This window comes from Verrucomicrobiota bacterium, from assembly GCA_016871535.1.
Lineage (GTDB): Bacteria > Verrucomicrobiota > Verrucomicrobiia > Limisphaerales > SIBE01 > VHCZ01.
Map to the genome: position 1 here is coordinate 1 of VHCZ01000017.1, position 48,201 is coordinate 48,201.

General features: G+C 59.7%; 49 protein-coding genes. 11 read left to right on the forward strand and 38 right to left on the reverse strand.

What is annotated here, in order from left to right:
* Both FJ398_04130 and FJ398_04135 read right to left on the reverse strand, forming a co-directional pair.
* A partial coding sequence (locus FJ398_04130; protein MBM3837142.1) for a VCBS repeat-containing protein occupies positions 1 to 764 on the reverse strand: 764 nt, incomplete at its 3' end.
* Positions 715 to 2,991 (reverse strand): hypothetical protein, encoded by a 2,277-nt coding sequence (locus tag FJ398_04135; protein MBM3837143.1) that lies wholly within the window; start codon positions 2,989 to 2,991, stop codon positions 715 to 717. The genes FJ398_04135 and FJ398_04130, both read right to left, overlap by 50 nt.
* Positions 2,992 to 3,275: 284 nt before the next feature.
* Here FJ398_04135 and FJ398_04140 point away from each other — a divergent pair, with 284 nt between their 5' ends.
* Positions 3,276 to 4,550, forward strand: coding sequence for a M48 family metallopeptidase (locus FJ398_04140; GenBank protein MBM3837144.1), 1,275 nt, complete (start codon positions 3,276 to 3,278; stop codon positions 4,548 to 4,550).
* A gap of 509 nt (positions 4,551 to 5,059) precedes the next feature.
* On the opposite strand, the gene ispD is transcribed toward FJ398_04140, so the two are convergent.
* The 6 genes from ispD to folE form a co-directional block, all read right to left on the reverse strand.
* Positions 5,060 to 5,731: a 2-C-methyl-D-erythritol 4-phosphate cytidylyltransferase gene (gene ispD / locus FJ398_04145; protein MBM3837145.1), complete on the reverse strand. Its 672-nt coding sequence runs from the start codon at positions 5,729 to 5,731 to the stop codon at positions 5,060 to 5,062.
* A 227-nt stretch (positions 5,732 to 5,958) separates the two neighbouring features.
* On the reverse strand, positions 5,959 to 7,704 hold the full coding sequence (gene recJ, locus FJ398_04150; protein ID MBM3837146.1) for a single-stranded-DNA-specific exonuclease RecJ: 1,746 nt from the start codon (positions 7,702 to 7,704) through the stop codon (positions 5,959 to 5,961).
* Between the two features lie 73 nt (positions 7,705 to 7,777).
* Positions 7,778 to 8,719, reverse strand: a complete 942-nt coding sequence (locus FJ398_04155) for a TerC family protein (GenBank protein ID MBM3837147.1) — start codon at positions 8,717 to 8,719, stop codon at positions 7,778 to 7,780.
* 10 nt (positions 8,720 to 8,729) lie between these two features.
* Positions 8,730 to 11,255 (reverse strand): protein translocase subunit SecD, encoded by a 2,526-nt coding sequence (secD, locus tag FJ398_04160; protein ID MBM3837148.1) that lies wholly within the window; start codon positions 11,253 to 11,255, stop codon positions 8,730 to 8,732.
* 12 nt (positions 11,256 to 11,267) lie between these two features.
* Positions 11,268 to 11,624, reverse strand: coding sequence for a preprotein translocase subunit YajC (gene yajC / locus FJ398_04165; GenBank protein MBM3837149.1), 357 nt, complete (start codon positions 11,622 to 11,624; stop codon positions 11,268 to 11,270).
* A 68-nt stretch (positions 11,625 to 11,692) separates the two neighbouring features.
* Complete coding sequence (gene folE, locus FJ398_04170) at positions 11,693 to 12,274, reverse strand: GTP cyclohydrolase I FolE (GenBank protein MBM3837150.1); 582 nt, start codon at positions 12,272 to 12,274, stop codon at positions 11,693 to 11,695.
* 333 nt (positions 12,275 to 12,607) lie between these two features.
* Here folE and FJ398_04175 point away from each other — a divergent pair, with 333 nt between their 5' ends.
* From FJ398_04175 to FJ398_04190, 4 genes are all read left to right on the forward strand, one after another.
* Positions 12,608 to 13,237, forward strand: coding sequence for a DUF47 family protein (locus FJ398_04175; protein ID MBM3837151.1), 630 nt, complete (start codon positions 12,608 to 12,610; stop codon positions 13,235 to 13,237).
* A gap of 12 nt (positions 13,238 to 13,249) precedes the next feature.
* Positions 13,250 to 14,329 carry an inorganic phosphate transporter gene (locus FJ398_04180; GenBank protein ID MBM3837152.1) on the forward strand — a complete coding sequence of 360 codons (1,080 nt, stop codon included), beginning with the start codon at positions 13,250 to 13,252 and terminating at the stop codon, positions 14,327 to 14,329.
* Positions 14,330 to 14,437: 108 nt separating this feature from the next.
* On the forward strand, positions 14,438 to 15,511 hold the full coding sequence (locus FJ398_04185) for an inorganic phosphate transporter (protein ID MBM3837153.1): 1,074 nt from the start codon (positions 14,438 to 14,440) through the stop codon (positions 15,509 to 15,511).
* Between the two features lie 183 nt (positions 15,512 to 15,694).
* On the forward strand, positions 15,695 to 16,306 hold the full coding sequence (locus tag FJ398_04190; GenBank protein ID MBM3837154.1) for an NAD(P)H-dependent oxidoreductase: 612 nt from the start codon (positions 15,695 to 15,697) through the stop codon (positions 16,304 to 16,306).
* 128 nt (positions 16,307 to 16,434) lie between these two features.
* Here the strand turns inward: FJ398_04190 and FJ398_04195 are convergent, their stop codons facing one another.
* The 25 genes from FJ398_04195 to FJ398_04315 form a co-directional block, all read right to left on the reverse strand.
* Entirely contained in the window at positions 16,435 to 17,265 is an 831-nt protein-coding gene (locus FJ398_04195; protein MBM3837155.1) for a PH domain-containing protein, read from the reverse strand.
* Positions 17,210 to 17,929 (reverse strand): PH domain-containing protein, encoded by a 720-nt coding sequence (locus tag FJ398_04200; GenBank protein ID MBM3837156.1) that lies wholly within the window; start codon positions 17,927 to 17,929, stop codon positions 17,210 to 17,212. Before FJ398_04200 ends, FJ398_04195 begins: the two co-directional genes overlap by 56 nt.
* 5 nt (positions 17,930 to 17,934) lie before the next feature.
* Positions 17,935 to 18,231, reverse strand: coding sequence for a hypothetical protein (locus FJ398_04205; GenBank protein MBM3837157.1), 297 nt, complete (start codon positions 18,229 to 18,231; stop codon positions 17,935 to 17,937).
* 16 nt (positions 18,232 to 18,247) lie between these two features.
* Positions 18,248 to 18,427, reverse strand: coding sequence for a hypothetical protein (locus tag FJ398_04210; GenBank protein ID MBM3837158.1), 180 nt, complete (start codon positions 18,425 to 18,427; stop codon positions 18,248 to 18,250).
* Between the two features lie 25 nt (positions 18,428 to 18,452).
* Positions 18,453 to 19,910, reverse strand: a complete 1,458-nt coding sequence (locus tag FJ398_04215; protein MBM3837159.1) for an NADH-quinone oxidoreductase subunit N — start codon at positions 19,908 to 19,910, stop codon at positions 18,453 to 18,455.
* Positions 19,911 to 20,186: 276 nt separating this feature from the next.
* Positions 20,187 to 21,671, reverse strand: a complete 1,485-nt coding sequence (locus tag FJ398_04220; GenBank protein MBM3837160.1) for an NADH-quinone oxidoreductase subunit M — start codon at positions 21,669 to 21,671, stop codon at positions 20,187 to 20,189.
* A gap of 55 nt (positions 21,672 to 21,726) precedes the next feature.
* Positions 21,727 to 23,283, reverse strand: a complete 1,557-nt coding sequence (locus FJ398_04225; protein MBM3837161.1) for an NADH-quinone oxidoreductase subunit M — start codon at positions 23,281 to 23,283, stop codon at positions 21,727 to 21,729.
* A 2-nt stretch (positions 23,284 to 23,285) separates the two neighbouring features.
* Complete coding sequence (locus FJ398_04230; protein MBM3837162.1) at positions 23,286 to 24,824, reverse strand: hypothetical protein; 1,539 nt, start codon at positions 24,822 to 24,824, stop codon at positions 23,286 to 23,288.
* Between the two features lie 825 nt (positions 24,825 to 25,649).
* A complete protein-coding gene (locus tag FJ398_04235; GenBank protein MBM3837163.1) occupies positions 25,650 to 26,315 on the reverse strand; it encodes a hypothetical protein in 666 nt (221 codons plus the stop codon).
* A gap of 9 nt (positions 26,316 to 26,324) precedes the next feature.
* A complete protein-coding gene (locus FJ398_04240) occupies positions 26,325 to 26,732 on the reverse strand; it encodes a pilus assembly protein (GenBank protein ID MBM3837164.1) in 408 nt (135 codons plus the stop codon).
* Positions 26,729 to 26,941, reverse strand: a complete 213-nt coding sequence (locus tag FJ398_04245; protein MBM3837165.1) for a ribbon-helix-helix protein, CopG family — start codon at positions 26,939 to 26,941, stop codon at positions 26,729 to 26,731. The genes FJ398_04240 and FJ398_04245 overlap by 4 nt, the downstream gene beginning before the upstream one ends.
* 42 nt (positions 26,942 to 26,983) lie before the next feature.
* Entirely contained in the window at positions 26,984 to 27,295 is a 312-nt protein-coding gene (gene nuoK, locus FJ398_04250; GenBank protein ID MBM3837166.1) for an NADH-quinone oxidoreductase subunit NuoK, read from the reverse strand.
* Positions 27,292 to 27,879 carry an NADH-quinone oxidoreductase subunit J gene (locus FJ398_04255; protein MBM3837167.1) on the reverse strand — a complete coding sequence of 196 codons (588 nt, stop codon included), beginning with the start codon at positions 27,877 to 27,879 and terminating at the stop codon, positions 27,292 to 27,294. Before FJ398_04255 ends, nuoK begins: the two co-directional genes overlap by 4 nt.
* 105 nt (positions 27,880 to 27,984) lie before the next feature.
* The gene (gene nuoH, locus FJ398_04260) at positions 27,985 to 29,163 is read right to left on the reverse strand and encodes an NADH-quinone oxidoreductase subunit NuoH (GenBank protein MBM3837168.1); all 1,179 of its coding nucleotides are present in this window, start codon (positions 29,161 to 29,163) and stop codon (positions 27,985 to 27,987) included.
* Between the two features lie 170 nt (positions 29,164 to 29,333).
* Positions 29,334 to 29,963, reverse strand: coding sequence for a 4Fe-4S dicluster domain-containing protein (locus FJ398_04265; protein ID MBM3837169.1), 630 nt, complete (start codon positions 29,961 to 29,963; stop codon positions 29,334 to 29,336).
* A 220-nt stretch (positions 29,964 to 30,183) separates the two neighbouring features.
* Positions 30,184 to 31,374, reverse strand: coding sequence for an NADH-quinone oxidoreductase subunit D (locus tag FJ398_04270; GenBank protein MBM3837170.1), 1,191 nt, complete (start codon positions 31,372 to 31,374; stop codon positions 30,184 to 30,186).
* 9 nt (positions 31,375 to 31,383) lie between these two features.
* The gene (locus tag FJ398_04275) at positions 31,384 to 31,599 is read right to left on the reverse strand and encodes a hypothetical protein (GenBank protein MBM3837171.1); all 216 of its coding nucleotides are present in this window, start codon (positions 31,597 to 31,599) and stop codon (positions 31,384 to 31,386) included.
* A gap of 79 nt (positions 31,600 to 31,678) precedes the next feature.
* Positions 31,679 to 32,323 (reverse strand): NADH-quinone oxidoreductase subunit C, encoded by a 645-nt coding sequence (locus tag FJ398_04280; GenBank protein ID MBM3837172.1) that lies wholly within the window; start codon positions 32,321 to 32,323, stop codon positions 31,679 to 31,681.
* Positions 32,310 to 32,564 (reverse strand): four helix bundle protein, encoded by a 255-nt coding sequence (locus tag FJ398_04285; protein ID MBM3837173.1) that lies wholly within the window; start codon positions 32,562 to 32,564, stop codon positions 32,310 to 32,312. The genes FJ398_04280 and FJ398_04285 overlap by 14 nt, the downstream gene beginning before the upstream one ends.
* Before the next feature lie 46 nt (positions 32,565 to 32,610).
* Positions 32,611 to 33,225, reverse strand: a complete 615-nt coding sequence (locus FJ398_04290; GenBank protein MBM3837174.1) for an NADH-quinone oxidoreductase subunit B — start codon at positions 33,223 to 33,225, stop codon at positions 32,611 to 32,613.
* A 42-nt stretch (positions 33,226 to 33,267) separates the two neighbouring features.
* The gene (locus FJ398_04295) at positions 33,268 to 33,645 is read right to left on the reverse strand and encodes an NADH-quinone oxidoreductase subunit A (GenBank protein ID MBM3837175.1); all 378 of its coding nucleotides are present in this window, start codon (positions 33,643 to 33,645) and stop codon (positions 33,268 to 33,270) included.
* A 196-nt stretch (positions 33,646 to 33,841) separates the two neighbouring features.
* Complete coding sequence (locus FJ398_04300; protein ID MBM3837176.1) at positions 33,842 to 34,120, reverse strand: hypothetical protein; 279 nt, start codon at positions 34,118 to 34,120, stop codon at positions 33,842 to 33,844.
* Between the two features lie 301 nt (positions 34,121 to 34,421).
* The gene (locus tag FJ398_04305) at positions 34,422 to 34,775 is read right to left on the reverse strand and encodes a hypothetical protein (protein ID MBM3837177.1); all 354 of its coding nucleotides are present in this window, start codon (positions 34,773 to 34,775) and stop codon (positions 34,422 to 34,424) included.
* Between the two features lie 9 nt (positions 34,776 to 34,784).
* The gene (locus tag FJ398_04310) at positions 34,785 to 35,492 is read right to left on the reverse strand and encodes a hypothetical protein (protein ID MBM3837178.1); all 708 of its coding nucleotides are present in this window, start codon (positions 35,490 to 35,492) and stop codon (positions 34,785 to 34,787) included.
* 285 nt (positions 35,493 to 35,777) lie between these two features.
* The gene (locus FJ398_04315) at positions 35,778 to 35,999 is read right to left on the reverse strand and encodes a four helix bundle protein (GenBank protein MBM3837179.1); all 222 of its coding nucleotides are present in this window, start codon (positions 35,997 to 35,999) and stop codon (positions 35,778 to 35,780) included.
* Between the two features lie 157 nt (positions 36,000 to 36,156).
* On the opposite strand from FJ398_04315, the gene pxpB reads away from it, so the two are divergent.
* Together pxpB and FJ398_04325 are read left to right on the forward strand one after the other, a co-directional pair.
* Positions 36,157 to 36,825: a 5-oxoprolinase subunit PxpB gene (gene pxpB, locus FJ398_04320; protein ID MBM3837180.1), complete on the forward strand. Its 669-nt coding sequence runs from the start codon at positions 36,157 to 36,159 to the stop codon at positions 36,823 to 36,825.
* 67 nt (positions 36,826 to 36,892) lie between these two features.
* A complete protein-coding gene (locus FJ398_04325; GenBank protein MBM3837181.1) occupies positions 36,893 to 37,807 on the forward strand; it encodes a biotin-dependent carboxyltransferase in 915 nt (304 codons plus the stop codon).
* Between the two features lie 247 nt (positions 37,808 to 38,054).
* Here the strand turns inward: FJ398_04325 and purE are convergent, their stop codons facing one another.
* Both purE and FJ398_04335 read right to left on the reverse strand, forming a co-directional pair.
* On the reverse strand, positions 38,055 to 38,555 hold the full coding sequence (gene purE / locus FJ398_04330) for a 5-(carboxyamino)imidazole ribonucleotide mutase (GenBank protein MBM3837182.1): 501 nt from the start codon (positions 38,553 to 38,555) through the stop codon (positions 38,055 to 38,057).
* Between the two features lie 127 nt (positions 38,556 to 38,682).
* The gene (locus FJ398_04335) at positions 38,683 to 40,887 is read right to left on the reverse strand and encodes a hypothetical protein (GenBank protein ID MBM3837183.1); all 2,205 of its coding nucleotides are present in this window, start codon (positions 40,885 to 40,887) and stop codon (positions 38,683 to 38,685) included.
* Positions 40,888 to 41,138: 251 nt separating this feature from the next.
* On the opposite strand from FJ398_04335, the gene FJ398_04340 reads away from it, so the two are divergent.
* Together FJ398_04340 and FJ398_04345 are read left to right on the forward strand one after the other, a co-directional pair.
* A complete protein-coding gene (locus FJ398_04340; GenBank protein MBM3837184.1) occupies positions 41,139 to 41,825 on the forward strand; it encodes a UDP-N-acetylglucosamine diphosphorylase in 687 nt (228 codons plus the stop codon).
* A gap of 91 nt (positions 41,826 to 41,916) precedes the next feature.
* Entirely contained in the window at positions 41,917 to 42,285 is a 369-nt protein-coding gene (locus FJ398_04345) for a hypothetical protein (GenBank protein MBM3837185.1), read from the forward strand.
* A gap of 46 nt (positions 42,286 to 42,331) precedes the next feature.
* On the opposite strand, the gene FJ398_04350 is transcribed toward FJ398_04345, so the two are convergent.
* Positions 42,332 to 43,609, reverse strand: coding sequence for a prepilin-type N-terminal cleavage/methylation domain-containing protein (locus FJ398_04350; GenBank protein ID MBM3837186.1), 1,278 nt, complete (start codon positions 43,607 to 43,609; stop codon positions 42,332 to 42,334).
* A 168-nt stretch (positions 43,610 to 43,777) separates the two neighbouring features.
* Here FJ398_04350 and FJ398_04355 point away from each other — a divergent pair, with 168 nt between their 5' ends.
* The gene (locus tag FJ398_04355) at positions 43,778 to 44,302 is read left to right on the forward strand and encodes a hypothetical protein (GenBank protein MBM3837187.1); all 525 of its coding nucleotides are present in this window, start codon (positions 43,778 to 43,780) and stop codon (positions 44,300 to 44,302) included.
* Positions 44,271 to 44,621 (forward strand): DUF86 domain-containing protein, encoded by a 351-nt coding sequence (locus FJ398_04360; GenBank protein ID MBM3837188.1) that lies wholly within the window; start codon positions 44,271 to 44,273, stop codon positions 44,619 to 44,621. The genes FJ398_04355 and FJ398_04360 overlap by 32 nt, the downstream gene beginning before the upstream one ends.
* Before the next feature lie 152 nt (positions 44,622 to 44,773).
* Here the strand turns inward: FJ398_04360 and FJ398_04365 are convergent, their stop codons facing one another.
* Complete coding sequence (locus FJ398_04365; protein MBM3837189.1) at positions 44,774 to 45,058, reverse strand: hypothetical protein; 285 nt, start codon at positions 45,056 to 45,058, stop codon at positions 44,774 to 44,776.
* On the reverse strand, positions 44,943 to 48,201 hold a 3,259-nt coding region (locus tag FJ398_04370; GenBank protein MBM3837190.1), incomplete at its 5' end, for a hypothetical protein. The genes FJ398_04365 and FJ398_04370, both read right to left, overlap by 116 nt.

Below are 48,201 nucleotides of genomic sequence, written 5' to 3' on the forward strand. Positions count from 1 at the left end.
AAGTCGCCCAAGCCGACGGAGGAAAGCAACCCTCCCGCGCCGAGATTGAAGGCAGTCTGGAACGTGCCATCGCCCTGGCCCAACAGCAGGGACACGCCGCTGTTAGTGATAACGGCGAGGTCGGGCTGGCCGTCACCGTTGAAGTCGCTCGCCGCCACGAACAGAGAACGCGAACCCGTGCTGTGGTTGGAGGCGGCCTGGAAGGCGCCATCGCCGGTACCCAAAAGTACGGAGACGCCCCCGGTGTTCGGCACGGCCAGGTCGGGTTTTCCATCACGGTTGAAGTCACTCACCGCAACTCCCCTCGGAAGCGATCCAGTCGAGTAGTTCAGGGCGGCGCTGAAAGTTCCGTCGCCTTTGCTCAGCAACACCGAGACGCCACCATCGGCGTTGACCATAACCAAGTCAGGCTTGCCGTCACGATTGAAGTCATCCACTGCCATTGAAAAAGGCTTGATTGCAGTTTCGAAGATAGATGCCGCTGCGAAGCTGGGCGCAGGGCAAACACCCGCACCGGCATTGCAGACTGGGGCCGAGCGCGCCAGAAGGATTGCCCAGATATGGATCGGGGCCGGACTCCACAGCGCGGCGGAACAGAAATCAAACAAACCGCGGATCACACGGATTACGCGGATACATGTCATATACCGTTTGGCAAAGCTTTCGCCGCAGCCGGTGTGCTGTCTGTCTCGTGGGCCGTTTTGTGGTTCGCGATTAATCCACCTCAGTTTCGGCCAGAATCTTTCGATACACTTGCCGCGCATGTTCGTAAGCCAGCTGGGCGTCTTCTTTTTCGTCCGCGTCGTAGGTGCGCTCTTTTTGCGACCAGCATTGATCGACGCCTTTCAAACACCACTCGGCGCTGCGCTTGGAGGCGCGGATCGGTTTGCCGTCCACGAGAACGAAGATGGGGTTCGTGTGCGACGACGGGAAAACCCTCAGCGCCACCCAACTACTGCGCTCGATCTTCACGTCGAACGTCACGTCCTGCATCTTGCCGTCGGCCACAATATTTTTCTTCGCCACGGGATAGCCGTTCACGACGACTTCGATCGGGACTTCACGCGTGCCGGCGATGCGGGCGCGTTCGAGATGCCACGGAAAACGTCGGACATTGGCCTCGGGATTCGGCTGTTCGTCGAGCCGGGCCGCGACTTTGGCCGCCAATCGCACGGACCCCGCCCGGTCGAGGCGCAATTCGCTTCCCTTTTCACCGACTGCGACACCGGTCGCGCCGGCGTTGGCTTTGAACTCCAGCAAATGGCTCCGCCCGTCGCTCACGTAGCAGCGGCCCTGGCGGATGCTTTCGCACCACTGATCGTAATCGAGTTTGCCGTCGAGCTTCGCGTAACTGCGGCCCACGCCGACGCGCTCGCCATAGATGCACGGGAAATCCGTCTCACCGCTGATGCGCTGGCGGAAGCCGCAGTTCAGCACGTGATACCACATGTTCAATTCCGCAAACGGGCTGGTATCGACGGTCGAAGTGAAATCCACGGCCGGGACCAGCTTGCCATCCGGCCCTGGAACCTCGTGCGTCACATCGACCACAAATTCATTCGCGCCAATCCCATCGTAGCGCGGGATCAGATAATTCGGCAGTTCGGTGGACGGCACGTTGAGCCCGCTGCCCGAATGCGCCGGGCCGGTGACGGCGCCTTGCTTCTTCGCCCAGCGCAGCGTGTTCAAGCCCAGCGTGGGCCAGTGGTGCTTCGACTCGCCGCCCGGATACATTCCCTCCTTCAACCGCAGCAAGCAGAGGTGTCCGGATTGATGCGAACCGAAACCGGACACTTCGATGTCGTAGCGCAGCAGGTAAGGATATTGCGAAACCTTGTCGTCCTTGCCGGTGAAGAATTGTTTCTGGTAATCGAAACACGGCCCCCAGGTCAAATTGCTTCCCACCTTCAGATCTTCGCCCATACAATGCCGGATCATGTCCGGTGCGTGCACCCCTTCGGTGGGATTGGTGTAATGGGCGCAACCGGCGGCGTGAATGTGATGATCGCCCGACCACCAGCCGAGTTTGGACGGATCAATCCAGCGTTCGACTTTGAACGCCGCGCTCTTGGTTGTCCGGCCTACGACGAGCGTCTGCTTTTGCACAATCGATTCCGGCCCGCGCATAAACTCGATGTTGTAAATGCCGTCGGGCAGTTTGACGGTTTCGCCATCGCCACGATAGACCTGCGGATGAAACGCGAAATCGGGCGCAAGGCGTTTTGCCTGCGAAGGATAAACGCGCAGCGCCTGGTCGCGAATGAGGAACGACGCCGTCGTCGGCTGGCTGTTTTCGTCGAGGACACGGAGCCTCACTTCACGCGCGGGCTGGCAGTTGAAGAGGATATCCACTTCGTTGCGAAAGCCGATGTCTTGGGTGCCCTGGCCGATGTTGAAGGAAAACTTCGCTTCCCGCTTGCCGGCGTCGCGGCTGAAGAGTTGCACGATGCGATACTCCAGCGTCAGCCCGCTCAACGCCGGGCGGAGCGGCTGTTTGTCGAAGGTCTGCAGATCGAGCCAGAGATCGGCGTCGCGGCGGGGCGAGGTGTCGCCGCGCTTGCGATATTCGAGGTCCGACGGCGTGCGGGCTGAGCCGGAGTCGAACCGCGAGATTGCGTTGGGGCTGACGGCGACGAGCGGCGCCGTGGACCCGGAGTCATTCTGAACTTTGACGAGAAATTGCCGCCACCCTTGCTCGACCAGTTCGGGCCGGGCCTGGCCTTGCGCGACTTTCACGCGGTTCTCCGGATTGATCGTCACGCCGAAGAGGCAATGGGCGTCGAGCACCGCCTGAATCTTTTCGCAAGCGGCGGCATCGCCCCGCTGCATGGCTTGATCGAGCGCTGATTTTTCCGCCGCGCTAAAGGGCGAGCCCAGGTAATCGGCCGCCTCGATCAAGCGCCGGACTTGCGCCATGAACGGCTGCGGCTCGACCTCGCTGACGAGGGGCAGGTTCTGGGCGTGGACCGCCGCCGCGGCCAGGAGCGTCAGGGCGAAGAGACCGCGGGATTGTTTTCCGATGGAGAATCGTTGCAATGTCATAGTTGCCTCGCTTTCTGATTGGGGTTGTCGGCGGGCAGTTTGAGCAAAGTCCGGTGCCCTTGCACAGCAGGAAAATCAATACTATCTCTACCGGTCTCTACCGGATACGCGCCACCGGGCCCATGCCACTGCGCGTCGCCCTGGAATCGCGGCCGGAGTAAGAGTGGACGCGAACTGCGAGAATTTTCCCGAGTTGCTGCAATTCATTCTTTCCGGACATACTCGCCCGTTCTATGCATCCGACATCGTTGGCGAGCTTGATCGTCTTGGTCCTGATCGCGACCCGGTGGGCCGCGCAGTTCTGGCTGGAACGCCTGAATCAGAGCCACGTGCTGAAGCATGCCGGCGCCGTCCCGGAAGCCTTCAGCGGCCGTCTCGATGCAGCGACCTACTCCAGGTCCGTCGAGTACACGCTCGCCAAGAGCCGGCTCAACCAGGTGGAAGAAGCGTACGGCGCGCTGATTCTTCTCGGCGTGCTGTTCAGCGGATGCCTGCCCTGGGTATTCCAATTCTTCGTCCATACCTTTGGGACCTCAGTTTGGGCGATGGCGGGATTCGTTTTTGCGGCGGGTGTGGCGCTGAGTCTGACCAGTTTGCCGTTCGACTGGTATGCGCAGTTCCATCTCGAAGCGCGCTTCGGGTTCAACACCACGACTCCAAAACTCTGGTGGTCGGACCGCGCGAAAGGGTTGCTGCTCGCGCTCGTTCTCGGTGTTCCATTGCTTGCTCTGATTTTGAAGTTGGTCGAGTGGGCGGGGACGGCGTGGTGGGTGTGGGCCTGGGCGAGCGTGCTCGGCTTTCAACTGCTCATGATCGTGCTGGCTCCGAGCGTCATTCTGCCGTTGTTCAACAAATTCTCGCCGCTTTCGGCAGGCAGCTTGCGCGACCGTCTGCACGCGCTGGCCGAACGCGCTCGGTTCCGCGTCGCCGGCATCCAGGTCATGGATGGCAGCAAACGCTCCCGCCACTCGAACGCGTTCTTCACCGCGTTCGGCCGCTTCCGAAAAATCGTTCTGTTTGACACGCTGATCCAGGAATTGACCGAGCCGGAACTGGAGAGCGTGCTGGCCCACGAGATCGGTCACTGGAAAAGGCGGCACGTCCCGAAGATGCTGGCCTTCAGCGCGGTCGCGCTTTTACTCGGTTTTTACGCTCTCGCGTGGCTGGCGGAGCAAGCGTGGTTTTACGCTGTATTCGGTTTTCAGCCCGGCAGCCTGGCGCCGGCTCTGCTCCTGTTCGCGTTGTTGAGCGGGCTGCTCACCTTTTGGTTTTCGCCCCTGGCCAACGTCATTTCGCGTCGCCACGAATACCAGGCGGATGCCTACGCCGCCGCCGCCATGGGCGGTCCGGAGTTTCTCGTGGGCGCGCTGCGGAGGCTCACGGAGAAAAACCTGAGCAATCTGACGCCGCACCCGCTCTACAGCCGGTTCTTCTATTCGCATCCGACGTTGCTCGAGCGCGAAGCGGCGTTGTCACGTCAGGCCGTCGATAACGCTCCAAGAGCTTAGCCAGGCAATTCAGTCCGCTGGGGAGCGCGCGCCGCTGGCGTGCCGACGCCGGCCCGGCGACGACTTTTGGCGTCGAGTTTTTACGTTCGCCAAACAGGGATAGACAATTGCGACGTCCGAGTGTTTGGCGAGCCGCCGAACACCGCACGCCAGCGGCACCAGCGGCGTGCGCTCCCTCTCGATCCCCGGGCTTTTCGCCACAACGCGGGGCTGGCTGCGACCCGAAATCTGTTCCGTACGGAACAGATTTCGGGCACGGACGAAATCCCGTCCTGCTCAATCAGTCGATAATGACCTGCGGGTCGTCGGACAGGGGCGGGACCCCACCCTGAAAAACGGCCACGCTGTAGTCGTAGGTGTGCTGACGGCCGCCCATGTGAACGACAAGTTGTTTGCCCGATTCCTGCGCATGGAAGAGCCAAGCGTGAGCTGTGGGTCCGATGGACGTTCCGAAACTAACACAGGCTCTCCGCTTGGGAAGCGGAAGAGCCCCCCCCTTCCAAGGCGCCTCAGAGAAGCAGCTCGACCAACGGCAAGTCCGCAGGCGACGTGACCTTCGGGTTGGGCGCGGCGCTTTCAATCAGCTTGACCGGTTGCCCGATCAATTCGCAAGCCGCCGTGTCGTCGGTAATCAGAAGGCCTTTCTGCCGCACGGCTGCCAGGGCGCGGCGGATCACTTCGGCACGGAACGTTTGCGGGGTTTGAACGGCCCAGAGGCGGGCGCGGTCAACGGTGCGCTGGATCGTCGTGCCGCCGGCGGATTCCTTGATCGTGTCGGTGACGCGCTGGGCCGCGACCGCGGCGCCGACTTCGCGAGCGGCCTGGATCGTGTCCGCGATCAGTTGGGGCGACGTGCAAGGCCGGGCGGCGTCCTGGATCACGACGATTTCTGCGTCGGAGGAAACTGCCTGCAAGCCGTTCCAGACTGAATCCTGGCGTTCCTTGCCGCCGGCGACCAACTGGAATCGTTTCTTGAATCCGCATTGACCGGCCAGCTCTTGAAAGGCGCGTTGCATCCCATCGCGAACGACCACGATGATCTCGTTGAGGTCCGGGTTGGAATCAAGGCGTTGCCAGGTGTGCGCCACGAGAGGGCATCCGGCCACTTCCAGGAAGAGCTTGTCCACACCCGCGCCCATGCGGGTGCTCTGGCCGGCCGCGACGAGAATGGCGGAGATCATGGCTGGAATTCTTGGAAGGTAGAGGCGGGGTGTCGAGAGGAATCAGTGATCAGTGTTCAGTAATCAGTAATCAAGGCACAGCGGAGACAGCGGAGGAGTGGAAGGAGCAGGATCTGGAGGACATCGCCCGGCGCGTGCGTGAACGGCGAACCCAATGAGCCTTCGGATCAAACGTTCTGAATGGTTCATCGGCGCGGGTTCAGACTTTTGTCAACCGTCAAGCAGGTTCAAGTGTTGCCACCGGAGTAATCCAAGCCATCAACCGGGGCCCAATCCAGCATCTTCAGTTGCACAGTGGAGCGGCCGTTGAAATCGTTGATCTGCGGCACGAACACCAGATCGAATCGGCCGGCGGGTTCGGAACTTTTCGCGCAATTCCAGCAAACGGCTTCCTGCACGGCTGTCCCGTCCGTGACCCACATTTTCAGATGCTGCTGTTCTTTGCCCACGCGTTGGGAAGGGCGCTGTTGGGTGAGCCGGCGGGCGACGAATTGAATCGGCGGATTACCCTGGCCGAAGGGCTCCAGTTGCTCCAACTCCGCCAGGCGATCCAGGGTCACATCCGCAAGCGCAACCTCCGCATCCAGGCGTAGCGCCGGCTGCAACAGGCCGGGATTCAGAGTGCGTTGAGCCAACTCGTTTAGCCGGCGGCGCAAGGCATCGACTTTGTCGGGATGAATGGTCAGTCCGGCGGCCATGGCGTGGCCTCCGTGCCGGACCAACAAATCGTCGCATTCGCGCAACGCCGCGGCGAGATCGAACCCTTCGATGCTCCGTCCGGAGCCGCGCCATTCGTCCCCTTCGCCGCCGACGATGATCGTGGGCCGATAGAATTCGCGGAGCACCCGGGAAGCGACGATGCCCACGACGCCGACGTGCCAGAGCAATCCGCCTTCAACCACGACGTAATCTGTCTGGGGATTGAACCGGGCGCGAACGGCGCCGACCACTTCCTCGAAAATGCCGCGTTCGATCTTCTGGCGCTCGCGGTTCTGGGCGTCCAGTTCACGGGCCAAATTCGGGGCAAGGCTGGCGTCGCAGGCGCGGAGGAGTTCCAGAGCTTGAAGCGCATTTTCCAGCCGGCCGGCGGCGTTCAGCCGAGGCGCCAGTTGGAAGCCGACTTCATACACGCCGATGGGCGCCCGGATCTGGGCGACATCGCGCAAAGCCTGCAAACCCGGCCGTTGAGTGCGATTGAGCCGTTCGAGTCCGGCGGAGACCAGGATTCGATTTTCACCGGTCAAGGGCACGATATCCGCGATGGTTCCGAGCGCAACCAAGTCCAGCAAGGGGCGCAGATCGAATTCTGCTGCGGCGGGCCAACCCAAGATCCGCCCGCGTTTTACCAGAGCGTGCGCCAGTTTGAACGCGATCCCCACCGAGCAAAGTTCGGTGAAATCCGATTCGTGGTTCGACGGGACCTGCGGATTGACGAGCGCGCGGGCGGCGGGCGGCGGATGGGAGATTTGGTGGTGATCCAGCACCACGACATCGATGCCTCGGTCGCGCAGCCACGCGATAGGCGCCATGGCGGTGGAACCGCAATCCACTGCGAGCAAAAGCGACGTCGGGAATTTCGCCAGGCAATTCTCCACGGCGTCCTGGCTCAATCCGTAACCCTCCTCCAATCGGTGCGGGAGATAACAGTGGACCTGCCAGCCGAGTTTCTCCAGAACTTCCAGGAGCAGCGCGGCTGAAGTGACGCCATCCACATCGTAGTCGCCGAAGATAACGACCGGTTCGTTGTTCTCTCTGGCGCGCGCCAATCGATCGACCGCACGGTCCATGTCCGGCAAAAGAAATGGATCCGACAAGTTCTTGAGGCGCGGCTGAAGGAAAAGCCGGGAAGGTTCGGGCGCGCTCAGGCCGCGGTTCAAGAGGCATTGGGCCAGCAGGGGTGAGATGGACAAGGCCCGGACCAGCACCTCGGCAAGGGCGGCTTGAGGCGGCGCCAATGTCCAGCGGTGCTTCATGAGCGTGTTCCGTCAGAGCGTGTCCGAAAAACAGGAACGTTCGGACCGCGGGCTTCAACTGCTCTTCCCGGCCTCACGGTTGTTGATGCGGCTCGCATTTGGCCCGGAGGATGGACGCCACAATCGAGATGATGATGATGCCGGCGACGATCACCAGAGACCACACGGTGGCGATGTGAATGACTTTTTCGCCCACCATTTTGGCCCCAATGAAAACCAGGACAATGGCCAGGCCTGCTTTCAAATAGCGAAAATACTCCAGGGCGCCGACCAGCACGAAGTAGAGCGAACGCAATCCCAGGATGGCGAAAATGTTCGATGTGAAAATGATGAACGGCTTGGTCGTGACTCCGAAAATGGCCGGGATCGAATCCACCGCGAACACCAGATCCGTCGTCTCCACCATGAGCAACACCAGCGCCAGCGGCGTCAAGGCGCGGCGGCCGTCGAGCCGGGTGAAGAAATGGGCGCCGTCAAAATGCGTCGTGACCGGAAACCAGCGTTGCGCCAGCCGGATGACCGGATTCCGCTCCGGGTGAACGCCTTCTTCTTTGGCAAAGATCATCTTGATCCCGCTGTAAACGAGAAAGGCGCCCAGGATGTAGAGGATGAAATGGAATTTCTCCACCACCTTCGTGCCGATCGCGATGATCGTCCCGCGCATGACGAGCGCGTCGATGAAGCCGAAAAACAGCACGCGATGCTGGTATTCGGCGGGCACGCGGAAGTAGGCGAAGATCAGGGCGATGACAAACACATTGTCCATCGAGAGCGACAACTCGATGATGTAGCCGGTGATGAATTCCATCGCTTCGTCCTTGCCCCGCGTCGGGACCAGCGCGACGCCGAAGAACATCGCGAGGATGAAGCAAACCGTCGTCCAGAAGAACGCGTCCTTAAAGGTGACTGCGTGGGTGTCGCGATGAAAGACGAAGAGATCGAGCGCGACGAAGATCAGGACCCCCACGATAAAACCCGTCCAATGCCACGCCGTGATTTCGACCAGTGCAAGCATGCGCCCGGAATCACGCCCGAGCGGTCACTGTCGTGTCGTCGAGGGCCACCTGCGAGCCAGGGCCGATGGTGGGACGCTCTCCCTTGTGCCACCAGAGGACGAAGGCGCTGGCAATGTAGATCGTCGAGTAAGTGCCCGTCAGGATGCCCACCAGGAAGGTGAAAGCGAAATCATTGATGACCGGTCCGCCGAAGATATAGAGTGAGAGCGTAGCCAGAAGCACCGTTCCCGAGGTGATGATCGTCCGGCTCAGCGTCTGGTTGACCGCCGTGTTGATCACGTCTTTGAACGTGCCGCGGATGCCCAGCTTCAAGTCTTCGCGGATGCGGTCGAAGATGACGATGGTGTCGTTGATGGAGAAACCGATGATGGTCAGAATGGCCGCGACCATAGGCGCGCTGAATTCGCGCCCGGTCAAACAAAACCACCCGGTCGTCATGAACACGTCATGGATGATGGCGAAGACCGCGCCCAACGCGAAAGAGTATTCATAGCGGAAGGCCACGTAAGCCAGAATTCCGAACAACGCCAGGACGGTTGAGATCAGCGCGGTTTGAAGGATCTTCGCGCCGACGGTCGGGCCGACATTGTAATCGCCCTTCTTTACAAACTTCGCGTCATTGAAATTCTGGTTGAGCGCATCGACGACATTCGTTCCCTTTCCGAAGGGCGTGGTGATTTGGACGACCTCGCTGGCTTCGAGGCCGGACAAATCCTTTTGATACTGGATGAATGATTCGCTGATCCCGGCTTTGCTCAAGGCGCCGCGGATTTGTTCCACTTCAATCTTCTGGGCAAACGACAATGTCACCCGGTCGCCGCCCGCGAAATCCACCCCCAGCGTGTCGCGTCCCCGGTAAATGCCCGAGCCCATGCCCACGGCGATCAACAGCCAGGAAGCGATGAAAGCGGGTTTGGCCCATTTCAAGAAATCAAAGTGCGTCTGTTTGACGAACTGGAGCATCGGGACGGATTTCAGCCAGCCTTTGGAGAGCAACCAATCGAAGATGAGACGCGTCACGACCAGCGCGGTAAACATGCTGACCGCGATGCCGATGGTCAAGGTGACGCCAAAGCCTTTGACCGGACCGGAGCCAAGGGCGATCAAGATGATGGCAGAAATCAGCGTGGTCAGGTTGGAATCGAGAATCGTGCCAAACGCTTTGTCGTAGCCCGCAGCCAGCGCGCCCCGGATGGATTTGCCTGCCGCGGATTCCTCGCGCATGCGCTCGAAGATGAGCACGTTGGCATCGACCGCCATACCGATGGTGAGCACGATGCCGGCAATGCCGGGCAGCGTCAGGGTTGTGTCGATCGAACACATGACCCCAATCAGGATAATGACGTTCAGAAGGAGCGCGACGTTGGCGACCAGGCCGGCAAAGAGGTAATAGACCAGCATGAACGCCGACACCAGGATCGTCCCGATCAGCGAAGCGCGAATCCCGCTCTCGATGGAGTCTTTGCCCAGCGACGGCTCGACGCTGTATTCCTGGAGGATGCTGACGGGCACCTGGAGTGGATTCTCCAGGACATAAGCCAGCTCGTAAGCTTCCTTAACCGTGAAACGGCCCTCAATGACCGCATTGCCCCCGCCGATGGGACCCCGAATCACCGGAGCGGAGTAAAGTTCACCATCGAGCACGATGGCCAACTGGCGGCCGACATTTTCTGTGGTAATCTTCTCGAACAAGATGGCGCCTTCGCTGTTGAACTTCATGGTCACGTGAGGCTCGTTCGTGAGCGGGTCCGGCTCCACGCCGGCGCGGACGATGTAGTTCCCGGTCAAACCTTGCTCGGCTTTCCTTTTGACGACGTAGCGTTGAACCTCCTGCTGATCCGCGCGTCCCGTGCGCTGTTTGATCGTCTTCACCTCATACCCCGGATCAATCAACCCAGAGGCAAGCTGTTCGGAGCTGCGCTCATGCACCAACCGGAATTCGAGGAAGGCAACTTTCTTGATGGTGTTGCGGGCCGTTTCCTTTTCCGCTTCGGACAGGCCCGGCAACTGAATCTCGATCCGGTCGTCGTCCACGGGCGTGAGGATGGGTTCGGTCACACCCAGCCGATCCACCCGCCGGCGCAAGACCTCGAGCGCCTGGGAAATCGCGAGTTCTTTTTGATCCGCCTGGCTCAATTGGTTCGTGTTCAATTTGCTCGTGTCCAGCGCGACGAGGAGCGATGTGCCGCCTTGCAAGTCCAGTCCCAGCTTGATCCGCCCGGCCGAGCTGCGCTGCAACTGGAGCAGGATCGCGCGATTTGGATTCGCTTCGTCCTTGAGCTTGATCCCCGGAAAATAACGAGTGAGATCGTTCGTGCCGACGGCTTCCACCAGATTCGCGTAGGTCCGCTGCGGGTTGGCTTGCTGGAGCTTTTGCGCTTGCTGGACGATGGCGGTGAAATTGGTGTCGCGATTGGAGGCTTGTTCGTTGAAGACGTCGATCAGGTTGCGGGCCTGCGGCGGATAAGTCTCCCACAACGACCAGGCGAGGACGAAGAGGAGGAACAGGAATCTTCCAAGTAGATTTCGGCTCATGAAGTCAGAAGGTTAGGCCTCGGAGGAACTGGCGGCTTTCTCGGTAATCTCGGAGACTGCGCTTTTCAGAATCTCCAATTTGGTGTCGGCGGAGCGGATCGAGACGCTTTTGTCTTTGACGCTGATGACGACGCCGAGGATGCCGCCGCTGGTCAGGATCTTGTCGCCGGGGCGCAGCGCTTTCATCAATTCGGCATGTTCTCGGGCTTTCTTCTGCTGGGGACGAATCAGGACCACGTAGAACATCAGCCCGAAAATGACCAGCAGGCCCATGGAGTACACCATATCTCCCGCCGGGTTGCGTTGTTTCCCGTCGGCCGGAGGCGGCATTCCCATGGCGAGCAGAGCCCGCAGCGCGTCAAGATTCATTCTTTCAAAAATTTGAGCCGCTTAATCTAGGCAGGAGACCGCTTTTAGCAAGCCTAACATTTACGGGGTCACGGCCCGCTTCGTCGGTGGCGAATCAAGTCCAGGAATTCCCCGCGCGTCCGGGCGTCGTCCCGGAAGCGGCCGAGCATGGCCGAAGTGATGGCGCAGGAGTTTTGTTTCTCGACTCCGCGCATCATCATGCAGAGGTGCTGTCCTTCCACGATCACGCCGACGCCTTGGGGTTGGATCAATTCCTCGATCGTCGCCGCGATTTCATGGGTCATCCGTTCCTGCACCTGCAAACGGCGGGCGAACACCTCCACCAGGCGCGGGAGTTTGGAGAGTCCAATGACCCGGTCCGTGGGCAAATACGCAATGTGGCATTTGCCGAAGAAAGGGAGCAGGTGATGCTCGCACAGGCTGTAGAAATCGATGTCCTTGACGATGACCATTTCGTCGGACTTGGCCGCGAACAGCGCGCCGTTCAAGATGGCTTTCGGATCTTTGCCATAGCCTTGCGTCAGGAATTCCCAGGCTCTGGCGACGCGCAATGGCGTGCGCTTGAGCCCATCCCGATCCGGGTCTTCCCCGATCAGTTCAAGCTGCCGGTGGACCAGGCGCATTAGTTCTTCGTGCTTCGGATCACTCATGCGGGGACCATACTCACCACGTGAAATGGCCGCAATCAAAGTCGTGGAGCGTAGAGCGTAGAGCGTGTCGGTGTATCTCAGTCAGTTTTTGAGCAGCAGTTGGGCCCATGAAACACAACAGACACACAAGAAGCCAAACGAGTTGCCAAGGACACGGGCCGGCACCTAACCGGTGAATCGGTCCAGGCGTTCAATGGGCGAAGCGTTCAGTGGAAATTGGCCGCCGCGAGAGACAAGTTTTGACTGGGGTTGAGCCGCTTGGCGGATTTGGCGGGTCAGCGCGCCGATAAACTTTTGGATTTTTCGGTCCGTTAATGTTAGAAAGGGACTGTTATGTTCTCACTACAGCGACTCCTCGGAAAAGAAGACAAGTTCTTTGACCTCCTCGAAGCCAGCGCGGAGCAGGCCCGGGCCAGCGTGCAGGCGCTGATCCAATTCGCGAAAAGCGCGCATCAAACCGGGACCCTCGACGCCTTCATCCAGTCACGCCGCAAAGACAAACGGATCACCGCGGAAATCAGCGAAGCGTTGTGCACGACTTTCGTGACGGCTCTGGAACGCGAGGACATCGAGGCCCTTTCCAACGCGCTCTACAAAATTCCCAAGACGGTCGAGAAAATCGGCGAGCGGATGCTAATCGCCCCACAACACTTGCGCGGCGAAGATTTCTCCAGGCACGGGCCGATGATGCAGGAAGCGACGGAAACAGTGCTGGCCATGATCAAAGGTCTGCGCCGCGGCATGAACCTGGAGCAAGTGAAGGATCAAAACGAACTTCTCCAGCGCATCGAGGGCGACGCGGACAAACTGATCCTGGAGTTGTACAAAGACCTCTACAGCGGGAAGCACGATCCTTTGAAAGTCATCATCATGAAAGACCTTTACGAATTGCTGGAAAAAGTGGTGGATCGCTGCCGGGACGCAGGGAATGTGATTTCTCAGATCGTGATGAAGAATTCCTGAAAAGCCTGCTGCATGACGCTCATCCTCACCGTCATCCTGGTCGCGCTGATTTTCGAATACATCAACGGTTTCCACGACACGGCGAATTCCATCGCGACCGTGGTCGGAACGAAAGTGCTGAGCCCCCGCCAGGCGGTCGTGCTTGCCGCGGTGACCAATCTGTTTGGCGCCCTGGCCGGAACGGCGGTGGCGACCACGATTGGCAAAGGTCTGGTGGACACGCAATATGTGACCAGCGCGGTCATTGTGTGCGGTTTGGTGGGAGGCATTATTTGGAACCTGATCACCTGGTGGTTCGGCCTCCCGTCGAGTTCCACGCACGCGCTCATCGGCGGGTTGTTGGGAGCGACCCTGGCGGCTGCCCACAACAACTGGAGCGTGATCATCTGGTCCACGCCCGATCCCGCCAAGCCGTGGTATGCCTGGGGCGGATTACTCTACAAGGTCATCCTGCCGATGTTTACGTCGCCTCTGCTCGGGTTCGTCGTCGGCGTGCTCTTGATAGCGCTCCTTTACGGCTGCCTGCGGACCGTGAAACCGCTCATCGTCAATCAAGTTTTTGGCAAGCTCCAGCTCTTGAGCGCCGGCTACATGGGCTTCAGCCACGGGAGCAACGACGCGCAAAAGACGATGGGCATCATCGCCCTGGCCTTGTTTTCGGCGACGAAAGCCGGGGAATTCAAGGATTTGCCGGCCTGGCTGAGTTTTCTGCAGACCCCCACCTTTGAAATTGCGGTCTGGGTCAAAATCGTTTGCGCCTTGACCATGGCCGCCGGGACGGCAGCGGGCGGTTGGAGAATAATCAAGACCCTCGGCCACAAAATGGTCCGGCTCCAACCCGTGCATGGATTCGCCGCCGAAACGACGGCGGCCACCGTGCTCATGACGGCGGCGCATTTCGGCATGCCGGTCTCCACCACGCACGCCATCTCGACGTCGATCATGGGCGTGGGCACGGCGAAAAACCCAAATGCGCTCCGCTGGGAGTTGGTAGAAAGGATTATCTGGACCTGGATACTGACCATCCCGGCGACCGGGGGCATCGCGTATCTGCTCGTTCGGGCGGCTCGGCTCGCCGGTTGGGTCGGGTGAGGCGAATCTGAACACCCCGCGGTACCTGATTCAAGAAACGCACACAAAACTCGACCTGGCTCCGGGAACATCTCGCATTCCGGTCGCGACACAGCAAGATTGCTCGACATGGCGCTCGCCCTTCTGGTCATTCTGGTCGCGTTGATGTTTGAATACATCAATGGATTCCACGACACCGCCAACTCGATCGCCACGGTGGTTTCGACCAAAGTATTGACTCCAGGCCAGGCGGTGATGATGTCGGCCATTTTTAACCTGGCCGGCGCGCTGGCCGGCACGGCCGTCGCCAGCACGATTGGCAAGGGCCTGGTCGATATCCAACTGATCAACACGCACACCATTCTGTCCGCTTTGCTCGCCGGCATCATTTGGAATCTGGTGACCTGGTGGGTGGGGCTGCCGTCCAGCTCCAGCCATGCCTTGATTGGCGGACTCTGCGGAGCGGCGCTGGCGTCCGCGCACAATGACTGGTCCGCGATCAAATGGTCGGCGTTCAACGCGGCCACGCAGAAATGGGAGGGGCTCTGGCCCAAAGTCGCTTGGCCGATGTTCGCCGCGCCGGTCTGCGGCTTGCTCGTCGGCTTTCTGTTCGTGGGCCTGTTGACCGTTCTGTTCCGGCGCGCCCGTCCGGGCAATGTCAATCACCTGTTTGCGCGCCTACAGTTGCTCAGTTCAGCCTGGATGAGCTTCAGCCACGGCACGAACGACGCGCAAAAAACCATGGGTGTCATCGCGCTGACGCTTTTCTCCGCCACCACGGCCGGCGCCTTCGATCACACGCCGGCGATGCTTAGTTTCCTCAAGACCGACAAATTCGAGATTCATATTTGGGTCAAAATCGCCTGTGCACTGACCATGGCGGCCGGGACCGCGGCCGGCGGATGGAGGATCATCAAGACGCTGGGGCACAAAATGGTGAAGCTACAGAAAATTCACGGCTTCGCGGCGCAAACGACCGCCGCCGCCGTGATTCAATGCGCCAGCCACATGGGTATGCCGCTTTCCACCACGCACGTCATCTCGAGCTCAATCATGGGCGTGGGATCCGCCAAGCGCTTGAATGCGATCAAATGGACGGTGGTGGAGCGAATGGTTTGGGCGTGGCTCATGACGCTGCCAGTAAGCGGCGCGGTGGCGTGGGGTCTGGTGGAGTTATTCCGCTTTGTGGGGTTCGCGAGTTAGCAGCGTGTTTGAACCGTCGCAACTCGGATAACCTCAAACCACGGATCATTCTTTTACGTTTCACGTTTCACGCACCTCACCGCATCGCCGACGGCTGGTTTGAATCACGTCTCTTCCAGATCACCCGGACTTGGCTGAGCTGCCGGATTGCGCCGAGTCGGTCGCTTTGCTTATCGTCGGGCCATGTCAAACGCCGCGCTGAACGTGCTTGCCGTGGTGGGCAGCCTCAACAAAACCTCCGTCACTCGCGTCGTGGTGAGCCAGGTCGCATCCGAGTTGGCTGTGAAAGGCTGCCGCGTTGATGTCCTCGATCTGCTGGCCGAACCGCTCGAACTCTACAATCCGGATTCCGCGCACGCTTCCACGATTTACCCGGCGCTCCAGGCGCGAGTGAAGAGGGCGGACGTGTATGTGTTGGGAACCCCGGATTACCACGGCAGCATCAGCAGCGCGCTGAAGAATTTTCTGGATCACTTCTGGCACGAGTTCACCGGCAAACTTTTCGCGACGATCGTGGCCTCGCACGAAAAGGGCCTGACAGTGACCGACCAGCTCCGGACTGTCGCGCGCCAGTGCTACGCGTGGTCGCTGCCCTACGGCGTGTCCTTCATGGACGGCGAGGACGTGCGGGACGGGCGCGTGATCAGCGAGACGCTCCAGCGACGCCTGGACATGTTTGCGCGGGACGTGCGGACTTACGGTCAACTCCTGGCCGATCAACGCCGCGCGGATCTTTCGGGCCGCGACGCCGGTTTCATGGCGCGGCTGCGCGAGCGAGAATCGACGGACTCCTGACCTAATAAACCGGAGCCATTCAGTTGAACAAAAGGCAACAAAGAGAACGAAGGCGGGCAGGTGCTGTCAACCCCTTCCGGGTCTTCGTTTCCTTCGTTTGCTTTTGTTGAGATTTTGAAATGTGATCGTCACGGCTGAGGATTGTGCGCGAACCGGGCCAAAGCTTTCCGCAGTGCGCGCGCTTCCGCAAGCATGGATCGAGCGGCCTCAACGACATCGGAATCGGCCTGGAGCGGAGCCGGGTTCTCGCGAGCCACATCATCCGGATCGCCCAACCCCGCGTCGCGGTGCTGCCGCAAGCGCTCGAAAATGAGGTCGCGGATGGTTTGCGCATTGTCCACGCCGTGAAAATAGCCCACGTGCATCGATTCCGCGGCGCCATGTCCACGTGTACCGCCGCTTTCCCCGCCGCCGGGACTTCCACCGCCGGCCGTTTGCACTTGAAGATCGGCGATGCCGAGCAACCGCTGCAACGGCCCCTGGCGAATCGTCATTTGCTGGATGTTGGCGAAGGTCATGGTCAATTCGCGGACGCTGACCACGCCGTGGCGGATGCGGAGGCTGCGGTCGGTCACGAGGTACCAGCGCATCTCGAAATCGAGCCGAACCAGGAAGTAGGAGAACGGCATTTGCGCGAACAAGCCGGCGAGCGCGAACATTTCGACGACGCGAAAGACGTTGCTCAACCAGGCGCGCGACGGGAGGATATGTTGGCCGAAGTCGAACCCCAGCACCGCGAAGATGCCAATGAGCGCGCCCGTTTGCGCGAGGCCCCATTTGATCAGGCTCAGTGTGTAAAAGCTCCGAGCGGCGCGAAAAACTCGCACCGAGCCAGGCGATCCGGCCGGCGGTTCGGGTTCGGGCGGCACTTTGCAGACCGCCAGCACGAGCGATTTGAGCGCGTCAACCATGAGGCGGTGGAGGAGAATTCTCCGAAAGGGTTCGCACATGGAACCCATGGGATCCCTCCCCACGAACGGCCCTCTCTCCCGTTCCCTCTCCCCCTCGGAGGGGGCGGAGGGGGAGAGGGTGTCCGCAGGACGGGAGAGGGGAACTCTCGTGGGGAAGAGGCGAGTCCTTCGGTTCCAGGCTCAGACGAATCGCACGCAACTCGGCGCAGATTTCGCGGAGAATTGCGGAGAGTTCAGAAGCGGACTCGCTCGGCGCGGACGCGTCAGCGGACGATGCCGCGACCGCCGCGGAAGATTGGGAACGCCTCAGATCATGCTCCTTGCGTCCGCGCATCTTCGAGTAAAGGAAATCGCGGATGGCCTCGAATTCGAGCAAGCCTTCGATGGTCATCTCGGCGCTGGCGCTGCCGCTGGCGGTCTGGATTTGCACGCGCGCCAGGCCGAGCCAGCGTTCGATGATGTTTGACGTCAGGTGGATGTCCTGGATGCGCGCGTAGTTGAGGATGACTTCCCGGCGAAACAGGATGCCCCAGCGCATGGAGATGCCTTCGTCATCAAACCGGTAGCGCAGCGTGTGGTATTTGAAGTAGGAAGGCAGGATCGTGATGGGAAACAGCGGCCCGGTCACCAGGCTGCACAGGAAGTAATACTGCATGAGCCGGGGGCTGGGGCGTTCGAGCGCCTGGATGGCCTTCTCGTCCACGGTCGGCATGAGTCCTATTTCTGTGGCGGCAATTCGCGAATGAACGCCCAGGAGACTTCGGCCACCTGGCCGTTGTCGTAGTGAACGAAGAATCCGGCGTGGCACCAGTCCTCAATTTCCAGATGATCGAACTTCGCTTTGGGCGAAATCCTGTTGGCTTTTCGAATCGTGCCGTGCCGCTCCAGGATGCACAACCCGTCCTCGAATTCGACGTCAAATGCGTCTTCCCAACTCAGGTAGCGGACGTTCTGAACCCTTGAGAACCTGGCCGTGCCGAACGGCACTTTCGCGCTTTTGCCTGCGGCTTTCATAGTCTGCCTTCGCGCTTCAATCTCGGATCAACGCCAGAATCTTACGCTCAACTTCAGGAATGTCCATCGGTTGCATCGTTTCGAGATTCACGCGAGTGATGATCTTGGCGTTCTTGTCGAAGACGTGAACGTGTCGAGGCGCATGATCGCCTATCCACCAGAGGAACGTGTAGCCGCCACGCCGGATTCTTCCCATTTGCTCATTTCCCTTTCCGCGCCGCCTACAACCCTGCGATCTTGATCGCTTGAACCAGCCGCCCCACCAGCAAATCCGGCGCGCAGCCCAGCAAGACCACGCCCGCGGCCAGGAGCGCGACCACGCCTTGCGTGAAGAGGCTCGGCGTAACCGACGAAGCTGAGGCTGGCGCTTCCGCCACGTAGATTTGCTTGAGCACCTGGAGATAGTAGTAAAGCGACACGGCGCTCATGGCGACCGCGAAGATCACGAGCCAGAGCAATCCCAGATTCTTCGAGTCGCTCCCGGCGGCGGCGGCAAAGAGGTAGAATTTGCCGAAGAACCCCGCGAGCGGCGGAATCCCCGCCAGGGACAGCATGAAGATCATCATGCACAACGCCAGCACGGGCGCCCGCCGCGCCAGTCCGGCGAAATTGCCCATGTGCGAATCTCCAGTGGTTTCCTCCACGATCGCGACCACTCCAAACGCGCCGAGCACCGTGAGCGCATAGGTCACGACGTAATAGACGAGCGACGACACGCCTTGCGCGTTGTCCGCCAGCACGCCGAGCAGCGCGTATCCGGCGTGCGCGATGGCGGAATACGCGAGCAGCCGTTTCACGTTCTTTTGCGCGATGGCCGCCAGGTTGCCCAGCGCCATCGAGAGCACGGCCAGCAGCGCGATGGCCGGCACCCAACCCGAAATCATGCTTCGCCACGCCGCGCTTCCCTCCGCGCCGGCGAACCCCAGCATCATCACTTTGGCGAAAATGAAAAAGCTGGCGACTTTGGAACCGGAGGCGATGAACGCGGCGGAAGGCGTGGGCGCGCCTTGATAAGCGTCGGGCGCCCAGAGATGGAATGGCACGGCGGCGACCTTAAAACCAAAGCCCACGATCGTCATGACGATAGCGCAGATCAGCAACGGATCGAGCGCCTGGCCGCTCAGGGCGCGGGCGATTTGTTTGAGGTTCGTCGCGCCGGACAATCCGTAAATCAAGCTTAACCCGAACAACGCAAACGCCGCCGCCGTGCCGCCGAACAGAAAATACTTTAGCGCCGCTTCCGCCGAGCGGATATCGCGCTTGTTGAAGGCGGCCAGGATGTAAAGCGACAGGCTAGTCAGTTCGAGCGAAAGGAAGATCATGAGGAGTTCCTCGGAACTGACCAGGAACATCATGCCCACGGTCGCAAGCAAAATCAGCGCGCAGTATTCGCCCACGTGATCTGTGAAATCCCGCTCGACGGAAATCAACAGCGTGAAGGCTGTGAGACCGAGCAACGCGGCTTTCAACAGGCGCGTGAGCGGATCGACGACCAGCATCCCGTTCAAGACCGTTTCGTGGTGTTCGATATTGAACATCCAGAAGAGGGCCGCGAAACAGCCCACGCACGAAATCGCGGCGGACACGATGAACCGTTGCCGTGCCGGATCGTCCCGCATCACCAAAACGTCCGCCGCCAGCACCGCCAGGGCGGCGATCACCAAGATCGTCTCCGGCATGGCCAGATTGAGCAGCGTAAGATAGTTCACGGCATTCCTTCGTTTGACGTAGCGCAGAGTTGCACTCTGCCGTATCGCCGGTTTGAAATCGGCAGTGCTGCAGCGAGTTCGAGAGCGCTCGATCTTGTCGGCGCGCTGCGGGATGCGATTCCGCGATACAGCAGATTGCAAATCTGCGCTACGCGGACCTCAGCCAAGCGAGAGGGCCGGGAGGCGGAAAACGGCCGCAGCCATGGCGGTGACTCGGAGTCTGGCGATATTTGTCGGAGTTTCATCTCACAGCCCCGCGCCTTTCCGCAGGCCGTCGAAGAGCGGCGATTGAAGACTGGGAACGATCAAGTCCAGCAAAAGCCGGGGATACAGGCCGATCACCAGCGTGGTTCCCATCAAAAGCGCGGCGCCGAGTCGTTCGGGAACGGTGATTTGTTCGCCGGCGGAGTTGGTTGGGTTCGTCCGGGGCACGTGATCCGCGAAGAACGATTTCTGAAGCGTGCGCAGCATGTACGCGACCCCGACCACGATTCCCAGCCCAGCGAGGATTCCGAAGATTGGGAAAGCGTGCCAGGCGCCGATCAACACTTGCAGCTCCGCCACAAACCCGCTGAAACCGGGCAACCCCATCGAAGCCACGCCACCGATCAGGAACGTCGCGGCGGCGTAAGGCATGGTCTTGCTGAGGTTCATCGTCTGCAAAGCCGCCAACTCGCGTGTGTGGGTCCGGTCATAGACCATTCGGCCCACCACGCCGAAGAGCAGCCCGGCGATGATGCCGTGCGAAAACATCTGCAGCACCGCGCCGCTTAACCCGATTTCGTTGATGGTCATCAAGCCCAGCAGAACGAATCCCATGTGACTGACGCTGGAATAGCCGATCACGAATTTGAAATCGTTCTGCACGAGCGCCACCATCGCGCCATAGACAATTCCGATAACCGCGAGAAGCCCGAACGGGAGTTGCCACGCTTTCAAGCCCAGCGGAAAAAGCGTCATCGCCACGCGCAGAGCGCCGTAAGCGCCCAACTTCATGACCACACCCGCCAGCAACATGGAAGCCGCGGTCGGCGCGGCAACGTGGCCCGTGGGCGCCCAGGTGTGGAAGGGCCACAGGCCCGCGAGAATCGCGAAACCGACGAAGACCAGCGGGAACGCCCAGTATTGGAAGGCTGCCGGGAAGGAATAATTCGCCAGCTCCAGCAGGTTCATGGTTTTCCCGCCCGCGACCACGAACGCCGCGACCAGCCCGATCAAGACCATTGCGCTGCCGATAAACGAATAGAGCGCCAGTTTCATGGCGCCGTATTCGCGGTTGGTCGAACCCCAGATTGCGATCAGAAAGTATTTTGGAATGATCGCCAGTTCGTAAAAGACGAAGAGAAGGAACAGATCGAAGCTCAGGAAAACGCCATAGACCCCGCCGATGAGCGCCAGATAAAAGGCAAAGAACTCTTTCGCCCGGTGCTCGACGTTCCAGGAAAAGAGAATTCCTGCCACGGCGGCGATTCCGGTGAGCGTCACCAGCGTCAGGCTGATGCCGTCCGCGGCGAGGTGGTACTCGATGCCGAGCGCGGGAATCCACGCCAGCTTGCAAAGGCTCGCGACCGTCGCGCCTGTTTTGATCTGTAGAGCGCCGCCGAGCCCGCAGACCAGACCGAGCACGGCGGTCAACAGCGCGATGATCCGCGCCGCGCGCGCGTTGCCGTTCGGCAGCAGCATCAGGACAGCGACTCCTGCAAAGGAAATATAAATAGCCCAGGGCAGCATGATCAGTTCTCCTGGAAGCATCCTACTGACCGTTGTCGTTTCCTGTCCATGCGCCTCAAAACTTCAGTTGCTCTACCATCCGCTGGACTGTGGCGTTAATCGGGCCGATGGCCAGTTGCGGGTAAATTCCGAGCACGAACATCAAGCCCACTGCCGGCACCACGACCACGCGTTCGCCCCAACTCAAGTCCGGTATGGCGGACCATTTCTGATTCAACGGGCCGTTGAAGACTTTCTGGAGGAGCGTCAGGAGGAAGATCGCGGTCACCAGCAAACCGAGCGTCGAGAGCCCCGTGGCCCAGGTGGCCAGTGAAAAAGCGCCTTTGAAAATCAGAAACTCACCGACGAATCCGTTCAAGCCGGGCAGTCCCAGCGACGCAAACAAAACGATGCCCATCAGTCCGCAGAACACCGGCGCCGCCTTGCGGAGACCGCCAAAATCATCCAGGCTGCGCGCGCCTCCGCTGCGTTGTTCGAGAAATCCGACGAACGCGAATAGCGCCGACGCCGTCAGCCCATGATTGAACATCTGCAGCACGACGCCGTTGAGCGCGGCCGCTTTTTCCGTCGCCCAATTCCCGTCGATTCCGGTGAGAGTCGCGGCCGCAAAGACGCCCAGGAGGCAATAGCCAAGGTGGTTTATGGAGGAGTAGGCGAGAATTCGCTTCAAATCCTTTTGCGCGAACGCAGCGCACGCGGAGAAAATGATCGTGATCACCGCCAGCCACAGGAGAGGATTGAGTACTGCGCGCATTTCCTCCGGGAAAAGCGGGAGCAACACGCGCAGAAACCCGTAAACGCCCATCTTGGACATGAGGCCGGTCAGCAGCATCGTCGTGGGTGTGGGAGCTTCCACGTAAGCGGTCGGGAGCCAGATGTGGAAAGGAATCAGCGGCACCTTCACCGCGAAGCCCAGGAAGATCGCCGCGAACACCAGCAGCGACAGACCCTCGGCGGACAGCCCGGGCCAACTTATCTTGGCGGCCAGCTTGGTGGCCAGCCCTCCGTCGCCGGCCGCCTCGGCCAATTCCAGGAAGTCAAACGTGCCTGTCGCATAATACAGCGCCAGGAAGCCCAGGAGCATCGTCACGCTGCCGACCATCGTATAGACGAAGAACTGCGTGGCGGCGAAGCTTCGGTCCGCTCCGCCCCAAAACTTGATCAGGAAGAACGCCGGGATCAGGCTCAGCTCCCAAAAGATGAACCAATGAAAGAAATTCAGCGCCGTGAACGTGCCGATCAACCCCGCTTCCAGAAACAAGACCAGCGAAAAGTAAAGGGGAACGCGCTCTTCGATCTTCCAGGAAGCGAGAATCGCCATCGGCATGACGATGGCCGTCAGCAGCACCAGCAACAGACCCAATCCGTCGATGCCGACAAAGTATTCGATGCCAAGGGTGGGAATCCAGGAGTGACGCTGTTCGAATTGGATGTCCGGCGAACTCGGATCGAAGTTCAGCCAGGTCAGGACGCCCAGCGCGAGGGCGATGACCGACGCGGTGAATGCCAGCCCTCGCGCAAGCTTCTTCTGCTCGGAGTCAAATCCGATGAGCACGATTCCGCTGAGGAGCGGAACGAGCGTCAGGATGGTCAGCATGGGAAACTCAGCCAGATTCATTTCCCCCCTCCCCACGTGAGCAACAGCACGAGCGCGACGAGCGCCAGTCCGATCACGCGCAAGTAAGGCTGCACCTGGCCGGCCTGCCAGAGCGTCGCCAGGTTTCCCCCCCGCCGAATTTCGCCGCAGCCTTTGTCGAATCCCAGATTCACCACGTATTCATCGATCAGGCGGGTGATCCAGGAGAGGCCGAGAGTGAGATAAGAAACCATTTTCACCAACCCGTTCCAGAGGGAGCGATCCAGCCGGTCCGAAAGCCACGCGCTCCAGGCGTTGAACCGGATGACGCTCGCTTCGTAGAGTTCATCGACAAAAAATTTCCCGCGCAGGACGGCGAACACGTCGGGCCGCATTCGCTCCAACGGATCGGGAGCGTCTGCGGATTTGATCGGCTCGTGCCCGTAAAGCCGCCAGCCCGCGAACACTCCTACCACGACGACGACGATTGAAAGCGCCATGATGGAGAAGGTTTCCCATTGGAAGAGCGCGCCCAAACCGGACGGCTCCACGTGTCCGGCCAGGTAACCTTGAAACCACGGCAAAGCGGGAGTGCCGATGAATCCCAGGAGCGCGGCAAACACCGCGAGAACTATCAACGGGATGGTCATCACCGGCGGGCTTTCATGCGGAACGTAGGTCAGGCTTCCAGCCTGACCAGCACTTCCGTGTGAGGAAGCGTTCTTCGAAGCCGCACCATGATCGTGTCCATTCGGAGCATTCTGGGCCGGCAGGATGCCCGCCCTGCTTTGGCCGTAGAACACGTAGCAAACCTGGCGCGTCATGTAGAACGCCGTGAGCAACGCGCCGAACGCCCCCAGCCAAAACGGCCCGGGCGACACGCTCCAGTGCGCCGCGCTGTGTAGAATTTCGTCCTTGCTCCAGAAGCCCGCGAACAGCGGCACGCCCGCGAGCGCCATCATGCCGATGGCGTAAGTCGCCGACGTGATCGGCATGAACTGCGACAGACCGCCCATGCGCCGAATGTCTTGTTCCTCATGGCACCCATGAATGACCGATCCGGCGCCGAGGAAGAGCAACGCTTTGAAAAAGGCGTGCGTGATCAAATGGAACATCCCAACCGCTACGCCTCCGACTCCAAGCCCCATCATCATGTAACCGAGTTGCGAGACCGTGGAGTACGCCAGGATGCGTTTGATGTCCGTCTGCGCGACCGCGATCAGCGCGGCGAACACGGCGGTGATCGCGCCGACCCAGGTCACGACTTTGAGGGCGGTTGAAACTTTAGCGTTTGATGCAGTTCCATGCGCCACTTCCCCCTCACCCCGGCCCTCTCCCCTGGGGAGAGGGGGCGCAGAGGTCGCCGCGCTCGGCGTGGGCTGGGTTGCAGGTTGTCCGGCAAAAGTCGCTCCACCCGAGGCTGGGATCTGTCTGCCCCTCTCCCTTTCCGAAAGGGAGAGGGCCGGGGTGAGGGTTGTCTTTGCTTGCGCGACAACGGTCGAATTCGTCTCCGCGCCAGGCGCCGCCTCCATTAATGGATAAACCCGCGCCACGAGAAACACTCCTGCCGCCACCATCGTTGCGGCATGGATCAGCGCGCTGACGGGCGTCGGGCCTTCCATCGCGTCGGGCAACCAGACGTGGAGCGGCACCTGGCCGGACTTGCCAATGGCGCCGCAGAAAATCAGCAGCGCAATGCCGGTCGAGGCGGCCATGCCCAGCGTGGTTGTCTGAGCCACCAATTTCGTCAGCGCTGTTTGTTCCAGGCAGCCGTTGCCGCCATCGTAAAAGAGCAGCGTGCCGGTTTCCGAATACAGCCAGAGCATGCCGAGGAAGAAGCCGATATCGCCGACGCGGGTCGTGATGAACGCTTTCTTGGCCGCCGCTGCCGCGCTCGGCTTGTGATACCAGAAACCGATCAACATGTAGGAAGTGAACCCCACCAGTTCCCAGCAGATAAACGTGAGCAGAAGATTGTTCGAAATGACCACCCCGAGCATCGCCGCCGCAAACAGCGCCAGGAAACAAAAGAACCGCGTGAAATTCTCGTCGTGCGCCATGTATCCGACGCTGTAGATGAAGATGAGCAACCCGACAAACGTGACCATCACAAGCATGATGGCCGTCAGCGGGTCCAGCACCCAACCGAGTTCCAACGTCGTTCCTCCGATTTGAAACCAGTCGAAGCTAACGGTCTCCCGGAACAGCCTCCCGTGGCCCAGCGTCGTGACAAACGCGGCGCAAGACAGGGCGAGCGCCACCCCCATCGAACCAATCGCCATCGACGCGGCGAACGCGCGGTGCCGTTGCTTCGCCAGAGCTGTCAGCCCCGCCGCCAGCAAGGGGAGGGCGGGGATAAGGCAGAGGTAGTTGGCAGCTATGCTCATTGAGGAGTCCCCTTCTCATCTGCATGTCTTCCAGTATCGCTTGAAGGCTCTATCACGACGTGGAGTGGTCGTTTGCCGGCATGCACGTCCGCTCAGAATCTTTAAGAGTTTCTTTCCTTCCGCCGCCGCCTGGTCGTCCGCTGGTACCAGAGCCGCATGCACGTTGAGTGGTCTGTCATCGAGCAGTAACCCCAGCAAGAGTCGCCTTGTAGCTCTTTGCTCAATTTCATCATCGAAGTGACCTTTGGGAGCGTAAATACCCTTCTGCACATGAACCGAATCTGCATATCCAACGCATTGTCCCATAACTTGGAGCAATTGTGTTAAGAGCTCCGTACTTTTCTGATTCCAAACGGCACTGGCAGGTTTGTCGTCTTCCTTTGGGGCGGAGGCAAGGTGGTCGAGATAAGTCTTCCAAGCTGTTCTCACGTTCGCTTCGCTTTCTGACGAACCTCTGAACTCCAAATCTATCATGTTCAAAGCTCGGACATGTTCGAACGACAGCGTCGCATGTCGCGTTGTCATCAGTGTGAGATAAACGCCAAGCTTCCGAAGACGCTTTTCCTTCCAAGCCTCGATTAGTTTCTGGACCTGGAGCGCAACAAGTGGGGCCATTAGTACTGCGACGACCATAATCCAGTCTTTGGTCTCCACCACCGCAAGCATGACGTTGGGGCTCATGGCAACAGTCTAAAGATCCGGTGGGCAGATAACTGGAATCGTTTCGCGCTTGTTCCGTCGATAGACGCGAAAATCCTCCCGGTCGGTAGTGATGACCGCATGGTCGGGGTTCAGTTCGCTCATCCGAATCAAACACAGATCGGCAAAATCCGGCTTCCGATCTTCATAGCGTTCCGCCAACGCCGTGAGGTGCGGAAGGTGGTCGTTGCAATCGAAGGCCAGCGTTATCAATTGATCCTGCAAGAAGCCGAGGATGATGCGCGTATCCTGGAGATGAAACGCGGCTTCGGCCAGCACCGCTTCGCATGTCAATAGCGGCAAGCTCAACTGAGCTTCCAGGCTCAGCGCCCACTCGTGATAGGCATCGCGCCGGTTGGCGAACGCCACGAGGAAACCAGTGTCGGCAATGCCCTTCATCCCTTGGAAAAGCCTTTGCGCATGGAGAGGTCCTTGGGGCCGGTCATGCAACCCGCCCAACGCATATAGGCACGGCTGCCGGTGGAGGCCCTGGCTCTCTCCAGTTGTTCCCGGACCACCTTGCCCTGGGATACTCCCGTGCGTCGGGCGGTCTCAGCCAGCCAGTCGGCCAGGTCTTTGTTAAGACGTACTGTAATTGTATGACTCATATGGCAGAATCGTATTCTATGATCGTTGAATCGACAAGCCTTTCATCCTCGCATCGAATCAATCTGATCCAAATTCGTCGTTCGATAGTGTCGGTAAATGGCGATGATCAACGCCAGGCCCACCGCCGCCTCGGCGGCAGCGATGCCAATGGAAAAAAGCACGAACAGGATTCCGGTTGTTTGCTCCGGGTGGGCGCCGAAGCGCCAGAACGCGATGAAATTCAGGTTCGCCGCGTTCAACATCAGTTCAATCCCGATCAGCACGATGATCGCGTTCCGCCGCGTCAAGGCCCCGGCGAGCCCGATGCAGAAGAGCAAGGCCGAAAGGACGAGGTAATGGTGAAGCGGCGTCATTTCGGATTGGCGATTGCCGATTGGCGATCGGCGATCGGCGGGTGGGCAACTGTCAGCGATGCGGGATCGCCAGTTGAAACTGATCTCTCCGGCGCGATCCTCTCGCGCATCGCGATGATCACCGCGCCGATCATCGCCGCGGTGAGCAGCAAGCCGATGACCTCCAGCGGCAGCACGTAGTTGGTCATGAGTTGCTCGCCCAATCCGCGAACAGTCGGTTGCGGGGCGGGCGGCGTTGGCCGATAAACGACCGAGCTGGTCCAAACCGAGAAGGCCAGAGCGCCGAAGGCAAGCACTGCCACCCCGATCCCAACGACCCACGAAGAAGAAAAGATGGACTGCTGCGGGTTGTCGCTCCCCCGCGTGAGCAAAATCGCGAAGACGATCAAGATGGCCACCGCGCCGACATAGACCAGGATTTGCGCAAAACCGACGAACTGCGCGCTCAGTTGGAGGTAGAGCGCCGCCAGTCCGACGAAGGCCACCACCAGGCACAGCGCGCAGTGGACCAGATTGCGCAGGCTCACGGCGGCGATTGCGCCCGCCGCCGTCACCAACGCCAGGATGAAGAAAACCGGGTCCACTCTGTTAATTTGAGATTTCAGATTTCAGATTTGAAAAGAGCGCGGGCAGCCTGCCCGCCCGGCTCTCGGCAATCTTCCTAAATCCATCCTGTCCATCGATCCGAGTCATTCGGCAAATCGATACGTCCTCGGCTTCCAGTGTCTCTTGGCCGCCAAACTCCGGCCCAGTGCGACGAATGGCCCAAAGACCAGGAGCGAACACACCAGCCAACGAGTCGCGCCGTTGGGCAGGAAACGCCAGAGCCCGGCGGCCACGATGTTGATCAGCGCCATCGGGAGCATGAACTTCCAGGCAAAGTTCATGAGCTGATCCATGCGCAGGCGGGGCAGCGTGCCGCGGAGCCAGATGAACAGCGCCAGAATGCCGAGGAGCTTCGCGAAAAACCAAACATAGGACGGAAGCGCGCCTTCAAAAAATGCCAGCGGCGCGTGCCACCCGCCGAGAAACAGCGTGATCGCCAGGCCGCTGATCGCGAACATGCCGAAGTATTCCCCCATGAAGAACAGCGCGAATTTGAAACCCGAATACTCGACGAAATAACCGGCGATGATTTCGGACTCGCCTTCCGGGAGATCGAACGGGGCTCGATTCGATTCGGCGGTCGCCGCAATGAGGAACAAAACGAACCCGGCCAATCCCCACGGCGTGAACACATGCCAGGCCGGCAGCCCGTTCCAGTAATCGGCCTGAGCCGCCACGATCTCGACCGGCCGAAGGGACCCGGCCAGCATGATCACCGTGATCGACGAGAGAATCAGCGGGACTTCGTAGCTGATCATTTGCCCGATGGCCCGCATCGCGCCGAGCAACGAGTATTTGTTGCGGCTGGACCACCCGGCCATGAAGACGGCCAACTCCGTCCCCGCTCCCACCGCGAAGAAGAACACGATGCCGGCATCCAGATCGATCGGCGCCATGTTGCGGCCATAAGGCAAAACCGAAAAGGCCAACAAGACCGGCACGACCAAAGCCAGGGGCGCGAGGAAATGGACGACGCGATCCGCGCCGCCCGGCACGATGTCCTCTTTGATCAACATTTTCAGCCCATCGGCGACCGGCTGAAAAAACCCATACGGCCCCACGCGATTCGGGCCGTAACGATTCTGAATCCGTCCCAGCCCCTTGCGCTCCAGGACGGTCGCGATGGCAAACAAGAGGGCAAAGGTCAGGATGATCGCGGAAACCGAGAGCAGGGCGGAGACGAGCGGCTGCAACGCTCCTGGAAAATGGCCGACGATCCAGTGCTTCAGCAGCACGAACAGTTGGTCAAGGGTCTCCTGCATAAATCAGCCCTCGCGAGCCGGAGCGCGGGCGGCCTCGCCCGCAGGGCGTTCGATTGGCCTATGAGCGCAAGGGCTGTGGTTTTTCGATTTCAAATTAGAAATTTCAGATTTGTGATTCGCGGGCGAGTCGGCGTGCTCCCTGACGTCGGCTATGGTCCCTGGGAAACGCATCAAGCGGGCACGGGCTGGGGCGCAGGGCTGGGTTTGGCGGTTGCCGTCGGGGAGACGGGTTTGGGCGCGGCCGCCGCTTTGGCTTTGGCTTCCGCATCAGCTTTGGCTTTCGCTTCGGCCTTGGCCTTTTCAGCCGCCAATCGTGAATCCACCTCGTCGGCTTCGGCGGGATGGATTTTGTGATAGTAAGCGTTGGACTTGGCGAGCTGGCGCTTGTCGATCAGCAGCCCGCCAAAGCGGTCGTCGTTGCTCAATTCAAACTCGGTGTCCATCTTGATCGCATCGAACGGGCAAACCTCGACGCAGATTTGGCAGCTCATGCAAACCGAGACATCGATATCAAACACCTTGGGATGCTTCTGAGGTTTGCCCTTCTCATCCCGTTCCAGGACAATGTAGATGCACTGCGGCGGGCATTCCTTCTCGCAAATCTTGCAAGCGACGCAGCGCAAACCCTTCTCCGGATCGTCCCCGTCATAGACCAAAAACGGGAAATTGCGATTGTTCTCCTTCATCGGCAGGCGTTCTTCGGGATACTGAACCGTAATCAGCCGGTCGGTATCCACATAACTGCCCGCGAAGTTCTTGGCTGTTTCCGCGAGACCTTTGATAATGCCAGTGCCGAGCATAGTTAACTTTGCACGGCGCAGTTAAAGAAAACGCCCGGCTTTTGGCAAGGAACGTTCTTGCTTTAGACTGCGCTTTTCTTGGCGTGCCCGAATCTACCAGTAATCAGTGGTCAGTAATCAGTGGTCAGTGTCCAGGGGCACCCGCCGCTCCCAAATCTGCGTTCGGAACCCTTCTCTTCTCTGACAACTACGGACAACTGATAACTGATTGCCGGAACACTCACCGGTCCACCTCGCCGAGCACGATATCCACGCTGCCCAGCGTGATGACCACGTCCGGCACGGTCTGGCCCAGGCACATGTCCTCCAGGATGGTCAAGTTGATGAAGCTCGGCGGACGCACCCGATACCGATACGGATTGGGCGAGCCGTCGCTGATAAGATAAAAGCCCAGTTCGCCTTTGGGCGCTTCGATGCGGCCATAAGCTTCGCCCGCTTTGGGCCGGAAGCTGCGAATCTTCGCTTTAGGATCCATGATCGGACCCGGCGGAATATCGCGCAGGGCAGTCTTCAAGATTTTCAGCGATTCGCGCATCTCCAGGAACCGGATCATGTAGCGGTCGTACACGTCGCCGTGCTCGCCGAGCGGAACCCGGAACTCGAAGCGGTCGTAGATGCCGTATTTGTCCACTTTCCGGATGTCGTAATTCACGCCGCTGGCGCGAAGCATCGGCCCGGTGATGCTGGCGTTGATCGCCAGTTCCGCGGGGAGCACGCCAACGCCTTGCGAGCGGGCGAGCAGGATTTCGTTTTCCGAGAGGAGCCGGTCGTATTCGTCGAGGAAGCGGGGGTAATCGTCCACGACGCGTTTGGCTTCTTCGATCCAGCCCGGCGGCAGATCGACGCGGCAGCCGCCAAACCGCATGTAATTGCACATCATCCGCGAGCCGCTTAGCGCTTCGAACAGGTCGAGAATCTTCTCCCGCTCCCGAAACGCGTACATGAGCGGCGTTCCCAGTGCTCCCATGTCTTGCACCAGAAAGCCGATCAAACAGGTGTGATTGACCAATCGGGTCAGCTCCGCCGTGATGACGCGGATGTATTCGGCGCGTTCGGGTGGCTGCAGGCCGGCCAGCTTCTCGACGCTGAGCGCGTAGGCCCAGTTGTTGGTCATTGAACAAAAGTAATCCAGCCGGTCCGTATAGGGCATGGATGCCAGGTAAGTCGTGCCTTCGGCAATCTTCTCGTGATTGCGGTGCAGGTACCCGAACACGGGCTTGAGCTTGACGACGCGTTCGCCGTCCAGGACGACGTCCATGCGAAACACGCCATGCGTGGAGGGATGGTGCGGCCCCATGGCGATTTCCAGGAGCTCGCTCTCGATCTCGCCGGTCGGGGAGACTTTGGGACGAATCTCGTAGTTTGGATGCGAAGTGACAGCCTGTTGTGCCGTCTCAAGAATTGCGCTCATCGAGTTGGATCAAACGGTCTCTTTGATGTGCACCGAGGTTATGAGGGGAACGTCGATAATGGCGGTGCCGCCGGTGTCGAGGTGAATGAAGAGCAAACGCCCGTTGGGGTGCAAACTCACGTGATCGCCCGAGGGGACCTCGTACTCGCCATCGCCCGCGACCCGTACTTTGAAAGGCCGAAACGGCCGTTCCTCAAGTCGGCGTTTGATTTCGTCCTTCGTCATGGTGCGAGTTTCGGGGGTCGGAAGTCCGTTGTCAAAGCTTCAAGGCATCAACGCTTTAACGCTCCAACGCTGCAACGCTTCAACGACTCACTCCACCGCTCGTTTGCGGAAAGTGCTTCTTCGCCTTTTCCAGCACGCGATCGTGTGGCGTCGGCTCGTATTCGTAATCGTCGGGTTCCACATAATCCTTGCGCATCGGATAATCCTTGAATTCGTCCCACATGAGAATCCGGCGCAAATCTGGATGCCCGTCGAAAACGATTCCGTAGAGGTCGTAAATCTCGCGTTCCTGGAATTCCGCCCCGCGCCAGACCGGGGTGAGGGACGGCAGATGAGCTTTGTCACTCCGGTTCTCCGTGCGCATCCGGAGGACGAGCGGTCCGTGCTTCAAGGTCATCGAGTAGAGGTGATAGACCGCCTCAAGGCAACCTGGCTTTTTCGTCTCGATGGTTTGTTCGACCTCTTTCTCCGCGCCGTCCACGGTTTTCTTGACTTTCACCTTTTCCTTCGTGACCGAGTCGGGCCAATCGACGCCGGTGGCGTTGGAACAAAAATCGAGCCGGAGTTCGGGATCGTCGCGGAGAAACTTGGCGACAGCCAGCGCATGCGCATTGTCCACAAGCAGCGAATGCTGGGCGCTGGAACTGTCGTTGCGGATGATTTCAATTCGGGCGCCCGGCACTGCGGCTTCAATTCGCGTTTTGATTTGGTCAACGTGTTGCAAGGGTTAAATGGGTTAAAAGAGTTAAATGGTTGATCTCATCCAGATAATGGTATCGTCCGTGTCCTTCCGCGATATTGTTGGTCAGAGAAACCGCCGCTCGGCGGATTTGGCTCGCCAATTCGAATCGTTCAAATTCAGGTAACGTCCGGCTTGCCGCGTACATACCCTTCCGAAACAATCGCGCGGCCTTGTACACCTCCAGGTCTTCAAAAGTTCTGAATGATTTCGCAACGGCCTCCATAGCCCCCTCATTTAACGATTTAACCCTTTTAACTCATTTAACCAGATCACTCCCCCCTCGTCACGACAGGCGGCTGCCACACCTTTTCGTTATGCGGCGGCTCCAGATCATGCGCGCCGTACCGGGGAATCGTGAATTCACTTGGCGTTTCGGGGTCGAGATGCCGCGCGCGGTCTGCTCCGAACAGCTTCTGCGCATCGATCCGGCGTTGCAGCGTCATGAACGCGTGCAGCAAAGCTTCGGGCCGGGGCGGACAGCCTGGAATATGCACGTCCACCGGGATGTATCGGTCGATGCCCTTGAGCACGTTGTAGCCCTGCTTGAACGGTCCGCCGGAAATGGCGCATGCGCCCATGGCGATCACGTATTTCGGCTCCGGCATCTGGTTGTAAAGCCGCACCACCTGCGGCGCCATCTTCTTTGTGACGGTCCCGGCAACGATCATCAAGTCGGCCTGGCGGGGAGAAGGCCGGAAAACTTCCGCGCCAAACCGGGCCAGATCCCAGCGCGCCATGCACGCGGCGATCATTTCGATCGCGCAGCACGCCAGCCCGAAATTCAGCGGCCAGACCGAGTTGAGCCGGCTCCAATTGTAAAGCCCCTCGATCGTGGTCGTAAAAATCCCTTGCTTGCTCAACTCACTTCGCAGTCCTTCGTCCATGTAGTTCATTAACTCTTTTAACCCATATAACCGCCCCCGGATTTACTTCCACACCAGCACCCCTTTCTGCCACGCCCAAACTAATCCCTCTGCGAGCAACAAAAGAAATATCATCATGGCCACGAAAGCCCCAACCGACAGATTCGTGAATGCGACCGCGAAGGGAAACAGGAAAATCGCCTCCACATCAAAGATAAGAAACACGATGCCATAAAGGTAATACTCGGACCGGAACTGAATCCATGCATCGCCTTTCGATTCCAGGCCGCATTCGTAGGCCGCGTTCTTCGAGCTTCCTGGCTTGGGAGGCGCAACGGACTTGGCCCATAACCGAGCGAGAGCCAGAGGAACCAACGGAAAGACGATGGCCACGAACAGAAACACCGCCAGAAACAGGTAGGGGTGATATTCGACGTTCATAGCGTTACATCGTTAAATGAGTTGAATGGTCAAGAGAGTTAAATGGTCGAATCAGCACCTTCAGTCAGAATCAGGATTGGGCGGGGCCTCTGCGATGCCGGGCGATTGCGCGGGCCGGAGAATGCAAGGATACAAACGCATTTTACTTAACCCCTTTACCTCGTTTAAACCTGTTGAACCGCTTTGGGACGGCAGTTCACTTCGGCTCGCGCGGTTCGTGCCGTCGCAGACCGACCAATTCCGCAATCTCATCGAACTCCGCTGCGCTGACCTCTTCGAGCCGTTTGCCTTTGCCCGAAAGCTTCTCGTTGATCTTGATCGCCTTTTCGACCATCGAGTCGTGGGTTTCCTGAGTGCCGCCGAGGAGCGCGAAGTTCGGGCCAGTCGTAATCCGCTTGTGACCGTCGGAATCCAGGCCCAGGCCGAACAATACGGCCTTGGGAGAAGTCCTCTTCCCGCTGGGTGCTTTAGACATGGGTAAACACTAGGTAACGGCGGATTCCTGTCAAGTGGAGTCTCCGGCTGGCCGGCTGGCGCAAGGGTGCGATTCAAACGGTGCGATTCAAACTGTCGGTCAACGAAGTCTTCTCTCTCCCTTCCCGAAGGGAGGAGAGGGCTGGGGAGAGGAGGGGCGTCCGATTTCGCTTTTCCAAGAAACCCCTCGTTTTGGTGCCTGTCGTTCCTGCCCTGGTGCTGGCGGTTTACACCGGCCTGGAACAGCGGCGATTTGGCGCCTTCAAAGTCGAGAAGAAGTTAGTTCGCAGAACCGCGTCCTCTCACAGGGGTTTAGTCTTGTCAGAGGGGCTGATCGGTCTGTTGATCCGGTGCGGTTTGAGTTCAGCGTAAATGGACTGCGCGAGACCGGACTTCGCAAATCCGATCACTTTCGCGCCTTTGATCCCGAAAAACTTCTCCAGATCAGCCTCCGTGTAACGCTGCACAACCGGGTAGTGCGCAAAATCGGCCAGCACTTCCGCACGGCTGTTTTCGGAGAGATCGGAAGTGATCAGAACGAAGTGCAGCTTGCCTTTGCTGCGCCGCAGCGTCTCGCGTCCAACCAGCAGATTCCGCGAGCGCATCACAAACGGGAACAAACGTTCCACCGGCCGTGGGGAGTCCTCCTGCTTCATCGGGGCCCGCTACTTTTTGAACTCGACGACCATCACTTCGAGCGGTTTGTCGCTCAAGTTCTCTTCCACGTGTTTGGAGGGGCGGCCCGCGGTCACGTCGCCGGGAACTTTGATCGCCGTTCCGGATTGTCCATCGGCACTCGTCACTTTCAAGCGGCAGTCGGTCAAGAAGACCACGACGTAGCTCCAGGCGTGTTCATGCAGCACCCCCTTTTCGTGCGGTCCGTACCGCGCGCGAACGACGCGCACCTGTTCGTTGTCGATTTCCACTTTGCAGTGCTTCGGATCCAGCCTCACCCAATCCAGATCGGGAGGATTCGCGGCCTTGGCGCCGTCCGGTTTCGACTTCAATTCCACCTCCACGATCCGGACCGAATGATCGGCCACGTTGAAGCTGACGTGAGGCCGGGTTGTCACCGCGCTCCACAAAACTTCGCCCGCCTTGAAATCGAGTGTCTCCACGGCGCCCGCGGTATCCGTCAGGGTCATTTTGCCGGGATCCAGATAGATCATCACGCGGTTCATTTTGTGTTCGTGCAGTTCGCTCTTGGCGCCGGGCGGCGAGCTGACCACCAGGACGCGCGCGTGATCATTGTCAACCTTGACCCGGTCGTCCGCCGCCTCAACGGTGAGGGCCAGGGCCCCTGCCGCCAGAGTGGCGACTTGGAAGAACGCCGCCGCACGACGGAGCAACCGGCTTGGAGAATCGGGTTTCATGGTAGGAGAATATTTGGTTCCGCACTGCCAATTTCAAACTTGAAATTTGATGAGAAACTAAAATTTCAGATTTGTCCGCGTGCCTCGGCCTCGCGGCGGAGTGGGTGAGCCGGAGACAGCATGTTCAGGAGCTTCTTCTGAAATACGTCGGCCCGTTGCCGTGCCTCCAGGCGGTCGCGCTCCTTCTGGTTCAGATGGCGTTGTCCCTTGATCTCAGAGTTCTAGAGTTCTGGAGCGAGTCGGCCCAGGCCCGTAACTGCCGCGAGCAGGACTCGGCAATCGATTTCAGATTTGAGATTTGAAATCCTTCATCCACGGACGCCGCTCAAGCAAACAGAGCATTGAGCGGACTTCGCCCGCTGATCCCCGAGCGATGTAGAGGAACGAAAGCAATTCATTCGTCGTGCCGCGCTCGAAGCCTTCGGCAATGTTATTGGTCACTGAAAGCACGGCGCGCTCGAAGTGGTTCCGAAATGCGGCCCGCAAGCGAGGAGGCGCAGCGTCCAGAAATTCATCAGCCTGTTCGTAGAGCCTGGCGGCTTAAGGGCTTCCCTTGAGATTTCCAATCTCAAATTCGGGAGGCTCGAAGCAGGCTGAAGCAGGCCGAAGCAGGCCGCGCTTGACGAGCCGCAGCGCAACCGAGATTTTGCTGCCCGCACGACCCATGAAGTGGATTCCTTACGGCCCCGGCGCGTTGCTGTTCCAATTCGCCAATGAACTGGGCGACGCCGCGTTCGCCAAGGGCCGGGCCATCACCGCCGAGTTGGAGAAACATCCGCCTCCCGGCCTCACCGAGTTTGTTCCCGCGTTCACGTCGGTCTTGCTGGAATTCGATCCAAATCAGATTCCTGATCCGGTCCAGATCGCGCCGGAGTTGGCGGCCCGCCTTGAGTCGGCCACGTCAGAGGTGCTTCCACCTGCGCCCGTGAAGGAAATCCCCGTCATTTACGATGGCCCGGATCTCGCGCGTGTGGCGGAGCACAATCGCCTGAGCCGGGACGAAGTTTGCGAATTGCATGCTTCGACCCTCTACAAAGTCTATATGCTCGGCTTCGCGCCCGGTTTTCCGTATCTCGGCGATCTCGATCCGCGGCTGCACACGCCGCGCCTGCCGTCGCCGCGAACGCGAGTGGCCGCCGGGTCGGTCGGCATCGGCGGGGAACACACAGGAATCTACACGGTGGACAGTCCGGGTGGCTGGAACCTTATCGGCCACACGACTCTGCGGATTTTCGATCCAGGCCGCGCCACATCTAGTGGGGGCGCCGAGGCGATGTTTCGACTGCGCCACGGAGATCGAGTAAGGTTCGTGGTCGTAAATCGTAAAACGTAAAACGTGAAACGTAATGCATAATGCGTGATCTGCGTTCTTGCGTTTTGCGTTTCACGCATCATGGATCATGGCGATGGCCCCAGGCGTTCTCAAAGTGCTCAGTCCCGGAATCAGCGCCAGCCTCCAAGACCGAGGCCGCTTCGGCTGGCGACGCTTCGGCGTCCCGATCAGCGGCGTCATGGACGATCATGCGGCGGGCTGGGCCAATCGCTTGCTGGACAATCCGCCTGATGCGCCAGTTCTGGAAATGCTTTTGCAGGGCGCGAAGCTGGCAGTTCTTCAAGACACCTGGATTGCGGTCACGGGCGCAGACGCAGAGGCCAACGTGGCCGCCTGGCGAATTGCTCGCGTAAAAGCCGGCGATCTCGTTCATTTTCTTCGCGAACGGTCCGGCGTCTGGATTTACCTGGCGGTCGAAGGCGGCTTCGAAGCCGAAATAGTTCTGGGCAGCGCGAGCGCCTACCAACGTGGCGGCCTGGGCAAATCGCTCGCTGCGGGCGATATCCTCTGTCGCAGATCCGAGGCTGCGTTCCGATTGGTGCCGACGGTCGCAGGCCGCAGCGTCGCTTGGAGCGAACGGCGCGACTACGATGCGCCGCCACCACTCCGGGTCTGGTGCGGCCCGCAATGGACGTGTTTTCATGCAAAAGAACGCGACGCGTTCTTCGCGCACGAATGGACCGTGACTTCCCGAAGCGATCGCACGGGCTATCGACTGGCGGGCATTGCCCTGAAGCCGCAGCCGCCGCAGATCATCAGCGAACCCGTTCGCGTCGGGTCGATCCAGGTGCCGCCCGGCGGCCAGCCGATTGTGATCATGCGCGATGGGCCGACCGTCGGCGGTTATCCGAAGTTGGGCATGATCGATCCGGCGGACTTGTCCTGGCTTGCGCAATGTCGGCCGGGCACGCAAGTGAAGTTCCGACCGGCGGATTCGCGTTGGGCGAGGGCAGAGCCGTTGGAGCGTCGAAGTGTTGCGTGAGTTAGGCGGGTTAAAGGAGTTGAATCGTACTGAATACTGACTAACTGACGACTTGCCCAAACTGCCAATAGCCAGTTGCCAGTTGTCAGTTGCCAGTTGTCAGTTGCCAGTTGTCAGTTGCCAGTTTTGCCAATCGCCATTTTGAAATCCAAAACTAGAATCGCCTTATGGAACTCATGATCAAACTCCGCAACAGTGAAACACATCCGACTCGGTTCGCGGGAAGTGTTCATCTCACGGCAAGGCGTTACTCCTTAATCTGTCGATTGGCAATTCCGGCGCGGGTTTGCTTTCGGCGGAATCGCCGGTAGGCCGCGCGGCATTGCGGATATTTGCGGCCCAGGATTGCCACCGCAAAGAGCGCGGCGTTGATCGCTCCCGGTTTGCCAATGGCGAGGGTCCCGACCGGCACCCCCGCCGGCATTTGCACGATGGAGAGCAGCGAGTCCATTCCGTGCAGCGCTTTGGATTCCATCGGCACCCCGAGCACGGGCAACTCGGTTTTCGCCGCCGTCACGCCTGGCAAGTGCGCCGCGCCGCCCGCGCCGGCGATGATGACTTCCAGACCACGCGATGCAGCGCTGCCGACATACTCGAACAGCACATCGGGCGTTCGGTGCGCTGAGATCACCTGGACTTCATACGGGACGTTGAGTTCTTTGAGCTTCGCCGCGGCGTGTTGCATGGTTTCCCAGTCCGAATGGCTGCCCATGATGATTCCGACGAGAGGTTTGGTTTTCGATGGCATAGGAAGAACCGAAGTGTTGAAGAGTTAAATCGTTAATGGGTTAAATAGGTTCAATAGGAGAACTGCCGCCTTGAGGTCTAACAGAAAGTCCACGGATGTTGGGCGTCCTCAAAACTTTTGCCGCGCATTAATTTCTGGTTCCGGATGAGTTGAGGCTTGTTTCGGCTTTGGAAATGACCTTCGGACTGGCCACTTTTTCCAAAGCATCGAGCACGAGGCTCGGCTTCAGCAATTCAGGCAATACCACCGGCGGCTTTGTGACGTCGGCGGGATACGCCAGCACGAGCGGGACGCCGGCGCGTTCATATCGCTTCAACTCCTCCGTGATCGCCGGATCCTCGTTCGTGTAATCGCCCAGAAATGAAACGGCGTCGATCTCCTTCAGCTTCGCTTGAACGGAAGGAATTTCGATGCTGGTCTTCTTGTTCAGTTGACAGGTCACGCACCAATCCGCCGTGAAATCGACAAACACGGGATGACCGGCAGCACGGGCCTCCGTCACTCCTTTGGCGCTCCAGGCGCGCCACTGAATTCCGTCGGAATGCCCGAGAACAGTTTGACTCGTCTTGGCCACTCGCGCGGGAGAACGCCAGTTCAACTGACCTTCCAAGGCGTAGAAGTAACCGCACGCCAGCACGAGAACGCTCGCGGCGGCCGCGATTCCCTGGCGCTTGCCACCCCGTTGAACGAACTCACCCCAAATCCAGGAAGCCATCGCAACCGTTGCCAGGAAAATGCCGATCCACAAAACGCCGTCGCGACCGAAGTGGGCCGTCGTCAGCCAAAGAAGCCAAACCGCGGTGGCCAACATTGGAAAGCCCATGGCGATTTTGAATTTTTCCATCCACACTCCCGGTCTGGGCAAAAACTTCAACCAGCCTGGATTCCAGCTCAGGACGACGTAGGGCGCAGCCAGGCCGAGGCCAATCGTGGCAAACATCAGCGCGACAATTGCGGGCGGTTGCGCGAATGCGAAACCCAGTGCGACCCCAAGGAACGGCGCCGTGCATGGAGTCGCCAGCGCCGTCGCCAGCACGCCGTTGAAGAACGCGCCGGCACTGCCTTCCTTGCTCGCAAGCGTGCCGGCCGCTTGCATGGCCCCGCCTCCGAGTGTGACCTCGAACAAGCCAAAGAGGTTCAAGGCGACCAACGTGACCAACATGGTCATGCCTACCAAGAACTGCGGATTCTGAAATTGCATCCCCCAACTGGCGGCTCGACCCGCTTGCTGCACGCCGATGACGATTCCCGCCAACACTAAAAATGAAACCAAGACGCCCGAGGCATAGACCAAACCCAACTGCCGCACGCGGCGCGGATCTTCTTTGCTCTGGTTGACAAAGCCCAAAATCTTCAGCGCGATTACGGGCAACACGCACGGCATGATGTTCAGAATGAGGCCGCCCAAGAACGCCAGGAAGAGCATGTTCACGAGCGATTTCTTTTGCGGCGCCGCCCCGCTCGGTGCTGCCGCACTCGTCTGCGACGCCTTCACTTCCGGGCCGGCGGCGAGACTCAGACTAACTTCATGGGCCTGACTTGCAGGCGCCGTGGAAGATTTCACGACGACCAAACCGGCGATGCGCTCCGGCCATTTGTCCCCGAGTTTCTTTACGATCTTGCGGATCGCCACGGTGTTGCTTGGCGAATTGAGGCGCTCGGTCGTGCCGCCCACTTCGTAGTCGTCGCTGGCGTACGGATAGAAATCCGCGATTTCTGGTTTCGATCCGGTATCCCATTCGATCACAAGGGGGCGCGAATCGTCGGTGGCACCACCGTCCCAGCGGGCCTTGACCGGGATGGCGTTGGAGGTGGCAGGCAATTTCTTTCGCCAGGACTCGATCAGTCCTGCGTCTGAAGAGGGCTCGGGCGCGGAGGCGATTGTCAGCTTCGTTTCTACATCGGCTTTTCCCGGCAGACAAAGCTCCTCGCACTCCAACCAGGAAACGGTTGCTTTGATGGCTGCCGAACCCAACGCGGCATCGCTGGTGAGTTTCAGCGGGACCAGCAGAACAACTTCATCGTGGTAAACGTAAGTTGTCAGATCGGCCGCGGTGTATTTTTCGGGAGTCGGCCATTGGATTTCTCCGGCCGTGATCCCTGGAGGCAACCGCCATTCGATTTTTGTCGGTGCTCCGGAGTCGCCGCCGTAGCGCCAGTACGTGTGCCACTTCGGCGGCATGCGCAGCTCGACGCCTGCCATCACAAGGTCACCCGGCCGCGCGGCATTGGCGGATAGCGCCAGACGGGCTTTGGTTCTCTCGGCGGCTGAGAGCGGGGCTGCCAGAAGGTGGAGACAACCCAGCAGCGCGAAAAGACGGGCGAGTTTCATACCAAACCAGCGCGGGCTGACACCGCAACGACCCCATACGGACACTTCACCGCCGCGCTGGGGGTTCAAAGTTTAAGGTTTCGAGTTCAAAGTTCTGCCAGAAAGACAAGAGTCTGTGACATCGTGGTATTAGATGCATGAAACGGGAAAATATTGAAATAAATTCATTCGGAGGATGCGCAACGCGGCGCAACGCGCGCAACGCGCAGTTTGAAGTTTCACGTCGCTGGTCTTTCTTCTAACTTCGCGCCATGTTCAAGCCATCCGACTTGTACGACCTTTCTCAAACCGAGCACGCCGCGATTTTCGAGAGCTGCGAATATGCGTGGGAAGTCTTGGCGCGAATCAGCGACTACCTCAAAAGGAACGTCAGTCCTGCGTTGCACAATCGTTGCGACGGGCGAGCGTATATTGGCGAACAGGTGTACATCGGTCCGGGAACGCTCGTCGAGGATGGCGCCATGATCAAAGGCCCCGCTATCATCGGACGGAACTGCCAGATTCGTCATAACGCTTACATCCGCGAGCACGTTATCATCGGAGACGACTGCGTGGTCGGTAACTCGTGCGAATTGAAGAATTCCTTCCTGTTCAATGATTGCCAAGTTCCCCACTTCAACTATGTGGGCGACTCCGTCATCGGCCACAAAGCTCACCTTGGCGCCGGGGTAAAGATTTCAAATCTCAAACTGGACCGCACCAACGTCACAGTGGAGGTCAACGGGAAGCCGCTGGATACGGGTTTGCGTAAATTCGGCGCGCTGCTGGGGGACGGTGCGGAGGTCGGCTGCAATGCGGTTTTGAATCCAGGCGCCATCGTCGGACGCGGCGCGATCATTTACCCCAATGTCAACTGGCGCGGCATTTTGCCCGCGAATGCGATCGCGAAGAATAAGTCAGTGGTTGAAGTCGTCGTAAAGCGGCCGCGAGGGAAATAGGGAATCTCGCGCGACTCTCCCGCCCGCGTCCCCATCAATCGAATTCACTTTCAAACCGGTGCCGGATGTTCTATGCAGCGCGCTTCGCGGCATGAAATGGAAACGGTCGATCAAAGGCAGCGCGCTGAGCCTCGTGGGGTTTCTGTTGTCCCCGCTGTCGGGGTGGAATGACCTGTTCGTCAACGTACCGCTGGCCCTGGCTTTCGCCTGGGTGATCAGCCTTTTTTATCCGCCGGCGTTCTCCGTCTCATTCATTCTCGGCTATTGGATGACGAACGTGCTCGGATTGATTCTCATGCAGAAGGGCGGTGAAGCGTTGCTGTCGGAAAACCCCGGTTCATACAATCGCAAGAAACTGATTCAGGATCTTGCTGTATCACTGGCTTACACGATTGCGATTGCGCTGCTGATCAAGTTCAAGATTGTCGAGCCTCTTCCCAATTATTTCCCGGACCGCTGAGAACCGGCGCCAAGCCGCTTTGCCTGCCTGACTCGCGCAGTCCGTGTCAGCTCAGAAAAGGCAGGGCACAGGCGCGAGCCAAACGGCTCGCCTCGCGCCACCGTCGTTTTCCGTCGTTTCCGCTCGTGTCGAGGAGTTCTTGTTGTTGGCCGTCTTTGGGAGAAAGGCGCAATAAGACAAACCTTTTGCCCTGCACGGCTCCCAGAAAAATTGCGTCTCCTCCTGGTGACCAGCCTGCCGGATAGAACCAAGACTTGCTCTGAAAAACTGACTTAATCTGGCCTCCCGTCGGGGCAACGGACCTCAAAGTGTAAGTCTGATTTGTGGACCTTGGCCCCTCGGCAACGCCGGCCACAAAGACAATCTCATCGGATTTGGGCGGCCATCGATAAGTGTCCAACCAGAACACTTTGTTGGTTCGTGTGGAAAGGTTCTTCGTAACGTTGACTATCGTTCGGGTCTTCAGATTCATGACGTAGAGATTCTGAATGCCGGAAGTGCCGTCGATGTAGGCGACCTTTTCCCCGTCTGGTGAGAACTCGTAGCTGCGTTCGCTGCCTTCGACACGAATGATGTCGAACTTCTTCTCGATGAGTTGCAGTGGCGTCGTTCCCGGGGCTGCCGGCTGAGCTTCGGCTTTGTCTGGCTTTTGGATCGCAGCCCCTTTCCAGAGTTTTTCTGCGCCTCTCTTCGTTTGGGCGACGCTCAACGACGCCAGACCCAATGCGACAACCAGTGTCATGGCCAGGACCGGCCACGGCGGCCTTTTCGTGAAGCGAGCCGTCATGGTGATTCTTCTTTCAGATCGCGTGTTTTTGACTGCGGTGACGGAGCTTGCGCAGTCGCCGCTGTGGCTCGACGGCACGCACTCGTCAAGTCCGTACCGCCGGAAGTCGCGAAACCAAAGCGGTAACTCCTCAGACTTCGTTACCGCAGTCCAGAGCGGTGACTCGCTACGTTCGTCCCCGCACTGCGCGTTTCCGACCACCCAGGAGCCGTCCACGCTTTGCCAGTATCCGAACGGCGCCCCCTCCTTGTTCAGCGGCATGCGATGGTTGTTGTCGTCGGTGTAGAGTTGGAAGGCCAATTGCAGTTGGCGCAGGTTGTTCGCGCAGGCGATGGAGTGCGCCTTGCTCTTGGCTTGTGACATGGCGGGCAGAAGCAAGCCCGCCAGAATCGCGATGATCGCGATCACGACCAGCAGCTCGATCAAGGTGAAGCCGGCCGAAGGCTTTGGATTGTCAGCACGCGTCGGCCCAGGCCGTACCGCCGGAATTCCCGGAGCCAAAGCGGTGACTTCGCAGACTTCGTCACCGCAGTCCATAGCGGTGACTCGCTCTGCCCGTCCCCGCACCTTGGCCCGTCGAAGCACGGCGAAGGCGGCTCCAAACCGCTGGCGTGCCTCCCGCTTCGGCTTGCTGGAAGGAAGGAGGGACGTGGTTTTCATAAGCCGCTGCGAAGTTAATTGTTCAGCATTTGTTCCGTCGTCGCAATGCGCTTCTATTGGGGTATGACGGAAAAGTTTCGGATTGTTACAGGTAGAATATGCGATTCTTTGGCGCAGACGTTTGCCGATCAAATGACCAGCGGCGCAACCCGGCGCGTATCCGGCATCTCGGGGTGCCGCTTGCCTTTCGGTTCTACGCGGACTAACCTCTTTGCCGAATCGAAACTGGATCGAAGCTCTGTGATACCGCTGATCGAACAGAACCGAAACGCGCTCGTCCGCTTGTGCCGGCAGTTCCGCGTTGAGCGACTGGAACTTTTTGGCTCCGCAGCCAAAGGAACCTTCCAGCCGGAGGCCAGCGACGTAGATTTTCTCGTAACGTTTGCCGATGCCCAGCCGGGCACCTACGCGGATCGGTATCTCGGCCTGTTGCTCGCGTTGCAGGAGTTGCTGCAGAAGGAAATTGACCTTGTGACCGAGCGGTCCATCCGCAACCCCTACTTTAGAAAGGCCGTGGACGCGACGCGCCAGCTTATCTATGACGGACGAGGCGAAGAAGCTCTTGCTTGACGTCCTGCTGGCCTGCCAGGCCATCGAGAGCTTCGCGGCAGGCCGGAGCTTCGCCGAATACCAGGCGGACGAGCAATTTCGCGCCGCCACCGAACGCAAGTTTGAGATCATCGGCGAAGCGCTTACCCGTCTGGGCCGGACAGCGCCCCATGCTATCCAGCGGATTTCCGAAGTGCCCGCAATCGTCGCCTTTCGAAACCGGATCACCCACGGCTACGATTCGATTGACGACTTGGTGGTTTGGGACATTGTGCAACAAAAGGTCCCGGTGCTGAAGGCGGAGGTGGAAAAGTTGCTCCGAGAAGGAGAAGACGAGTAGGAGCCGGAGCGCGGACACACTGACGAAAGCCGAGGTCCACCGGGAGGTGTGCGGGCCTGCCGTTTAGGGCTTGCTAAGTTCTGGCGAGGTAAAACGGTCACGCGCGACGCGGTTCTCCACAATCCAATGACGCTGGCGTGTTATCGGAGTTCTCATTCCACCGTCATCGCCATGAGCACGTACGACGCCTCGGTCTTCGCGGACACCAGATCGGCATGCGAAATCTCCCAGTCCGGGTGCGGGTTGGACCAGGTGTATCTGTAAAGCCAGACCGACCAGTGAAGAGAGTTGGCGAACGGGTTGGTGCCGATCCACACGACTTCAGCCTGCTCCGGCGCGTACTCCGGCGCGGACCAATCGCCCCCCACCTGCACCCGGTTTTGGATCGCGAGCTTCTCGGTCTGACCATTCGCATAGGCGACGATCAACGTGGCCAACGATGATCAGGATGCAACCGGGCAAGTTGTTGCCAATGGAAAGCAGCCGCGAACCAATCCAAGGCGCCCGCCGCCGCCTCGGCCTCTTGTTCGTACCACGTTTGGATTTCGGACTTCGGATTTCGGATTTTTGTGTCAAGCGCTCCCAGGCCGCCGTGATCTCCTCCAGCTTTAACGGCGTCCAACCGCCGGTGCTGTCTAGGCGACTGCCCGAAAGGAGCTGAGCCAAGTCCACGGCCTCACGCGCGGTCAAACCGGAGGACGGCAGCTTCACGGTCTTGTAGGCTCTCTCGTCCAGGGTGTATCGGCCTTGCACGAGCGGGGTGACGGGCATGCCGGACGCCGCGTCCCAGACTTGCGCCTTGGCCATCTCCCCTTCGAGAATCACAAAACGGCTTGTCTCGTCGAGCCAGGCTTGCATCGGCACAAGCTTCATGCTGATCGGGTGCAGCGGGATGTCCAGTCCGCTAAGAAGGCTGCGCACACGAATGAGGTTGTTCATTTCTCTTGAGAGCGACACCTCGCTGCGCGCCCCCACTTCGTTGATGGCCGCGGTCTGAAGCGGCTTCAGCGGAACGGGCGGCCCGGCCTCGCGGTGCAGGTCCCAGACATAGACCAGGAACTCCGGATGCCTTGTGAGGAAGTAACGTCCGCTGCCGCTGAACGCGCTCACGCCCCCGCCCATCACGAAACTGATCGGCGGCGTGAGGGGCTGGCCGGTGTCCGCATCCCACACGCGCCGGAGATTGTCCTGCGAGAACGTGAGCACACGCCGTCCGTCGGGGCTAAACATGGCGTACTGGACGATCTGATCGTGCGGGATAGGCGGAGTCAGCGGATTGGCGGTCGCAGCGTCCCAAATCCGCGCCGTGCGATCACGGCCGCAGATGATAAGTCGATCCCCCGCGGGACTGAACGCGGCCGACATAAGAAGCCTCGGGTCCATCAAGGGCTCGCCCACTGGCGCCATTTCAATTTCGGATTTCGAAGGTTGAGCCTCCTCACGTCGGCTGCTACGAGGCTGGTTGGTGGCCCAATTCCAAATCCGCCCGCCGATTACTGCCACGTTGGAGTACGGGCTGACGAAGAAGTTCTCGTTTGCGTCGGGTCCATAAGCTGGAAAAGGCACTGACTTGCCGGTCTGAGTGTCCCACGCAAAATTGCCTTGCGCGCGCGTGAAGAGCCGCGAGCCGTCCGCGCTGAATTGCGCGCGCTCGATTTGGTTGGTGTGGACCAGGCGCGGACCGATTGGCTGGCCGCTCGGTGCGTCCCAGATTTGGAGCTCCTTGTCCTTCGGCTGCGTCAGCAATGTCGTTCCCGTGGGATCGAAGACGGGAGCGAACAGTGCATTCCAGGCGCCTTCGGACCGGTGCGGCAGCGGCGCGCAAATCTCCTGACCGGTTGCCGGATCGAGCAGCCGGGCGGTGTTGTCTAGCAGAAGGACCAGCAGCCGCGCCGCGTTGGGACTGAACGCGACGGAACGCGGGAACGCAGCCAACGGCGGCGTCTTCACCAGGGGTTGGCCGTCCGGAATCCCCCATACGCGCACGGTGCGGTCTGCGCCCACGGTGGCGAGCCGGTTGTCTATCGGGCTGAAGCACGCGGAAGCGATGGGCTGTCCGTCATGCGAGATGATTTGGACCAGTCTCGGGCATTGCTCGAGCACAGCAGCGATGCGCATTTGATGGATGGCTTCTCCCCACGAACCTGGAGACGGACCCCTCACCCCATCCCTCTCCCCTCGGAGGGGAGAGGGTGCCCTTAGGACAGGTGAGGGGTGGTTCAGGGTTTTCAATGAGCGAATGTTTTCCGGGGATTCTCTCTCCGGCGCGAAGCGATCCAAGGCGAGCGCTTCGGCGAACCAGAGCAGCGATTTGAAATAATCGCCCGCCTGCATGAGCTGGACACCAGTCAGCACGTCGAGCCGGGCGACTTGCCGGAGGTTTTCCTGGTTCTTGGTTTCGACCCGGCGCAGTTGCGTCACGATGCCGGTCAGACCCAGCAGGAACATCAGCATCAGCCCCGCCGTCAGGCTGGCAATCACCGGCTTGCGCCGACACCAGCGCTGGGCTTTCTCGACGCGACCGATTGGGCGCGCGAGGATGGGCTCGTCGCGGAGGAAACGCCCCAGTTCATCCGCCAATTCTTGCGCCGTTTGGTAGCGACGGCGCGGCTCCTTCTCCAGGCACTTCAGGCAAATGGTTTCGAGGTCGGGCGGCGCGTTTGGGTTCAACAGCCGCGGTGCGACCACTTCCAGATGCAGGACGGCGGCCATGGTCGCGGCAGCGTTCTCGCCGACGAACGGCGGGGTTCCCGCGAGCAAGTGATAGAGCATCGCGCCGAGCGAATAGACATCGCTGGCTCGGCCCACTTGTCCGCGCCGCACGCCGGCTTGTTCGGGGGGCATGTAGTTGGGCGAGCCAAGAACCTGACCCGACACGGTGATATCCGACTGTGCCTCGATTTGTTTCGCGAGGCCGAAGTCCGTCACGTGGGGCATGCCAGCGGGATCGATCAGGATGTTCGACGGTTTGAGGTCGCGATGCAGGATCCCTTGCTCGTGCGCGTAGTGGATGGTCTCGGCGATGGTTTTCACCCATTCGGCCGCGCGCCGCGGCGAAACCGGTGTCTCGCGGAGCGTCTGGCCAAGATTCTTCCCCTCAACGTAGTCCATCGAGAAGTAGTGAAAGCCCTCGTGTTCGCCGACTTCGTGGATCCCTACGATGTGCGGATGCTGCAAGCGGGCCGCGGCTCGCGCCTCGGCCTGGAAGCGGAGGATGGCGTCCTTGCTCGCGAACTGCGCCGCCAAGATCATCTTCACCGCCACGGTGCGATTCAGGCTGACCTGCCGCGCCCGGAACACGACGCCCATGCCGCCGCGCGCGATCTCCTCGAGCAGTTCGTAGTCGCCGAAGTAGGGCACGCGTCGGAAGTGTTCAGGTTGCCCGAAGACCGGCGCATCCGTTAGGACCGGCTCGGATCCGGCGAGCACGGGCGTCGAGTCCTCGGCTGAAGTGCCTAAGTGGTCCGTTTCGTAAATACGCTCACGTTCGTTGCGCCCAATTTGGCCTGGGGCAAGGCGCGACGAGCGAGCATCCCCCGCCAGTGGGGCTGTGACCGAGGAGCAACGCAGCCCCAGGCAA

What these genes read in the sequence shown, in the direction of transcription:
- FJ398_04140 (MBM3837144.1), top strand. Translation starts at nt 3,276, where the DNA reads ATGCATCCGACATCGTTGGCGAGCTTGATCGTCTTGGTCCTGATCGCG.
- ispD (MBM3837145.1), bottom strand. Translation starts at nt 5,731, where the DNA reads ATGATCTCCGCCATTCTCGTCGCGGCCGGCCAGAGCACCCGCATGGGC.
- recJ (MBM3837146.1), bottom strand. Translation starts at nt 7,704, where the DNA reads ATGAAGCACCGCTGGACATTGGCGCCGCCTCAAGCCGCCCTTGCCGAG.
- FJ398_04155 (MBM3837147.1), bottom strand. Translation starts at nt 8,719, where the DNA reads ATGCTTGCACTGGTCGAAATCACGGCGTGGCATTGGACGGGTTTTATC.
- secD (MBM3837148.1), bottom strand. Translation starts at nt 11,255, where the DNA reads ATGAGCCGAAATCTACTTGGAAGATTCCTGTTCCTCCTCTTCGTCCTC.
- yajC (MBM3837149.1), bottom strand. Translation starts at nt 11,624, where the DNA reads ATGAATCTTGACGCGCTGCGGGCTCTGCTCGCCATGGGAATGCCGCCT.
- folE (MBM3837150.1), bottom strand. Translation starts at nt 12,274, where the DNA reads ATGAGTGATCCGAAGCACGAAGAACTAATGCGCCTGGTCCACCGGCAG.
- FJ398_04175 (MBM3837151.1), top strand. Translation starts at nt 12,608, where the DNA reads ATGTTCTCACTACAGCGACTCCTCGGAAAAGAAGACAAGTTCTTTGAC.
- FJ398_04180 (MBM3837152.1), top strand. Translation starts at nt 13,250, where the DNA reads ATGACGCTCATCCTCACCGTCATCCTGGTCGCGCTGATTTTCGAATAC.
- FJ398_04185 (MBM3837153.1), top strand. Translation starts at nt 14,438, where the DNA reads ATGGCGCTCGCCCTTCTGGTCATTCTGGTCGCGTTGATGTTTGAATAC.
- FJ398_04190 (MBM3837154.1), top strand. Translation starts at nt 15,695, where the DNA reads ATGTCAAACGCCGCGCTGAACGTGCTTGCCGTGGTGGGCAGCCTCAAC.
- FJ398_04195 (MBM3837155.1), bottom strand. Translation starts at nt 17,265, where the DNA reads ATGGGTTCCATGTGCGAACCCTTTCGGAGAATTCTCCTCCACCGCCTC.
- FJ398_04200 (MBM3837156.1), bottom strand. Translation starts at nt 17,929, where the DNA reads ATGCCGACCGTGGACGAGAAGGCCATCCAGGCGCTCGAACGCCCCAGC.
- FJ398_04205 (MBM3837157.1), bottom strand. Translation starts at nt 18,231, where the DNA reads ATGAAAGCCGCAGGCAAAAGCGCGAAAGTGCCGTTCGGCACGGCCAGG.
- FJ398_04210 (MBM3837158.1), bottom strand. Translation starts at nt 18,427, where the DNA reads ATGGGAAGAATCCGGCGTGGCGGCTACACGTTCCTCTGGTGGATAGGC.
- FJ398_04215 (MBM3837159.1), bottom strand. Translation starts at nt 19,910, where the DNA reads ATGCCGGAGACGATCTTGGTGATCGCCGCCCTGGCGGTGCTGGCGGCG.
- FJ398_04220 (MBM3837160.1), bottom strand. Translation starts at nt 21,671, where the DNA reads ATGCTGCCCTGGGCTATTTATATTTCCTTTGCAGGAGTCGCTGTCCTG.
- FJ398_04230 (MBM3837162.1), bottom strand. Translation starts at nt 24,824, where the DNA reads ATGGTGGCGGCAGGAGTGTTTCTCGTGGCGCGGGTTTATCCATTAATG.
- FJ398_04235 (MBM3837163.1), bottom strand. Translation starts at nt 26,315, where the DNA reads ATGAGCCCCAACGTCATGCTTGCGGTGGTGGAGACCAAAGACTGGATT.
- FJ398_04240 (MBM3837164.1), bottom strand. Translation starts at nt 26,732, where the DNA reads ATGAAGGGCATTGCCGACACTGGTTTCCTCGTGGCGTTCGCCAACCGG.
- FJ398_04245 (MBM3837165.1), bottom strand. Translation starts at nt 26,941, where the DNA reads ATGAGTCATACAATTACAGTACGTCTTAACAAAGACCTGGCCGACTGG.
- nuoK (MBM3837166.1), bottom strand. Translation starts at nt 27,295, where the DNA reads ATGACGCCGCTTCACCATTACCTCGTCCTTTCGGCCTTGCTCTTCTGC.
- nuoH (MBM3837168.1), bottom strand. Translation starts at nt 29,163, where the DNA reads ATGCAGGAGACCCTTGACCAACTGTTCGTGCTGCTGAAGCACTGGATC.
- FJ398_04265 (MBM3837169.1), bottom strand. Translation starts at nt 29,963, where the DNA reads ATGCTCGGCACTGGCATTATCAAAGGTCTCGCGGAAACAGCCAAGAAC.
- FJ398_04270 (MBM3837170.1), bottom strand. Translation starts at nt 31,374, where the DNA reads ATGAGCGCAATTCTTGAGACGGCACAACAGGCTGTCACTTCGCATCCA.
- FJ398_04275 (MBM3837171.1), bottom strand. Translation starts at nt 31,599, where the DNA reads ATGACGAAGGACGAAATCAAACGCCGACTTGAGGAACGGCCGTTTCGG.
- FJ398_04285 (MBM3837173.1), bottom strand. Translation starts at nt 32,564, where the DNA reads ATGGAGGCCGTTGCGAAATCATTCAGAACTTTTGAAGACCTGGAGGTG.
- FJ398_04290 (MBM3837174.1), bottom strand. Translation starts at nt 33,225, where the DNA reads ATGGACGAAGGACTGCGAAGTGAGTTGAGCAAGCAAGGGATTTTTACG.
- FJ398_04295 (MBM3837175.1), bottom strand. Translation starts at nt 33,645, where the DNA reads ATGAACGTCGAATATCACCCCTACCTGTTTCTGGCGGTGTTTCTGTTC.
- FJ398_04300 (MBM3837176.1), bottom strand. Translation starts at nt 34,120, where the DNA reads ATGTCTAAAGCACCCAGCGGGAAGAGGACTTCTCCCAAGGCCGTATTG.
- FJ398_04305 (MBM3837177.1), bottom strand. Translation starts at nt 34,775, where the DNA reads ATGAAGCAGGAGGACTCCCCACGGCCGGTGGAACGTTTGTTCCCGTTT.
- FJ398_04310 (MBM3837178.1), bottom strand. Translation starts at nt 35,492, where the DNA reads ATGAAACCCGATTCTCCAAGCCGGTTGCTCCGTCGTGCGGCGGCGTTC.
- pxpB (MBM3837180.1), top strand. Translation starts at nt 36,157, where the DNA reads ATGAAGTGGATTCCTTACGGCCCCGGCGCGTTGCTGTTCCAATTCGCC.
- FJ398_04325 (MBM3837181.1), top strand. Translation starts at nt 36,893, where the DNA reads ATGGCGATGGCCCCAGGCGTTCTCAAAGTGCTCAGTCCCGGAATCAGC.
- purE (MBM3837182.1), bottom strand. Translation starts at nt 38,555, where the DNA reads ATGCCATCGAAAACCAAACCTCTCGTCGGAATCATCATGGGCAGCCAT.
- FJ398_04335 (MBM3837183.1), bottom strand. Translation starts at nt 40,887, where the DNA reads ATGAAACTCGCCCGTCTTTTCGCGCTGCTGGGTTGTCTCCACCTTCTG.
- FJ398_04340 (MBM3837184.1), top strand. Translation starts at nt 41,139, where the DNA reads ATGTTCAAGCCATCCGACTTGTACGACCTTTCTCAAACCGAGCACGCC.
- FJ398_04345 (MBM3837185.1), top strand. Translation starts at nt 41,917, where the DNA reads ATGAAATGGAAACGGTCGATCAAAGGCAGCGCGCTGAGCCTCGTGGGG.
- FJ398_04350 (MBM3837186.1), bottom strand. Translation starts at nt 43,609, where the DNA reads ATGGACTGCGGTGACGAAGTCTGCGAAGTCACCGCTTTGGCTCCGGGA.
- FJ398_04355 (MBM3837187.1), top strand. Translation starts at nt 43,778, where the DNA reads ATGCGCTTCTATTGGGGTATGACGGAAAAGTTTCGGATTGTTACAGGT.
- FJ398_04360 (MBM3837188.1), top strand. Translation starts at nt 44,271, where the DNA reads ATGACGGACGAGGCGAAGAAGCTCTTGCTTGACGTCCTGCTGGCCTGC.